The organism is uncultured Flavobacterium sp. (assembly GCF_963925185.1).
In the GTDB taxonomy this organism is placed as follows: Bacteria; Bacteroidota; Bacteroidia; order Flavobacteriales; family Flavobacteriaceae; genus Flavobacterium.
This window is the reverse complement of sequence record NZ_CAWURC010000025.1, coordinates 1-57,671: the sequence shown is the minus strand read 5'-3', so window position 1 is coordinate 57,671 and position 57,671 is coordinate 1. Positions and strand designations below refer to the sequence as shown.

The following is a 57,671-nucleotide window of genomic DNA, read 5'->3' as shown; positions in this document are numbered from 1 at the left end:
TGCGCTTAAAGGTGGATATATCGTCCAACCAGCTGATGCAGGTCCTGATTCTACAAAAAGAGAACTAACCATAATTATACTAGAAAGGAAAAAAAGCCAATACGAAACCATATTCAAAAATCCAGATGCCATATCTCTAGCACCAAGTTGAAGTGGGATCAATAAATTACTAAACGTACCACTCAATGCGGCGGTTAGAACAAAGAATACCATTATAGTTCCATGAATAGTTACCAATGCCAAATACCTATCATTCAACATTACACCATTTGGAGCATAACTATCGCCAAGAACAATACTGAAAATTTTAAAAGATTGCTCTGGCCAAGCTAATTGCAATCTAAAAAGCAATGAAATAGCTACACCAATAATTCCCATAAAAATACCTGTTAAAAGATATTGTTTGGCTATCATTTTATGATCAATACTAAAAATATATTTAGTAATGAAAGTGTCTTTATGATGGTGTTCGTGTTCGTGTTCGTTATCGTGAACTTCTGCTGACATATATTTGTACTTTAAATTTTTCTTAAATAATTATTTCATTGCAATTTTAGCAATAACCGTAGTTTCTTCCGTTTTAGCAGAATCTATTTCTTTAGTCACTTCTAATGGCTTAGGTGTATTAGCTGCTTTTACTTCTTGAACTAAAGTTGTTTGTTCACTTAACCATTTTTTATAATCGGCTGGTGAGTCGACAATTACTTTCATTTGCATATTGTAGTGAGAAGCCCCACATATTTTATTACAAAGCAATAAATAGTCAAAGGTATAAGGATCTAAAGCCATTTCTCCTTTTGCAATAAGCTCAATGCTTTTTTTAGCTCTAATTGAATTAATATTAGCTACTTTTTCAATCATGTAAGGCAACTCTCTATATTCTGCAGTAGTGTAAATAGGTTCGAAAGCAAACTCGGTAACCATTCCTGGAACACAGTTCATTTGAGCCCTGAAATAAGGAAAATAAGCAGAATGCAAAACATCTTGCGATCTAAATTTGAAATGTATTTTTTTCCCTTTTGGAATGTGTAATTCAGAAACTACAATGTCATCTTGAGCATTTGGGTCTAATAAATCAACCCCTAGCGTATTAATTCCTTCTATTAATCGAACGTTTGCTTTACCAAGAACATTATCTGCGCCTGAATATCTTGCGGTCCATTTGAATTGTTGTGCATGCACCTCTACTACTATTGTTTCCTCACTTTCGTCAACAAACATAATATTAGTCCAGGCATAAAGTCCAAAGAGAATTAAAACCGCTAAAACAACAGCTGGAATTCCACTCCAAATCACTTCTAGTTTGGTGCTGTCTGAAAAAAACATTGCTTTTTGTTCTTTTTTTCCGCGATATTTAAAGGCAAAATAATGCAATAATACCTGTGTTACAGCTTGAACTAAAAAGATTAATATCCAGGTTACATTCATTAAATTATCAATTTCACTACCATGAGCAGAAGCTGGAGTATGCAATACTAGTGGCCCCCAAACAATCAATCCATAAATTGAAAAAATATAAATAAATGCTAAGAAACCAAACATCAAATAACCTTGAGTGTTATTGTCCTCATCATTCGCTACTTGTGAATCGTCAATATTCTCACCTACTTGAGTCAAATCGAATATCTTAGTCAACTGCCATAATGCAATAGCTAACAGAACTAAAACTATAATTATCAACAAACTTGTCATCTAATTTTACTTTAAATATTAATAATGGAAATGTTTACTCTCTTCAATAAACGGGTTTCTCTTTGGCAAAAGTGGCGCTTTAGTCAATGCTGTGAAAACAACATAAATAAATAAACCAAGGAAGAAAAGTACAGATGCTATTTCTGGTATTCCGATAAACCATTTATCTCCAACAGTTCCAGGCATAATCATATTGAAGAAATCAATATAATGACCAAATAATATTACGACACTCGCCATAATCAATATCCATGTGATTCTTTTGAAATCCGTGTTTATTAAAATCAAAACAGGAAACAAGAAATTCATGGCAACGGCTCCAAAGAATGGAAGATTATAAAGTTCAATTCTTGTTACGAAGTAAGTTACCTCCTCAGGAATATTAGCATACCAAATCAACATAAATTGAGAGAACCATAAATACGTCCAGAATACACTGAAACCAAACATGAATTTTGCCAAATCGTGAATGTGACTTGTATTTACGTTTTCTAAATATCCTTCCGATTTTAAGTACAAAGAAATCAAGCAAATTGTAGTTATTCCACTTACAAAGAAGCTAGCGAAAACATACCACCCAAACAATGTACTTGACCAGTGAGGATCAATAGACATAATCCAGTCCCATGACATAATTGATTCTGTTACAATAAAGAAAACCAAAAACATCGCTGAAATGTTAAAATTCTTTTTGTAAAAACCATCATCATTTGCTTCATCTTGAGCCAAACAATTTTTTCTTGAAAAATAACGATAAGCATTCCATCCTAACAAGAAAATAGCTGCTCTAACAATCCAAAAAGGGAAATTTAAATACCCTGCTTTGTTTGCAATAATTTTGTCAGAAGCGATTACTTCTGGATCTAACCAGATAAATAAGTGATTAAAATGAAGTCCGCAAAGAATTAAAATAACGAAAAAGATTACTGATCCTACAGGCAAATAAGCCGTAATTCCTTGCATAACTCTAAACAAAACCGGAGACCAGCCAGCTTGAGCTACTTGTTGAATAGCATAAAAAGCTAAAACGCCAAGAGAAATCAACATAAAGAAAATACAAGCTACATATAGTGCAGCCCATGGTTTGTTTTGTAGTTGACTCAAAACATGTTCTAAATGTTCTTTGTGTTCCGTTTCGGCATTTACTCTATTTTCTCCAGCAACAGCGTGCGCTTCTGTTGAAGAATTAGAACCTTCTTGATGACTCCCGTGAGCATCAGAAGCAAGAATTGCCTCCACTTCTTGAATATCTTTGGGTGCAGAGAAAAAACCATAACCAATTCCTAATAGACCAACAGCCATTAAGATTAGTGAAAATGTTTTTAATTTACTTGAAAATGTATACATATCTATTACGATGAGTTTGTTCTACAATTATAATTTATTTTTTAGTTCAATCACATAGGCTGCAACTAACCAACGTTCTTTTTTACTCAATTGATTGGCGTGTGAACCCATTAAATTAAGTCCGTAAGTTTCTACATGAAAAATACTGCCTTCATTTATAACCCTGTCTTTATAGCTAGGAACACCTAGGAATTTTCCTTGAGTGACTAATTTTCCTTTACCATCTCCAGCATTTCCATGACAAATTGCACAATAAACTTCATAAAGACCTTTTGCTTTTTCCATATCTTTTTCAGATAATGTACCAAGAGGTGATTTTAAATTTGCTGCTTTAACGGCAATTAAAGATTCAGGAGTGTCGGCATATTCATAAGGTTCGAAACCCCTATTTATAGATCCTTCAGCTGGAAGTTGTCCTTCTTTACCATTTTTAAAAGCACTCGATTCAATGTAAGTATTATAACTTACTGGCTCGTACATATTAGGCATATATTGATAATTTGGTTTCGAATCATCTTTACAAGACGAAACTAAAATAGTAATACATACTAAAAGTGTTATTTTATATCCGCTTTTCATATCCCTATTAATGCTTTTCAATTACTTTTACTTCAACTGCTCCTGTATTTTCGAAAAATGTAACAAGTTCTTTTTCGTTATTGTTTACTGCAACTTCCATCAGGAAATGATCATCCGTTGTACGTACATCTGGGTTTTCAGCTACTTTGAAAGGCCATAATTTACTTCTCATATAAAAAGTAATAACCATTAAGTGCGCTGCAAAAAATACGGTTTCTTCAAACATAATTGGCACAAAAGCCGGCATATTTTGAATATAACTAAAACTTGGTTTCCCACCAATGTCTTGTGGCCAATCTTGAATCATTATATAATTCATCATCCAAGTTCCGAAAGCTAAACCGCACAAACCGTAGATAAAAGCACAAATTGCTAATCTTGTTGGCGCAAGCCCCATTGCCTTATCCAATCCGTGTACTGGAAATGGAGTGAAAACTTCTTCAATATGATGATGAGCAGCGCGCGTTTTCTTAACGGCATCCATTAATATATCATCGTCATTATAAATAGCGTATATTACTTTATTACTCATGGTGTGAATCTTTATTTACTGCTCTTGCTTTTATATAATTATCTCCTGTTGATTTCAATATTGTTTTTACTTCGGCCTGTGCAATTACAGGGAATGTTCTAGCGTACAACAAAAACAACACAAAGAAGAAGCCTATTGTTCCAATGAATATTCCAATGTCAACAAATGTTGGTGAAAACATTGTCCATGATGAAGGAAGGTAATCTCTATGTAACGAAGTCACAATAATTACAAATCTTTCGAACCACATTCCAATATTAACTACAATCGAAATTATAAAAGAGAACATTATACTAGTTCTTAATTTTTTGAACCACATAAATTGCGGAGAGAATACGTTACAAGTCATCATTGACCAATAAGCCCACCAGTAAGGTCCGGTTGCTCTGTTAAGAAATGCATATTGTTCGTACTCTACACCTGAATACCAAGCGATAAAAAGTTCAGTGATATAAGCAACCCCTACGATAGAACCTGTAATCATGATTACAATATTCATCAGTTCGATGTGTTGTACGGTAATATAAGCTTCAAGATTAGAAACTTTTCTCATAATAATAAGCAAAGTATTTACCATTGCAAATCCAGAGAATACCGCTCCAGCAACAAAGTATGGAGGGAAAATAGTTGTATGCCATCCTGGTATTACCGAAGTAGCAAAGTCCATAGATACTATGGTGTGAACAGAAAGTACAAGTGGTGTTGCCAAACCTGCAAGAACTAAAGAAACCTCCTCGAAACGCTGCCAATCTTTTGCTCTACCGCTCCATCCAAAACTCAATATAGAATAAATTCTCTTATTAAAAGGAGTTATAGCTCTATCTCTAAGCATTGCAAAATCGGGTAACAAACCTGTCCACCAAAAAACTAATGATACCGAAAGATACGTTGAAATTGCAAAAACGTCCCAAAGTAAAGGCGAATTGAAGTTAACCCAAAGTGAACCAAATTGATTCGGAATTGGCACTACCCAAAAAGCCAACCATGGTCGACCCATGTGAATAATTGGAAACAATCCTGCTTGTATAACCGAGAAAATAGTCATGGCTTCTGCAGAACGGTTAATACCCATTCTCCATCTTTGACGGAATAATAAAAGTACTGCCGAAATTAATGTTCCTGCGTGACCAATACCAACCCACCAAACGAAGTTAGTAATGTCCCAAGCCCAGCCAACTGTTTTATTTAATCCCCAAGTTCCAATACCAGTAGAAATAGTGTAAACAATACAGCCTAATCCCCAAAGGAATGCTGTCAATGCGATTGAAAATACAATCCACCACTGTTTGTTAGCTTTGCCTTCGACAGGCGCTGCAACTTCTACTGTTACATCGTGATAAGATTTATCACCTATGATTAAAGGTTTTCTAATGGGTGCGTCGTATATATGAGACATAATCCTTTAAATTGATTTTAAATTTATTAAGTATTTCTAACTTTAACGTGATAGATGACATTCGGTTTTGTTCCAATATGCTCTAACAAATGATACATTCTTTCCTCTTCTACCAATTTGGCAACTTGACTTTCTTTATCATTTATATCTCCAAAAACCATTGCTCCATTTGAACAAGCACTAGAACAGGCCGTTTGGAATTCTCCGTCAACAACTTCTCTTCCTTCGTTTTTAGCTGCCAAAATAGTTGCTTGTGTTTTTTGAATACACATAGAGCATTTTTCCATAACCCCACGTGAACGAACGGCTACATCTGGATTCAAAACCATACGCCCCAAATCATCATTCATATGAAAATCAAATTCTTTATTTTGACTGTATAAAAACCAGTTGAAACGACGCACTTTATACGGACAGTTGTTCGCACAATAACGAGTACCAACACATCTGTTATAAGCCATTTGGTTTTGACCTTGACGACCGTGTGAAGTTGCTGCAACCGGACAAACTGTTTCACAAGGTGCATGATTACAATGTTGACACATCACAGGCTGAAAAGAAACTTGTGGGTTTTCTGATGCGTGTTCCATTTTTCTAAATCCACCTAAAGAACCTTTTGTTTCTTCATCTCCAAGAATAAATCCTGTCAAATCCAAACCATCTAATTCTTCTTTTTTCTCGTTATCTCCTGCAAACGTTTCTTCAGAAGAATAATACCTGTCAATACGCAACCAGTGCATATCACGACTTCTTCTAATTTCAGATTTACCTACTACAGGAACATTGTTTTCGGCGTGGCAAGCAATAACACAAGATCCACAACCCGTACAAGCATTAAGATCGATGGAAAGATTAAAATGATGTCCAACAGAACGATCAAATGAATCCCATAAATCTACCGTTGTTGCTTTAACTTCTTTATGATCCAATGAAACCATTGGTTGCACATTCCAAAATTCTGCATCTTTGGTATTAAATATTTCTAAAGTAGTTTCTTTGATAATATCACCTCTTCCCATCAATGTTTTCTGACCTTGAACACAAGCAAACTCGTGATCTCCATCCACTTTTGTCAATGTAACTGATTGTACATTATTGAACTCTTTATATAATGAGTAAGCATTTAAACCTACTTGCATTTCTTCTTTTAAGGCTGCTTTTTTACCATATCCCAAAGCCAAACCAACAGTTCCAACCGCTTGTCCTGGCTGAACAATTACCGGAACATTTTCTAAAACAACTCCATCAGCAGTTTTGATGGTAGCATAACTTCCGTTCAAACCACCGTTTGCCACGATTTCGTTTGACATTAACAAAAGCTTTGCATCAGCACTCGAAACAGTAACATAATTATCCCAAGAAACTCTTGTGATTGGATCTGGAAATTCTTGTAACCAAGGATTGTTCGCTTGTTGACCATCTCCTAAACCAGTTTTAGTGTATAAAACTAATTCGAAACTTGGAGCCGCTTTTGATTGCGCTAAAGCATTTGCAGCAGCAGCATAATTAGCCGAACTTGCAGAAACGGATGGTATTGTTCCAATGAAAATTCCGTCGTGCAATACTTGATTCCATGTAGATCCTGAAATAATTGAAGACGAAATTGATTTTAAATAATCGTAATAGGTTCCAATATTTCCGTTCAAAGACATCAATACTTCTTGAAATTGTTTGGTGTCGAATAAAGGACGAATGGTAGGTTGAGTCAAACCATACGTTCCTCTTGTAATACTAACATCTCCCCAAGATTCTAAATAGTGAGGTGCTGCAGCAGCAATAGTTGCTATCGAAGCGGTTTCATCCTCTCTCAAAGAGAATGAAGCCGAAAGACTTACTTTTTTCAAGCCTTCAACAAAATCTTTTGAATTTGGTAAAGTATAAACTGGATTAACGCCACTCATAATCAAAGTATGAACGCTTCCTGCTTTCATGTCATTAACTAATTGAGCCACTTTTTCACCAGATCCTTTTCTTATTTGTCTTGTTCCAATAGTTGAAAAAGATTCACTTGCTAATGCTTGGTTGATGGCCAAAACCAACAATTGCGCATTCGTATCTTGAATTCCAGAAACTAAAACTCCTTGGCTACCCGCAGCTTTTAACTGTTGAGCCGCTTTAGCAACTTCTGCTTTATATTTCGCATCTAAAGTCACCGGAACCGAAGCCCCAACGACTACATTATAGATATGAACTAATGCTTGTTTTTGATTTGCGGTTGACATTGCTAAACGTTTATCGGCAGCTGCACCAGACAAAGTCATGTTCGCTTCCAATTGGAAATGACGCGACATTTTTCCGTTTTTTGGAATTCTACCTTGAGCATACCCTGAATCATAACTTCCACCTTGCCAATCTCCAAGGAAATCTGCACCTACAGAAACTATCAATGACGCTTTTGAAAAATCATAATCAACCAAAGCTCTTTCGCCATAAACCGTTTCGAATGCATCTAAAGCTTCAGAAGAAGATACAGCATCATAAATTACGTGTTTTGCGTTTGGATTATTGACAATAAATTCGGCAATCAACTTTTCAGTCGAGGGACTTGCTAATGTATTGGTCAAAAGAACAACTTGTCCTCCTTTTTCTTTGGCATCAGCCAAGCTTGATTTTATTTTTGAATCAACATCAATCCAAGTAGCATTTTTTCCACCAATTTTTGGTTCTTTTAAACGCATACTATCATATAATGACAATATCGATGCATGGATTCTGGCGTTTGCCGAAAATTTTGCACCAGGCATTGTATTGTTGTCAATTTTAATAGGGCGCCCTTCACGTGTTTTCACTAAAAGATTGGCAAAATCAAAACCATCAAATACAGAAGTTGCATAATAATCTGCAATTCCAGGGATGATTTGTTCTGGTTGTACTACGTAAGGTATCGACATATGTACGGGACCTTCACAGGCTGCAAGTGTGGCTGCCGCTGTAGTAAACCCAACGTACTTTAAAAAATCACGACGTGTTGTTGATGAAAATGATGTAGCATCACTGTTTCCTATAAATTCATCCGTAGGAATTTCTTCAACAAATTCGTTATTTTTAAGCGCCTCAACAATAGAACTATTTTCGTCTAGTTCTTCAACACTTTTCCAGTATTTTTTGTTTGATGACATATTCTATATAAATATTAGCTTCTTAATTATTAATTTTAATAGTGGCATTTACCGCATTCTAACCCACCCATTTGAGCTATGGTTAATTTGTCTACACCATATTTTTTAGAAAGTTGTTCGTGAATTTTGGCATAATAATCATTGCCTTGCATTTTTACATCTGTTGTTCTATGGCAATCTATACACCAACCCATCGTCAATTTGGCAAATTGTTTTTGAACTTCATACGTTTGAACAGGCCCGTGACAAGTTTGACAAGCAACCCCAGCAACGGTTACGTGTTGCGAGTGATTAAAATAAACAAAACTTGGCAAGTTATGAATGCGAACCCATTTTACCGGCTCCGTAACCCCTGTATACTTTTGATTTTCTTTATCCCAACCTACAGCCTTATACAATTTAGCAATTTCGTTGTCGTAAAAAGCTTTCGAATAATTTTTAGTTGCTGTTGTGTCAGAAACTTCGGCAATGTTTTTATGACAATTCATACAAACATTCAAAGAAGGAATTCCTGAATTTTTACTTACCCTAGCAGATGAATGACAATAATTACAATCAACTCCGTTGCTACCAGCGTGAATTCTATGTGAGAAATGAATTGGCTGAACTGGTGAATAGTCTTGATCAACTCCAATTTGCATCATATATCCATAAACAAAAAATGCACTCGCCAATAATAGGAATATTGAAGTAACTAATACTAAAAATTGATTTTTGGCAAAAGCCTTCCAAATTGGAATAGTAGGTTGTTTTGGAGCGACATTTATCCCGTTTGCAGCGGCTACTTTTCGTAAAACATTGTTTACTAAAAACAACATTACTACAAGAATTGCCATCACTAAGGATAATACTCCTAAAATAATTTCATTTGAAATTCCCCCTGCATTTTCACTAGCCCCAGGAAGTAAAACACCCGGAAGTGGAGTTGCAGCTACTGCCTTAGCTTCCATTGTGTATGCAATAATATTGTCAATGTCAGCTTCTGCCAATTGTGGAAAAGCAGTCATTGGCACCTTGTTGTTTTCTTCAAAAACTTTTAAAGCTAGTGCATCCCCTGATTTAATTAAATCGGAACTGTTTTGAACCCATTTATAAATCCATGTTTTGTCGTACTTGGCACCAACACCTCTAAGGGCAGGACCAGTTGCTTTTGCGTCTAGTTTGTGACAAGCGGCACAATTAGTGTTGAAAATTTCCTTCCCTTTTACAGGATCGCCTCCTTGAGTAACGGCAGAAGTTTCTGTTGAAGTTGCAATTGCTGCCGGAGCCGCATCTTGCGCAAAAGAAGTTAATGATAAAGTTAGCATCAAAGCTAAACTTAAATATAATTTCCTTGAAATCGAATTATGGTAACCCACCTTTTTCATATAGTTTAGTGATTATCTACAATATTGAATTTGAATTTTACCACATTTAAATTATGATAAAAATTACTTTTTCTTTAAAATATTCGACAAAAATACGCTTTAAGAACTATTCTCAAAACCCTAAAATAGCCTTAAATATAATTTATACCGATTCTAAATAACGATAATAATATAGTTTCGCTATTTATACATTATTTTTGCATCAAACAATACCATTATGAGAAAGCTAACAGTTCGAAAAATGTTTTTATCATTTCTTGTGTTAAATACTTGGGGTTCCTATTTATATGCTCAAGACCAAAAGGTTACCGTTAGTCAAGATCAAAAGTTTGAACAAATCTTAAACGAAAAGAGAAACATAAACACTTCTCTCACGGTTAATGACTCTTATAAAATTCAAATTTATAATGGGGGAAGCGAAAATGCTAAAAAAACTTTAAGCGACTTTAAACAAAATTTTAGCGACATCGATGCGACGATAGTTTTCAATACGCCCAATTATAAAGTTTGGGTTGGGGGTTTTAGAACCCGCATCGAAGCTGAACGCTCTCTAATTGACATAAGAAAGAAGTACAACAATGTGTTATTGATAAAACCAAGCCGATAAAAATTCTGGATTTGAATTTTTTTAAGAAAACACCCAGTACAAAAAAAACTTCAAAAAAGGCTTTTCCAAACAGTATCTAACTTTTTGGGGGATCCTTTTTTTGAAACTTTTTTTATTTCGTAGTATCAAATAATGATTTTGAAATGATTATTGAAACTGGTTTAGAAAGATGAATTATCATTTTATGATTGGGCAAAATATCAAAATAATTATCACTGAAAAAAGCATCTTCCGAAGAATTTAAATAGACATTTTTAGCCAAGACATCTGAAGTTACCTCGATAGTTACCTCGTCAATTTTTTTTATTTTTATATTGGGATTACTCAAATTTAAATTTTTAGTCTTTACAAAATAATAAAGAGATTTTGCCTTCGTACTTTCTGATTTAAAATTCATTGAAAGCACTATGTTATTTAAATTGAATGTTTCAAAATCTTTTTTTAAAATTATAAATTGTACCGTGCTTGAGTTTTCTGGAACCACTTTACTTGCTTGTGCTTCCCATAGCTTTTTCCCATTGAAATTAATTAATTCCAAATTAAGTTCTCCTTGTAAAGACGACCATTTATCATTCACAAAATAAATTTTATAGCAATCGTTTTCTTCTTTTACAGAAATTAACAACATTTCAAAACTCCGTTTCACTTGGTATTGAAAAGCTTTCCAACGTCCATAATAATCCACAGCACTCCATGAGGTTACTGGCCAACAATCATTAAGTTGCCAAAATAAGGTTCCCATACAATAAGGTTTTGCTCTGCGATGAGCTTCCATTGCCATTTTCATTCCTTCTGCTTGTAATAGTTGCGAAACATAAATATAGTCTTCAAAAGATGTTGGAATTTGAAAGTCTCGTTCCATGTATTCTTCAATAGTTTGATAACCAACCCCATGTTTTTGATGGTTTTTTAACGCTTCCGAATTAAAGTTTAATTCTTCTTTATTGGCAAATGCTTTAAAGGTTTCCAAATTTGGCATACCCTGAAAACCATATTCACTCATAAATCTTCCGACTTTCTTTTCGTAAATTTGAAACGGTTCTTTTCCCCACCAAACTCCCCAATAATGAGAATCTCCTTCTAACAAACTTTCCTTTTTTCCCCAACCAATAGATGGAGACGAAGGCCAATATCTGTTTTCGCTTTTAGAAAGCAAACTGTCTAATGTTTGTGGAATTAATTTGTGAAATAGCTTTTTATAATCGTTCCAGATTTTGGTTGAATCAGATTTTGAATACTGGTATTGCTTTTGCCAACCCCAATTTTTCCACCCTTCATCGTTTTCATTATTACCACACCACAAGGCAATGCTTGGGTGGTTTTGCAAACGATTAACATTATCAACAACTTCCATTTTTACATTCTCCAGAAAATCATCATCACCTGGATACATGGCGCAAGCAAACATAAAGTCTTGCCAAACCAAAATTCCATTTTTATCACATTCGTCATAAAAAATGTCATCGGCATAAACTCCGCCACCCCATACTCGTAGCATGTTCATATTAGAATCTACTGCGTTTTTTACAATATTTTTATAAACAGAATCAGTTGCTCTTGGCAAAAAACTGTCCGGGGGAATATAATTGGCCCCTTTCATAAAAACAGGAATTCCGTTTAATTTAAAGTAAAAACTTTTGCCAACAGTGTCATTTTTTTGCACTAATTCAATAGTTCGCAAGCCAATGTTGAGTTTCTTAGAATGCAGTGTTTTTTTGTTTTGCGAAAGCGAGATTTCAAAAGTATATAAATTAGCCTCTCCCAATCCATTTGCCCACCACCGTTTAGGGTTTTGGATTTTGTATTCCGATGTTATGGTATTTAGTCCTTTTTTTAAAGAAATAATTTCTGTATTATCATTGATTTTTAATTGAAATTCTCCTGTTGTATGGCTATTTATTTTAGTGATAAATTCCAATTCCGCCACTATATCATTTAGCAATTTTTGATGGTGTTTCACGTTGGTAATTGTCGCGGAATTCCAAAATTGTAATTTAATATTTTTCCAAATTCCAGCAGTTACAAATCTTGGACCCCAATCCCAACCATAATGATATTGGGCTTTTCGGGAAAAAACTTTTTCGTCACCAGGCAAGGTATACAAAAGTTTTTTAGCCGCTTCTTTTTCTTTTTTCACGGATGAAAAAAAAATAATTCGCAACGTATTTCGACCTATTTTTAATTCTTTATTGATAGATACGTTCCATGTTCGAAACATATTATTGACACTCAAAATTTTCTTTTCATTTAAAAAAACATCCGCATAAGTATCTAAGCCCTCCAATTGTAAAATACAATTTTTATTTTTATTTTCTATTTTGGAAATTGAAAATGTAGTTTGGTATTCCCAGTCTTCATTTTCAATCCATTGCAATTGCTTTTCGTTGTCTCCAAAAAACGGATTTGGAATTATTTTATTATTGAATAAATCCGTGTGAACGGTTCCAGGAACTTTGGCCAAAAGCCAATTAATATCTGTTGCTTTTCTAAAATCCCATTTTTCTGAACTTAAATTACGTTCTGAATTTTGTGCCAACATAAGTATTGGCAGCAAAATAAATAGGAAATTTAGAAATTTATTACTCATTTTAAATTGGTTTTTAAAGCAATGATTTCCTCGGCATTTGCCATTTGACTTTCGTCGATTATGGCTGATGAATGAAAGAACCTAGCCTTTGTGTTTTGCTGAATTAATCTAACATTTGACGACCGCAAACTTCCTCCAGGCATTATGAAAATTCGATTGTTAGCCTTTTTGACTAACTCGGTTATCAATTCTATTCCTGCTACTGCATTTTGAGCTTGACCCGAAGTTAAAATAGTTGTAAAGCCACAATCAATAACATTTTCCAATGACTGAAAAGCATCGGGAACTTCATCAAAAGCACGATGAAAAGTACACGGGAATGGTTTTGCTAATTCGATTAATTCCTTGTTTTGAGGGAGATTTATCGTTTTGTCTTCATTCAATATTCCGAAAACAAATCCAGTAACTTTTAATTCTTTAAAAGTTTTTATTTCGTTCTTCATAATTGAAAACTCATCGTCAGAATAGATGAAATCTCCCCCTCGAGGACGTATCATCACATACAAATCAATAGACAATAATTTTATAAATTCTACAACCTCTTTCTTTTTTGGCGTAGTTCCCCCAACTTCAAATCCCGCACAAAGCTCCACTCTATTGACGCCATTTTTTTGAGCAATAATTGCGGAATTTAAATTAAAACAAGCAATTTCGAGTTGTGCCATTATTTTAAAAAGTAATCAGAATCTATTAATTTATTTCCTGAATTGTCATTGACAGCGTAATTAAATCCGCCTTGAATGCAATATGCGCCATAGGCTCCATTTTTATTCAAAGCGATAAAACCAACTTGAATGTCTTTAAGGCTTTTGTTCCTTTTTTTTGTGAGCTTAATAATACGGGCAACGGCCTCTTCACACGCATTTTGAGGAGATTTCCCTTGTCGCATGAGTTCTACAACCAAGTGACATCCAGCAATTCGGATAACTTCTTCGCCGTGACCTGTTGCTGTTGCTGCGCCAATTTCGTTATCGACATATAATCCAGCACCAATTATTGGAGAATCGCCTACGCGACCATGCATTTTATAAGCCATGCCACTCGTAGTACACGCGCCAGAAAGATTTCCAAAACTGTCGAGAGCAATCATGCCAATAGTATCGTGATTTTCAATGTTTGCAATTGGTTTGTACTGACTGGTTTTAAGCCATTCCTTCCATTCCTTTTCAGATTCTTCGACCAATAAGTTTTCTTTTGAGAAACCTTGCGATAAAGCAAACTGCAATGCACCTTCACCAACCAACATCACATGAGGCGTTTTTTCCATGACAGCGCGTGCCACAGAAACAGGATGTTTTATATGTTCCAAACACCCCACCGAGCCAATGTTAGAAAACTCGTCCATGATGCAAGAATCTAATGTTACGTGTCCGTCTCTGTCAGGTCTTCCGCCGAAGCCAACACTTCTTTCGGTTGGATCGCCTTCGGGAATTTTTACACCGGCTTCAACTGCATCAAGAGCTCTTCCGTTATTTTTTAGAATTTCCCAAGCCGCGCCATTGGCTTTTACTCCAAAATTCCAGGTGGAAATCACGATAGGTTTATTTACTTTTCCATAAGAAAATTCAAATTCTCCTTCTTTAGATTTAAAGGAATTTAAAGCAATTGCTACCGAACCAATTGCTGCAGTTTTTATAAAATTTCTACGATTTGACATACTACTACTTTTTTTATTCGATTCCTATTTCGTCAACAAACAACCAAGATTTTGAACCAGCTCCAGCAAAACCTTCAGGAATTTTACCACTATTTTCAGCAATAACTTTGATGTATTGTGCTTTTTCGGCACCCAATTTTATCGTGACACTACCATTCACTGCAACAATTTCTTCCTTTGTGATTAGCGATACATTTTTAAAATTAATACCATCATCAGAAATAAACACGGCTATGCTTTTTGGGAAATAAATCCAACTTCCTTCGCTTGCCAAAAATCCAACAGTCACTTTATTAATTTGTTCTTGTTTGCTCAAATCGACTGTGGCGATCAAATCTTTTCCGGAAAAACCCAACCAATCACGACCAAATTTATCGCGATTCCCCATTATTCCATCAACGAGTGTAAACGTTCCGCCTGCAGCATAACTTTCACTTGGCGGATTAACCAAAGTGAGGCTTTTACCGGTCGCCTTATTGATATAAAAAGCTTGTTCTACCATACCGTTAATTTGTTTTTGGTCTTCAAAATAGGCGGCTTTTACAGTTTGGTTTTTTGTGATTAGAATTGGATTTATGTACTTAGAGGAATTCAAGTTTGGTAATGTTCCGTCGAGTGTAAACCTAATTCCGTTGGGATTGCGTGTTGAATTTAGAGAAAACGTTACGCCTTTTGAGTCTTCAGACGGAGCTACACTGGTTGTAATTTCAAAAAGCGACTTACTGTAATTAATATATTTTTTGTCGAAAGTTGGAAAATGTAGAATCATTCGATCTTGAAAGTCTTTATAATTACCTGGATTTGAAGTTCCCCAAAGCACTTCGGAAAGCGCCATCATTCTTGGAAAAATCATGTATTCTACTTTTTGGGAATCTTCCATATATTCTGTCCAAACGTTTCCTTGCGCACCAAGAATATACTTTGCTTCATCGGCAGATAATTCTTTTGGCGTTGGATTAAAACTATACACTTTCTCTACGGCAGTGTATCCGCCAATTGCTAAAGGTTCGTTTTTTGGTTCGCCTTGGTAATGGTCAAAATAACAATAACTACTTGGAGTCATGACAACAAAGTGCTTTTGCTTCGCTGCATCGATTCCGCCTTTAATTCCTCGCCAACTCATAACCGCTGCATTTGGAGCCAAACCTCCTTCAAGTATTTCGTCCCACCCAATGATTTTTCGTCCCTTGCTGTTGACAAATTTTTCAATGCGTTGGATAAAATAACTTTGCAATTCATGTTCGTCTTTCAAGCCTTCTTTTTGGATTAAAGCCTGACAATTAGAACATTTTTTCCATCTTGTTTTGGGACATTCGTCACCTCCAATATGAATATATTCAGAAGGAAACAACCCTATAACTTCTGTTAATATGTTTTCAAGGAATTTAAAAGTTCCCTCTTTTGGACAAAACACATCGTCCAAAACCCCCCATTTTAGAGCTACTTCAAAAGGTCCACCAGTGCAAGAATATTCTGGATACGAAGCTAAAGCAGCGACAGCATGTCCTGGCATTTCAATTTCTGGAACGACTGTTATGTGTCTTTCCGTTGCATAAACAACAACTTCTTTAATTTCTTCTTGAGTGTAAAAACCTCCGTAGCGGGTGTAGTCAAACTTTTGCTCTCTATAATGCCCAACCATGGATCCTTTTCGCCAAGCACCAACTTCCGTAAGTTTTGGATATTGTTTAATTTCGATACGCCAACCTTGGTCATCAGTCAAATGCCAATGGAACGTATTCATTTTGTACATGGTTAAGTAATCAATGTACTTTTTGACAAAATCTACAGGAAAGAAATGGCGACTAACGTCAAGATGCATACCTCGCCAAGCATATTTTGGTTCGTCTTCAATTTGTAGACAGGGTAATTTTACTTCTTTAGTTATTTTAAAAGGGATTAATTGAACCAACGTTTGAACTCCGTAAAACAAACCTTGATTGGCATTAGCGTTTATGTTAATTTCGTTTTTTGAAATAATTAAACTGTAACTCTCTTTATTGAAATTTACAAAATCTGGTGTAGTAACATTTAATATGAGTTTAGAAACTGCATTTGAATGGGAAGCAATTTTTAAATCTAAACCCGTTTGTAGTAGTATCACTTCGTGCAAATATTTTGCCTCAAAAGAATTTTCATTGGCTTGGATAACTGTTGTATTATGAAACATAAAACTTCCGCCGTCTAAATTTATAACTTTGGGTTGCGGAATTAACGGGAGTTGCAATTGGGAAAAACCAATATTACCTATTAAAAGCATTAAAAATACAAGTTTGTTAAACATAAAATCTGAGTTATAATTGGCTAAATTTACATAAAAAATACAAACAAAAATGCCCCGCAAAAACTTGCGAGGCATTTTTTTATAGCAACCTTTGTCAAAGTTAACTTTGACAAAGGATATTTAAAGTTTATTTCAAAGCTTCCATTTTAGCTTTTACCTCTTCTAATGAACCTTCAAAAACTTGAGTATTTTCATTTCCTTTTTCAGAAGTGATTACAGTGGCTTTTGCTTTTCCGTTAATGTTGATGATTTCAACCTTAATGTTCTTTTCATCTGTTCTTTTTTTAGCACAACACGCTTTTACATCATCTGTTGCCATAAACTTGCCGTTTGCATCATAATGTGATAGACACATTTCTTTTTGCTCCGGAGTACAACCCATTTCGTCACACATTGCTGCACACTCGTCCTTGGTCATTGTAGCACATTTGCTCCTATCGCATTTGCCCATCATAGTTCCTTCTGCACATTCCATTTTCACTATCATAACTTTTGGCGCTGCTTCGTGCGTTCCATTTCCTAAAATTGGTGCAATTACCAATCCTATCAAACAAGTCAATTTAATTAAAATGTTCATTGAAGGTCCTGAAGTATCTTTGAAAGGATCTCCAACAGTATCTCCAGTTACAGCAGCTTTGTGCGCGTCTGAACCTTTGAATGTCATTTCACCATTAATTAGAACTCCTGCTTCAAAAGATTTTTTAGCATTGTCCCAAGCACCACCTGCATTGTTTTGGAACACCGCCCAAAGTACACCAGAAACGGTAACTCCAGCCATATAACCCCCTAACATTTCAGCAACTAATGAATTTGCATTTGCATCACCCATATAAACTAATTTACCTAAAAGTACAATTGCAATTGGAAAACCAATAGTCAAAACTCCAGGTAACATCATTTCGCGTAAAGCGGCTTTTGTAGAAATATCAACACATTTAGCATATTCAGGTTTCCCTGTACCTTCCATAATTCCTGGAATTTCTCTAAACTGACGACGTACTTCATACACCATATCCATCGCCGCTTTTCCAACAGAATTCATTGCCAATGCAGAGAAAACTACCGGTATCATTCCACCTACGAATAACATTGCCAAAACGGGTGCTTTGAAAATATTGATTCCGTCGATTCCTGTAAAAGTTACATACGCAGCAAACAAAGCCAATGAAGTTAATGCCGCCGAAGCAATTGCAAAACCTTTCCCTGTTGCAGCCGTTGTATTTCCAACCGAATCCAAAATATCAGTTCTTGTACGAACTTCTTTAGGTAATTCGCTCATTTCAGCAATTCCTCCTGCATTATCAGATATTGGTCCGAAAGCATCGATTGCCAATTGCATTGCTGTTGTAGCCATCATTGCTGAAGCAGCTAAAGCAACTCCGTAAAATCCTGCGAAAGCATAAGATGCCCAAATTGCAGCTGCAAATAATAAAACTGTTGGGAATGTAGAAATCATTCCTGTTGCCAAACCAGCGATTACGTTTGTTCCTGCACCAGTTGATGATTTTTGTACAATTGCCATAACTGGTTTTGTGCCTAATCCTGTGTAATATTCTGTTACAGATGAAATAGTAGCTCCAACAACTAATCCTACGATTGTTGCGTAGAAAACTCTCATTGAAGAAATATCTTTAATTCCTTCTCCAAAGAAACTCATTTTCATAGTTTCAGGCAACATGTATTTCACTAAAACATAACAAGCAATTGCTGTTAATGCAATAGAAATCCAGTTTCCAATGTTTAATGCTTTTTGAACTTGTGCTTCTTTAGCATTGTCATCCGATATTTTCACAACCATAGTTCCTATGATAGAGAATAATATTCCGAAACCAGCAATTGCCATTGGCAATAAAATAGGTCCAATTCCACCGAAAGCATCCTGAATGTTTCCACCCATATCTTTAATAACATAATTCCCAAGAACCATTGCAGCAAGAACAGTTGCTACATAAGAACCAAATAAATCGGCACCCATTCCGGCAACGTCACCAACGTTGTCTCCAACGTTATCTGCAATTGTAGCAGGATTTCGTGGATCATCTTCTGGAATACCAGCTTCCACTTTACCCACTAAATCAGCTCCAACATCGGCAGCTTTTGTATAAATACCCCCGCCAACACGTGCAAACAAAGCGATTGATTCTGCTCCAAGAGAGAAACCAGCTAATGTTTCTAAAACGATAGTCATTTGTTCTGTTCCGCCATTCGACCAATTACCACCCATAAAAAAGTGGAAGAAGAATATAAAGAAACTAGTTAAACCTAAAACTGCTAAACCAGCAACTCCTAATCCCATTACCGTTCCGCCACCAAAAGAAACTTTTAATGCTTGTGGTAAACTTGTACGTGCCGCTTGAGTTGTTCTTACGTTTGTTTTAGTTGCGATTTTCATTCCCATATTCCCAGCTAATGCTGAAAAGAAAGCTCCGAAAACAAATGCTACTACTATTAATATATGTGTAGTTGGAACAAAAAATGAAATTCCAGCTAAAACAACACTTGCTATAACAACAAATATTGCTAATAATCTGTATTCTGCTTTAAGGAAGGCTAAGGCTCCTTCGTAGATATAATCTGAAATTTCTTTCATTTTACCATCTCCGGCATCTTGCTTTAAAACCCAGCTTCTTTTGATTGCCATAAAAGCCAATCCTATTATTGCCATCACTATTGGCACATAAATCATAAATGATTCCATAAATTTAAATATTTGTTATAAATTTTATCGGATGCAAAAGTAATAAAAGGATGTTAAAAAACGAATAGATTGGATAGAGAATGTCGTTTTTTATTAAAAATTTCAATATTCTACTTTTCTATTTCGTTTTTGAAGGTAATAATACCAAAATAAAAATGTTGTTGCAGAACGATAGGGGCTCCATTTTAAAACATACACTTCCGTGACTTTTTTGTCGTAAATTTTTAACAACTCCTTAATTGTATTTACAACTGCAATATCCCCAAGCGGAATGATGTCTGGCGCCTGAAGCGAAAACATCAAGTAAACGTCGATTGTCCAATTGCCAATACCTTTTATTTTGATGAGTTCTTCGCGAACTTGCTGGGAAGCTTTTTTTCCGAGACTTTCCAAATTAATTTGATTGTTAATTATCGAAAGTGACAATGCTTTTATATAGGAGGTTTTTTGACGGCTTACGCCAAGATTTCTATACCGCTCGTCGGCTAAAGAAATTAATGCTTCTGGAGTAAAGTTTAGTTGTTGGGCTTTTAATTTTAAAAAAGTGGGTTTTGCTGAATTAATAAAAACCTGTTGTTTGAGAATTAATAGAACCAATGTTTCGAAACCTTGTGGTCGTTTCGGAATTATTGGCAAACCATATTTGTCTATAATTAGCTTGAAAATAGGGTCTTTCTTTGAGAGGTATTCGATGGCTTGTTGCATAGCTGTGGTTTTTTATCCCAGATGGAAACGGATAGCCTTTTGAAGTCTCGTTCTCTTTTTTCTTATAATAAGAGAGCGACTAGCAGAAGCTCCTTTTATTATTTAGAAAAAAAGAAACGAGGGGAAAAAAGCTTGTAATGCAGAGCTGGATTAGCTTCTAGAAATAAATTCCGAACGATGTTTTTATGGCGAATTTATTGGCGTTGGGCATGTCGAGATAATTGCCTCTCCACGAAAAATCGACCCGTAAAACTTTGAAAATATTTCCTATACCTGCGCTGTATTCCCAATACGGATTTTCGGGTGCTTTATAAACCATTCCAGAGGCATTGATCAATCTATTTTCATTAGAAACCGCCCCATAAATAGACTTCACGCCAATAATTTCTCGCCAATTGAGTTTTCGCATAAACGGAATTCTTGAAAAAAGTCGGCCTCCAAAATTGTGATTCCACTGAAATGTGGCATATTGGTCGCTTACAAATTCGTAGTATTTAAGGTTACTAAAAGTGTTTGTAATATAAAAAAGCGATTGATTTCCGGGTATAACACTCATTAATCCAAGCGGTATGTATCCAAATGTTTTTCCCATTTCCAAAATTATATTTGAACGCCCTAGCGGGCCAATAATTATGGGTTTTTTATAGTATAATTGGATTTTTTGATAATTAAAATCACTAGAAAACAACCCTTTAAATCCCTGACTATAATTTACAAAAATCTGTGGAAATGGGCTATCCACATTATACCTTTCAACGGCATAACCTATGGGTTTCCTGTTGGGTGAATATTCGATTTGAAAATTCACCTCAGATTGTTTTACATCACTTTTTATCTTTGTTTGAGATAAATCTGTATAATAATCTAAACTAAATGTAGGTGAAGCCGATTCTAAAGTTCGATAAGAAATTCCGGTTGCAAAAGTTAAATTTTTTATTGGTTCGGCTTCAATTTCGACATTACTCAAATTGACCTTAGTTAATTTATCGTTTGCTCCAAATGTAAATATTCCTGACGAGGCATAACTGCGTCCCACTATGTCATTTGTTGCCGTAAGCGATGCTCCTATTTGCTCAATATCTCTTCGATTGCCTGCGGAGACAATAATTCTTTTTTTGTTTTCAATCATCCATTTTCCAGTGATTCCGTATTTGAATGTATTGTCTTTAAATCCATACGCAATATAGGACTGCAATCGCCACGGGTCATTAGGCCCAAAGTAAGTTCTCACTCCCGCCCGCAATCGAACACCTTCGACTTCGTTGTTCCCAAAAACCGAATAAATTGACCCGTAATCTAAATTACCCGAATGAAGGTAGCCGCTGTCAAGTATTTCGACCAAATTATACAACTGCTTAAATTTATTGACGGTTTGCAAGGTGTCCAGCATTTTATAAATTCCTTTTTCATCTTTGGTCAGATTTTCAAAACGGTTTTTTTGCCAATATTCTTCTGGCTTATTATAGGCGTCTTTCTCGTAATAATTCACTTCTTGTTTATAAAATTTTTCTGGTTTTTCATTGTTAAATTTATGGTTTTGGTATAAGGTAGTTCGCTTTCCATAAACACCTTTGGATTTTTCCTTTTTGTTCAACGCGAAATCCGACATCATATAATCTTTGGTCAAAAGAAAGACAGAATCATTCATTACCTCAAATTCCTGCTCGATATAAATATCTTTTACCCAGTTAATATTGGCGCTTTTGGTGGCCGCCATGTTAATGTTTTTTATAGCAAACGTAGTGTCGCTTACCCAAAAATCCCCTTTAAATGTCAATTCGTTTTTTCGTCTTGGATAAAAAATAATATTGTAACACCACTTTTTATCAACGAAAGCACTATCCCTTAGCACATAATTATACACATCAATTCCTGTCTTAGATATTGGACTGGTAAAGCTTTTGTCGAAAAAAGTGAGATGATTGTCATAGATGTCGTACTCAGAATATAAATCTTTTACAAAAGACACAATTTGTTGGTTTCCATTGAATCCAGAGGTCTTATTGGCTTTTACTATTTCTTTTACTTTCTTAAATTTATTGTCGCCATACACCTCTGACAATACTTCGTTAATGAAAATGGGCAAATAGGTTTTTCCAGTAATTTTTGAGGTATCAACATGTTTGAAAACAAATTCCATTCCCTTGAAAATGTTCTTTTTCATGTATGCGCTATCAATGCTATTAATATCAAACTCTACTTTTTCATATTTTTCCATTTGATATTGGTCAAATAAATACAAGCCATTTCTTCGTTTTCTTTCCCAGATTTTCTTAAGAATGTCAAGCGCAGGGTTATTCTTTTTAGATGTTTTGCCTGAAAAAACCACCACTTCATTCAGGTTTTCAATTTCATCTAACTGTACTGTGAAATTGTAGTTTACTGATTTTTCCAATGTGATTTCCTTATCAGAAAACCCTATAGAAGTAACCACAAGTGTTTTGTAATCGCTAGGAGACTCAAGATAAAAACGTCCATCTTCATTAGATACAACACCTTCATTCGAGTCCTTAAATGTTACATTGGCAAAAGGCACGGAGTTTTTAAACTTGTCTATAACAATGCCGCTCACTTTTGTTTGCGCAAAAATCGCGTTTGTAAAAGCAAGCAAAAAGAATAATTTAAACAAAATATTTTTTTTCATAATCAAAAAAACTTCATCAAAAATAAGATTCTGATGAAGTTTCAAATATAGTTAATTTCTTATGTTAGATTTTTTATTGATTCTAATATTCAGAAAAATTTAACGCCTTATTTATGCATAACTTTTTTTACCGCCTTAACAACATCGGTAGAATTTGGCATCCATTCTTTGAGTAAAACTGGCGAATAGGGCGCAGGCGTATCGGCCGTTGTGATGCGTTGAATTGGAGCGTCTAGAAAATCGAAAGCGCGCTCCTGAACCATATAGGCAATCTCAGAAGAAACGCTTGCAAAAGGCCAAGCTTCCTCAAGAATTACCAATCTATTTGTTTTTCTTACTGATGTCAAAATTGCTTCATTATCCATAGGACGAATAGTTCTCAAGTCGATAATTTCACAAGAAATTCCTTCTTTAGCTAATTCATCAGCGGCAATGAAGGCTTCTTTTATTATTTTTCCAAAAGAAACAATAGTAACATCGATACCTGCTCTTTTAACGTCGGCAACACCAATTGGAATTGTATATTCCCCTTCAGGAACTTCTCCTTTGTCGCCATACATTTGTTCCGATTCCATAAAAATTACTGGATCATTGTCTCGAATTGCTGATTTCAGTAACCCTTTAGCATCATAAACATTCGATGGCACAATAACTTTAAGTCCAGGCGTATTAGCAAACCAATTTTCCAAAGCTTGGGAATGTGTGGCTCCAAGTTGTCCTGCAGAAGCTGTTGGGCCTCGAAAAACAATAGGAATGTTAAATTGACCACCTGTCATTTGACGCATTTTGGCAGCATTGTTTATGATTTGGTCAATGCCAACTAATGCAAAATTAAAAGTCATGTACTCGACAATTGGTCTACAACCATTCATTGCAGATCCCACTGCAATTCCGGTAAAACCAAGCTCTGCAATTGGCGTGTCGATTACTCTTTTTTCTCCAAATTCGGCAAGCATTCCTTTCGAAGCTTTGTAAGCCCCATTATATTCAGCTACTTCCTCGCCTATTAAATATATTGACTCGTCGCGACGCATTTCCTCGCTCATTGCTTCGCAAATGGCCTCTCTAAATTGTATCGTTCTCATTTTTTTCCTTGTTATGTATAAATTTCGAATCGCAAAAATAAATATTTTAAATCACTTAAAAGCACAATTTATGTTTAAAATAACAAGGAGTCAATACTGTTATTAGCTTTGTCTTTCAATACCTAAAGGAAGAAAGAAAAGGATCCCGCTACTATCAGGGCTACGAAATCGATATAATACCGAAAAATATTATGCGCGCATAGTATATTATTCCAATAATTATTATAATTTTGTACTACCAATTTTGAATAAAATCCAATACTTATGAAAATATTAGTCTGCATCAGTCACGTTCCTGATACTACTTCAAAAATTAATTTTACAAATGATGATTCCCAATTTGATTCCAATGGCGTTCAGTTTGTAATCAATCCTAACGATGAATTTGGGTTAACAAGAGCCGTTTGGTTTCAAGAACAACAAGGAGCAACGGTCACAGTTGCTAATGTAGGTGGGCCAGAAACCGAACCTACTTTAAGAAAAGCATTAGCCATTGGCGCTAACGACGCCATTCGCGTGAACGCGAATCCTACCGATAGTTTCTTCGTTGCAAAACAACTTGCCGAAGTTATAAAAAATGGTGCTTACGACATTATTATTGCCGGTAAAGAATCATTAGATTATAACGGAGGAATGGTTCCCGGAATGATTGCTGGTATTCTAGGTTATAATTTTCTAAATTCTTGCACAAACATCACAGTTGATGGCGCAAACGTAAAGGCAATTCGCGAAATTGACGGCGGTAGAGAAACCATTTCAACAACCCTACCCATAATCATTGGCGGACAAAAAGGATTAGTCGAAGAAAAAGATTTACGCATCCCAAATATGAGAGGGATTATGACAGCTAGGTCAAAAACATTGACTGTTGTAGAGCCTGTTGAAACTTCGGTAAATACAAAAGTAATAAAATTCGAAAAACCAGCGCCAAAATCTGCTGTAAAATTAATCGCTGCCGATAACTTGGACGAATTAATCAACTTATTACACAACGAAGCGAAAGTTATTTAATTACAAATTACGAATATTTGAAATCTTTAAATTTTCAATTATTTAATCTTTAAATCATAGAATTATGTCAATATTAATATATGCAGAATCCGCAGAGGGAAAATTTAAAAAAGTAGCATTCGAGTTAGCTTCTTATGCAAAAAAAGTAGCGGATTCATTAGGAACTACCGTTACGGCAGTAACCATAAACACAGCAGATGTTTCGGAATTATCAAAATACGGAGTCGACAAAGTCTTAAAAGTGACTAACGATAACTTAGCTGGTTTTTCTGCCAAAGCTTACGCTGACGTTATCAAGCAAGCCGCCCAAAAAGAAGGTGCAAAACTAATTTTACTGTCGTCAACTACTGATAGCATTTACCTTTCTCCGCTTGTTGCCGTTTCGCTAGAAGCTGGTTTCGCTTCTAATGTCGTGGGATTACCGGTTAGCACTTCCCCTTTTCAAGTGAGAAGAAATGCCTTTTCTAGCAAAGCTTTCAACATTACCGAAATTTCTACCGATGTGAAAGTCCTTGGCTTAGCTAAAAACTCCTACGGGATTTTCGAAAATGCCTCGGATTTGAATCAGGAAGATTTTAATCCCGTTATTGGAAAAAATGATTTTGGAGTAAAAGTAGAATCAGTAGAAAAAGTTTCTGGGAAAGTCTCTATTGCAGATGCAGACATTGTGGTTTCTGGAGGCCGTGGATTAAAAGGTCCAGAAAACTGGGGAATGCTTGAAGAACTTGCAGCCATACTTGGCGCTGCAACTGCCTGCTCAAAACCCGTTTCCGATTTAGATTGGAGACCTCATTCAGAACATGTGGGACAAACAGGAAAGCCTGTTGCCTCCAATTTATATATTGCCATAGGAATTTCAGGAGCGATACAACATATTGCCGGAATCAACTCTTCGAAAGTAAAAGTTGTCATCAATACAGATCCCGAAGCGCCTTTCTTTAAAGTCGCAGATTATGGAATCGTAGGAGATGCTTTTGATGTTGTGCCAAGATTAACAGAAAAACTAAAAGCATTTAAAGCATCGCATTCATAAATTTAGAATTCTCCTCAAAAAATATAGTTACCTACAATCAAGATATTCGTATCTTTGCTTTTAGGTAACTTTTTTGTTACCCGTTTTTTTATTAAAATTGAAATCTTATTTTTTAATACAAAACAATCCATAAATAAGGTACTTAGTGCTTTTTATTGCTGCAATTATGAGCTTAGTTAAATTATCCATAAAAGGAATTTCATACAGTCAAACTCAAAACGGAGCTTACGCCCTGATTTTGAACGAGGTTGACGGCGAACGAAAATTACCCATCGTAATAGGTGCTTTCGAGGCTCAATCTATTGCAATTGCTTTGGAAAAAGAGATCAAACCACCACGCCCTTTGACTCACGACTTATTCAAAAATTTTGCCGATCGATTTGATATTATAGTAAAACAAGTCATTATTCACAAACTGGTTGACGGCGTTTTTTATTCAAGCATCATATGCGAAAGAGATAAAATCGAAGAAATTATAGATGCCAGAACCTCTGATGCTATTGCTTTGGCTTTGCGCTTTAATGCGCCTATTTTTACTTACAAAAACATCTTGGACAAAGCTGGAATTTATCTGAAAAATAATCCAATGGAAACTGACAAAGATTCCCAGGAAATTGATGATATTCTTTCAAATCCTGAAACGTTTGGGAAGGAAGAAAGCAACCAATCTGGAGAAACTTATTCTAAACACAGCTTGCAAGAGCTGAATGAATTACTCGATCAGGCAGTCGCCCAAGAAGATTATGAAAAAGCCGCCAAGATTAGAGACGAAATTTCGAAAAGATAAATACAACTGTATCTCTCCAAACAAAACTAAAATTCATGAACACAAAATTTATCCTAATCCTAGTTACGCTATTCTTAACCCAAGTTGTCTTCTCGCAAGATTATTATTTGCATTGCGGAAAAATTCTTGATACCCAATCTGGAAAAGAATTAACAAACCAAACCATCGTTGTTTCCAAAAACAAAATTTCGAAAATACTCGACGGATTTGTTTCAAAATTTAAAACCAAAGATGTCGAAATAGACTTGAAAAATAAATTTGTTTTACCGGGACTAATCGATTTACACGTACACATAGAAGGCGAGAAGAATAGCCGAAGTTATATGTCAAAATACATTGACAACGAAGCAGACATTGCTTTTGAATCTACCCGTTGTGCCGAAGTTACCCTTTTAGCTGGATTTACTACCGTTCGCGATTTAGGAGGAACCGGTGTGAATATTTCGTTACGAAATGCAATAAACAGAGGATTAGTGAAGGGCCCAAGAATTTACACGGCTGGAAAATCTATAGCCACAACTGGTGGGCACGCAGACCCAACAAATGGTAGCAACCGAAAACTAGTGGGAGACCCGGGTCCACATGAAGGTGTAGTAAATTCTCCGGAAGACGCTGTAAAAGCAGTTAGAGAAAGGTATAAAGAAGGTGCCGACGTTATAAAAATAACAGCAACCGGAGGCGTTTTAAGCGTAGCAAAAAGCGGTAAAAATCCTCAGTTTTCGATAGATGAAATTAAAGCCATTGCCACAACGGCAAAAGATTACAATATGCTTACTGCAGCTCATGCACATGGTGACGAAGGAATTCAAAGAGCTATTTTGGGTGGTATAAAAACCATTGAGCACGGAACATTTATGAGTGAAGAAACCATGGAACTAATGAAAAAGTACGACACCTACTTAGTCCCAACACTGACTGCCGGAAAAGAAGTCGAAATAAATGCGGAAATTAGTGGTTTTTATCCTGATATTGTAGTGCCAAAAGCACGGGAAGTTGGTCCTCAAATCAAAGCTACTTTTGCAAAAGCATATAAAAGAGGCGTTAAAATTGCTTTTGGGACTGATGCCGGAGTTTTTCCTCATGGCAAAAACGGATTAGAATTTGGCTTTATGGTAGAAGCGGGCATGCCTGCTATAGAGGCTATCCAAGCAGCAACAATAACAAATGCAAAATTATTAGGCATAGAAAAAGAAGTTGGACAAATCAAGGGTTCCTTTTTTGCTGATATTATTGCTGTCGATGAAAACCCTTTGCAAAACATTAAAACATTGGAAAAAGTTGTGTTTGTAATGAAAGACGGAAAAATCTATAAAAATTAATAGTTAATCGAATACCCTTAAAATGAAACAATACCTCGATTTAGTACAACACGTTTTAGAAAACGGAAATCAAAAAGGAGATCGAACAGGAACAGGAACAAAAAGTATTTTTGGTTACCAAATGCGATTTGATTTAAGCGAAGGTTTTCCGATGGTGACGACAAAAAAGCTACACCTGAAATCAATCATATATGAACTTCTTTGGTTCTTGAAAGGTGATACCAATATTGAATACCTTCAAGAAAATGGGGTTAAAATTTGGGATGCTTGGGCTGATGAAAATGGCAATTTAGGGCCCGTATATGGTCATCAATGGCGCAACTGGAACAGTGAGGAAATTGACCAAATAGCCGAACTAATCAAAGAGCTAAAAACCAACCCAAACAGTCGAAGAATGCTGGTTTCTGCTTGGAATCCAAGTGTTTTGCCAGACAATTCGAAATCTTTTTCAGAAAACGTAGCCAATAATAAAGCCGCTTTGCCTCCTTGTCACGCATTTTTTCAATTTTATGTTTCTGACGAAAAACTGTCTTGTCAATTATATCAGCGCAGTGCCGATATATTTCTTGGCGTTCCATTTAACATTGCCTCTTATGCTTTATTTACTATGATGATTGCCCAAGTTTGTGAGTTAGAAGTGGGTGAATTCATTCATACTTTTGGTGACGCCCATATTTACAACAATCATTTTGAGCAAGTTGAATTACAGTTATCTCGTGAACCAAAACCATTACCCAAAATGATTTTGAATCCAGCCATAAAAAATATTTTTGACTTTACTTTTGAAGATTTTACACTCGAAGGTTACGAACCACATCCTTTGATAAAAGGAAGTGTGGCGGTTTAAATTAATTTCCGAAAAAAATATAAATTCTCTGTAAAAAACAGCTTGAAAAATCTAATTAAGTGAACTTGCGTTGGCCAAAATTCTATCTAATATCTTTTTTTTCATCATTTTTAACGATGAAAAAATAATTATGACCCATTTTAATTATATAAATTTTGACATCCCAAAACAAAAAACGTTTACTCTTTAAATAAATCACGAATCACAATAGCACCATTTCAAAATAAATTTTACCTTTATACACTAAAATTTAGACTATGGAAATTGAACAACACGAGCAATATGAGTATGCTAGAAAAAGATTAAACAAGAAAAAAAGACTCTATTTTCATTTTGTTTTATTTCTTTTAGGCAGCCTATTTTTATCTTTGTCTAATCATTTTGAAGTTTTTGGCTATACTACAAATTGGGCAATATGGATAATCACAGTTTGGATCTTCTTGTTTATTTTGCATTTTATAAAGGTGTTCATTACAGATCGTTTTATGAATAAAAATTGGGAAAGAGAACAAATAGATAGGCTTGTTGTACAACAACAAAGAAAAATTGAGCAATTGCAGACACAAGTCGACGAGGAATTTTCTAACAAACCACAATAAAATATGATTATTATCATTGGGGCTGTCGCCGAAAACAATGCGTTAGGAAAAAACAACAATTTACTTTGGCACTTGCCCAATGACTTCAAACATTTCAAGGAAGTCACTTCGGGGCATCACATTATTATGGGAAGAAAAACTTTTGAGAGTTTTCCAAAACCTTTACCAAACAGAACCCATGTAATTATTACACGACAAAAAAACTTCCTTAAAGAGGGATGTATTGTAGCTCAAGATATAGGAAAAGCAGTTTCGGTCTGCCCATCAAACGAGGATATATATATTATTGGTGGTGGAGAAATTTACAAGCAATCCATTGATTTAGCAGACCAGCTAGACATCACACTTGTTCATCAATCTTTTGAAGCAGATGTTTATTTCCCTGAAATAGATTTAAAAATTTGGGAGTTGACCTCAGAATCTTTTCAACCAAAAGATGAAAAACATCTTTTTGATTATACTTTTCAAACATTTGTTAGAAAAAAATAAAGTTCTATCTCGACAATTCGGGACAAAAATCAATATATCTTTGCTTCAAATTTTAGAAAATGTCAAAAAAAATAACTCCTTATAAAGATTCTACTTTAAGCAAAAAAGAACAGGTTGCGGAAATGTTCGACACTATTTCGGGAAATTACGACAATCTTAATCGGGTGATTTCATTTGGCATAGATGTAAAGTGGCGTAAAAAAGTGCTGCAAATTGTAGCTAAAACAAATCCAAAAACAATTCTTGACATCGCTACTGGAACTGGTGATTTAGCTATTTTAATGGCCCAGATTAATGCCGAAAAAATTGTTGGGTTGGACATTTCTGCAGGAATGCTCGACGTGGGCAGAAAAAAAATTCAAGAAAAAAACTTGTCTCGCACGATTGAAATGGTTTTGGCCGATTCAGAAAACATGCCTTTTGAAGACAATCACTTCGACGCCATCACGGTAGCTTTTGGAGTTAGAAATTTTGAAAATTTAGAAAAAGGATTGGCAGAAATTTTGAGAGTTTTAAAACCAAATGGAATGTTTGTAATCCTTGAAACTTCCGTTCCTGAAAAATTTCCTTACAAGCAAGGCTATACTTTTTACAGCGAAAACATCCTCCCAATCATTGGGAAATTATTTTCAAAAGATGATGTTGCTTATGGTTATTTGTCAGAATCTGCCGCAGCTTTCCCTTATGGCGAAGCTTTGAACAATATATTGAGGAAAATTGGGTTTATAGATGTAGTTGCCATGCCACAAACATTTGGTGTAGCAACAATTTATTCAGCGTCTAAAAAATAATATGAGAAAAATTATTGCCTTACTCCTACTCAGTTTGTTCTTAAAAGGACATGCACAAACTAAAGGCATTTTTAGCAAAGACCCCATTGTTAATCTAGAAAATTTTCAAAAACAAAGACTCTATTTTGGATTCTATTTAGGATTTAACTCTTATGATTTCAAAGTAGATTATAATAAATTCGACGCAAAACCTAAAAACATTAGCCAAGACATTGAAATTAAAAAAAGCACCGGTTTTAATGTTGGACTTGTTGCCGATTTGAAGCTTCAAGAATATATAAATTTACGTTTTGAACCTGGTTTATATGTTACAAAAAGAGATCTGAGTTACCCAACAAGTTATTTCTTGACTGAACCTACTTCCTCTCAAAAAACTCGGGAAGTAAACAGCACCAATATTCATCTTCCATTATTGCTTAAATTTTCCTCTCTCAGGACAGGGAATGTTCGTCCTTACTTGCTTGGGGGTGTATCAGCCACATTGAATTTGTCGAGTAATTCTAAATCAATAGACGATAATTCAGGGAATCGTTTCAGGGTAAAACCCTGGACGACGAATTACGAGTTGGGTTTTGGCATCGATGTTTTTTCGGAATATTTTATTTTCTCGCCATCTATAAGGGGTGTGTTTGGAATTAATGATGAATTAATTCCTGATAAAGACTTCAATAATAGTCCTTGGACAAGCAAAATAGAATCGCTGAAAAACAGAGCCGTTTTTATCAACTTTACTTTTCACTAGAAAAATAAGTAATGTCTTAAGTTCTCTGTGTTTAGTTAGCGTTTATGAATATTAAAAATTATCCTCGACGAAACTCGCTTAGAACAATGGCCGTGGCTGTTGCCACATTTAAACTTTCTGTTTTTTGAAGATTTCCAAAACGAGGAATTGTGAGCTTGTTTTGAATCATTTTTTCGAGTTCTGGCGAAATTCCATTGGCTTCATTGCCCATTATAATAATTCCTTCATGAGGCAAATTAGATTTATAAATATTTTTACCATCCATAAAAGTGCCAAAAACGGGTAGTTTCGTTTGTTCGATGAAAGAAATCAAATCAATATAATTAACGTTAACCCTTGCGATGGAACCCATGGTTGCCTGAATCACTTTTGGATTGTAAATATCTACGGCATCTTTCGAACAAATTAATTGATTGATTCCAAACCAATCGCACAACCGCAATATTGTTCCTAGATTTCCTGGATCTCGAATGGAATCAAGAGCGAGAATTAATCCTGATCCTTTGATTATTTTTTCTGCAGGAATTTTAAATAGTGCCAAGCAGCTGTTTGGCGTTGTCAAAGCACTAATTTTTTTCAAATCAGTATCGTCAATTATCGATTTTTTTGCGGCAAGAACTTCTTCAAAATCCCTTTGAGTTGTGTACAGATGATCCAGTTCAAAGTTTGATTTCAATAATTCTTGAATTACCTTTATACCTTCGGCAAAAAACAATTGATTGGCAAATCGATATTTTTTTTGCTGCAAACTCGTTATAAGTTTTATTTGGTTTTTACTAACCATAAAATAATGTACTTTTGAATTAAATATTTCGGAACACTTGAAAAAGATTAGCACAAAAATAGTAACATTTATTTTAATAGGAATAATTATCTCGGCTTGTGATTCCGTGAGAAGGGTTCCAGAGGGAAAACAACTTCTTATCAAGAATGAAATTTTGGTAAACAATAAGTCCGTAAAGACCGAAGATGTCGTTAATCAATTGTATCAAAAACCAAACAGCAACATCCTAGGTTATCAATTACGATTAAACTTATTTAATCTTGCCAATCCAAATCCAGATTCGACTTATCAAGCTAAATTTACCAATCACCCAGGAAAATACGAACGAATGTCTAAAAGGTTGTCAGCAAAACAAGTCGATAGGCTTGGGAAATCTTTTTGGCATCATGGAATACATGATTTCTTAAAAAAAACTGGTGAACCTCCTGTAATTATTGACTCTACAAAAATTGACAAATCGATTGTTCGGTTAAAATACTTTTATTTTAACGATGGTTATTTTAACGTTAAGGCGAATTATACTTTAGATAGTCTAAGTGCTAAAAAAGCTAAAATAAAATACACCATAACCCCGAAAAATCCCTATTTTTTAGATTCCATTAAAATAAACATTCGCACTCAAGTATTGGATTCTATGTTTCAGGCGAATAAATCAAGCTCCTTTATAAAATCAAGCGCACAATATAAAACAGCAGATTTCGATGATGAGAAAAACCGAATTACGAGCCAGTTTAGAAATAATGGAGTATATCATTTTCAGCCCAATTATGTGACTTTTGATATTGACACCCTTAACACTGAAAACAAGGTAAATGTGAATTTAAACATAAACGATTATTCGTACCAAGAGAATGATACCATTAAAACGGAGCCATTCAAAATGTTCAAAATAAGCGACGTAAATATTTACACCGATTACTCACCAACCAAAATTAATTCGGCAATTACTGACAGCATTTCCTTCAATAATTTTAATTTATACAGTCACGATAAATTGAGGTATAAACCACGAGCCATTACCGATGCCATATTTATTACAAAAGGAGGTTTATTTGCCGATAATAAAACTGTTTTAACATCAAGATATTTGAACAATCTTAAAATTTTTAATTATCCAACCATTCTTTATGAGGTTGATAAAAGAGATACCACAGCTCAATCATTGATTGCAAAAATATATTTGACTCCTCGAAAAAAATATAGTTTTGTTACCTCATTTGATCTTACCCATTCAAATATACAGACCTTTGGAATTGCAGGAAGTATTTCTGAAACAATCCGAAACGTATTTAATGGCGCCGAAACACTGGAAATTGCAGGAAGGGGAAATATTGGAGCATCAAAAGATTTGGCAAATCCTCAAAATAGTTTTTTCAATGTCTCTGAATATGGAATTGATTTAAAACTAAATATTCCGAGAATATGGTTTCCTTTTAAAACCGAAAAAATCATTCCAAAAAGCATGATTCCATCAACACTTATTTCAACAGGTTTATCATCACAAAGAAATATTGGACTTAATAAAGAAAATTTAACTGGAGCACTCTCCTATAATTGGATGCCAAAAAAGAACAATATGGCTCGTTTTGATCTTTTTAATATACAATATGTACGAAATTTAAATTCCTCCAATTATTTTCATGTCTATGAATCTTCTTATAACGCTTTAAATGAATTAGCCAAAAGCCCAAGTTATGCTGTAAATTCAAATTATTTTGACGATAACAATAATTTAAAAATAGAAAGTGGGACTAATGGTTTTACTAGTGATGTGTTAGGGATAACTCCAACTGTTTTTCCTAGTTCAGCTGACTACAAAACCATAAACAGCATTGAAGAACGTAGAATCAGGCTTACCGAGGATGATTTTATTCTAGCCACAAACTTTACTTTTTCAAAAAGCACCAAAACAGATATACAAGACAATAATTTTTATCTTTTTAGAACAAAAATTGAATCGGCTGGTTCTCTATTGTCATTGATTTCAGCTGCTTCAAACTTACCCAAAAATCAGAATGGCAATTATAAAATTTTTAATTTAGAATATTCAGAATACATAAAAACAGAATTTGATTACATTAAACATTGGGGTTTTTCTAAAGAAAATGTTTTGGCAATAAGAACCTTTTTTGGCGTTGCAATTCCCTACGGAAATTCGAATAACATTCCGTTTTCAAGAAGTTATTTCTCAGGAGGGTCGAATGACAATAGAGCATGGCAGCCCTATAGTTTAGGTCCCGGAAGCAGCGGAGCCTTGCGGGATTTCAATGAAGCTAACATGAAAATCGCAATGAGTAGCGAATTCAGATTTAAGATATTAAACAGTTTAAAAGGGGCGTTGTTTGTTGATGCGGGCAATATTTGGAATGTTTTTGACAATGTAACTGATGAAAAAGCAACCTTTACTGGGATTTCAGATTTAAGCGAAATCGCTGTAGGTTCAGGATTTGGATTAAGATATGATTTTAATTTTTTTGTAGTTCGATTTGATTTTGGATTTAAAACCTACAATCCCGCCAATGAAATCAACAAAAGATGGTTTTATGAATATAATTTTGCACACTCGGTTTTTAATTTTGGAATAAATTATCCGTTCTAATGCTAATTAATTCTTATTTTTGCAAATTATAAAACAATAAAAACAACAACTAAAAAATTTAAAATGTCACACAATATTAAACCGGGCGTAGCTACAGGAAATCAAGTCCAAGAAATTTTTAAATATGCAAAAGAAAAAGGATTTGCACTTCCTGCAGTAAATGTAATTGGTTCAGACACTATAAATGGAGTTCTTGAAACTGCTGCAAAACTAAATGCACCAGTTATTATTCAATTTTCGAATGGTGGAGCGCAGTTTAATGCTGGAAAAGGACTTTCAAATGCGGGGGAAAAAGCAGCAATCGCTGGTGGAATTGCTGGAGCATTGCACATTCATACTTTGGCAGTAGCTTACGGAGCTACCGTTATTTTACATACAGATCATTGTGCAAAAAAATTATTGCCTTGGATTGACGGATTATTAGACGCTTCCGAAAAACATTTTGCTACAACTGGAAAACCATTATTTTCTTCTCACATGATTGATTTATCAGAGGAGTCTATCGAAGAAAATATCGAAATCTGCAAAGGATATTTAGCTAGAATGAGCAAAATGGGAATGACATTAGAAATCGAACTAGGTATCACTGGTGGCGAAGAAGATGGCGTTGACAACTCAGACGTTGATAGCTCAAAATTATACACACAACCTTCTGAAGTATCTTATGCTTATGAAGAATTATTAAAAGTAAGTCCAAGATTTACTATTGCTGCTTCTTTTGGAAACGTTCATGGTGTATACAAACCCGGAAACGTAAAACTAACTCCAAAAATCTTAAAAAATTCTCAAGATTACGTTCAAGACAAATTCAAAACAGGACCAAACCCAGTAGATTTCGTTTTTCACGGAGGATCAGGTTCTACATTAGAAGAAATCAGAGAAGGTATAAGCTACGGAGTTGTAAAAATGAACATTGATACTGACTTGCAATTTGCATTTACTGAAGGTATTCGTGACTTCATGGTTGACAACATTGATTATTTAAAAACTCAAATTGGAAATCCAACTGGTGCTGATGTCCCTAACAAAAAATACTACGACCCAAGAAAATGGTTGCGAGAAGGTGAAGTTACATTCATCACAAGACTAGAACAAGCGTTCGCAGATTTGAATAACGTGAACACATTATAAATTTAAAATTATGAATTATGAATTACGTTTTAAACTCGTAATTCATAATTCGTAATTCATAATTCACAATTTTATGGCTTGGTTTAAAAGAACAGAAAAAGGAATCACAACGGCTACCGAGGACAAAATGGATGTTCCAAAAGGACTTTGGTACAAATCGCCAACCGGAAAAATTATTGATGCTGAAGAACTAGCACGCAATCTATATGTAAGTCCTGAAGATGATTTTCATGTTAGAATTGGAAGTAAAGAATATTTTGAAATATTATTCGACAACAATGAATTCTTAGAATTAGATGCAAAAATGACTTCGAAAGACCCCTTGCATTTTGTGGATACTAAAAAATATTCCGAACGATTAAAAGACACTATGTCTAAAACCAAATTGAATGATGCGGTTCGAACAGGCGTTGGAAAATCAAAAGGAAAAGATTTAGTGGTTTGCTGCATGGATTTTGCCTTCATTGGCGGTTCGATAGGCGGAGTTGTGGGCGAAAAAATTTCCCGTGGAATTGATCATTCTATCAAAAACAACATTCCATTTGTGATGATTTCAAAATCAGGTGGAGCAAGGATGATGGAAGCGGCTTATTCGTTGATGCAATTAGCAAAAACATCTGCAAAATTAGCACAATTAGCAGATGCAAAAATTCCTTATATTTCGCTTTGTACTGACCCAACAACTGGAGGAACAACGGCGTCTTACGCCATGCTTGGCGATATCAACATTTCTGAACCCGGAGCATTAATAGGCTTTGCGGGGCCAAGAGTTGTAAAAGACACCACTGGAAAAGATTTGCCGGAAGGTTTTCAAACCGCCGAATTTGTCCTTGAACATGGATTTTTGGATTTTATCACTCAACGAAAAGAACTCAAAGACAAGGTTAATTTATACATCGATTTGATACAAAATATTGACGTTAGATAAATTTAAATCCCGAGCAATCGGGCTTTTTTTTGCATTAGCAGCAACGAAATCACAGCCTTTTTTAAAGTTGTATTAATAAAATAAAACAGGATTCTATTTTGGCATTTCCAAGAATTATAGGATTACATTCCCGTTCTAATTGCCTCTACAGGGTCTAGTTTTGAAGCAGTAATTGCAGGAAGAATTCCCGAAATCAAACCAATTATTGCAGCTAATCCGGTTCCCAAAATAATGTTACCCATCCCCAAAACGAATTCAAAATCAAGCGCTTTGGTCAAAATGAGTGCTATAATCCAAACCATAAATAGACCAATAATTCCCCCTATCACGGAAAGAATAATAGCTTCAAACAAGAATTGAAATAATATAAATCTGTTTTTGGCACCAAGAGATTTCTGGATTCCTATTAAATTTGTTCTTTCTTTTACCGAAACAAACATTATATTGGCAATACCAAAACCGCCAACAAGCAATGAAAAACCACTAATTATCCAGCCCACAACATTCATTTGAGAAATAATTCCATCAATTAAATCAGTGAAGCCAGAAAAAACATTGATAAAGAAATTGTCAATATTTCCAGATTTTAAGCCTCTGAAATTTCGTAATTTCTGAGAAATTTCGGCTTTATAAGCTTCCATATCAACTCCTTTTTGTGGTTTAAAAATAATGACGTTTACCAATGCTTTGTTATTATCTCCATATCTTTGTCTAACAAAATTAACAGGTATATAAGCAGAACTGTCGTTGTCATCGTTAAATATTCCGGCTCCTTGCTTTTTTAAAACCCCAATAATGGTAAAAGGTTGTCCGTACAAGCGCACTTTTTTACCTATTGACTCATCGTCTCCAAACAATGATTTAGCAACTTCGTTTCCAATGACAATTACTGCTGATGCAGAATTTGCCTCTGATTCTGTATAAAACCTTCCTTTCTCAAACTCCAGACCTTGGATGTCAATAAATTCGTGGGAAACAGGAACAATATTGATGTCGCTAGCAATTTTTGACCCCTGTTTAATAGATTCCCTTTTAGTGAAAATTTGATAGCCCATTTGGTCTGTATTTGTCATTGTGACTTTCAAATAAAGATATTCGACATATTTCACATTAGGGAATTGCTCTCTTTTCCACTGTGGAATTTCAGATGGACCAAAGGAAAATTTCATCAAATAAATGGTGTTTTTATCTAGGGAACTTAAGTCTTTTGTAATTTTTCTATCCAATGAATCGACTGCTGCAAGTACTGCAATAATCGAAAAAATTCCAATGGTGACACCAAGCAATGATAAAAGCGTTCGCAATTTGTTGTTTCGCAAGGCATTTATTGCAAAACGAAAACTCTCTGATAATAGTCTAAAATAAACGAGCATAAAACTTAATTTGTGTTATTGTAAAATTCTATAAATTTTATTCAAAAACCTAATGAAAATACAGTCATTGATTAGTAGTGTTTTTTAAATATTGTTACACAAATACATTTGAATTTTATCTTCAAAAAAACTACTTTTGTAAAACACAACTACAACTACATAATGAACACAACAAAAACAATTCAATCGGCATTAATTTCGGTGTTTTCAAAAGAGGGTTTAGAGCCAATCATAAAAAAATTACATGCGCAAAACGTAATCTTTTACTCTACTGGCGGCACCGAAGAATTTATAAAAAACCTTGGCATTCCTGTTATTCCAGTTGAAGATGTAACTTCTTACCCCTCTATTCTTGGTGGAAGAGTAAAAACCTTGCATCCAAAAGTTTTTGGAGGGATTTTAAATCGTCAGGATAATGAAACTGATGTGAAACAAATGTTGGAATATGACATTCCACAAATTGATTTGGTGATTGTCGACTTGTATCCTTTCGAAAAAACGGTTGCTTCTGAAGCCAGCGAAAGTGACATTATAGAAAAAATAGATATTGGCGGTATTTCTTTAATTCGTGCTGCCGCAAAAAACTTTAAAGACACCGTAATTGTTGCATCGGCTAATGAATATGGTTTGCTTTTAGATTTAATATTTAATCAAAATGGAGCGACAACATTGGAAAACAGAAGATTTTTTGCTACCAAAGCTTTTCACGTTTCTTCAAATTACGACACTGTAATTTTTAATTATTTCAATACAGACGAAACTATTTTCAAGACCAGCATTGACAATGGGCAGATTTTGAGATATGGCGAAAACCCTCATCAAAAAGGATTTTTCTTTGGTGATTTTGACGCAATGTTTACAAAACTTCACGGAAAAGAATTGTCCTATAATAATTTATTGGATGTAGATGCAGCAGTAAACTTGATTGCCGAATTTAAAAATGACGGGCCAACATTTGCCATTTTAAAACACAATAACGCTTGTGGGTTAGCTACTAGAAAAACTATTAGCGAAGCATATAATGTGGCTTTGGCTTGCGATCCGACTTCCGCTTTTGGTGGTGTTTTGATTTCAAATACAACAATTGATTTAGCTACTGCAAATGAAATAAACAAATTATTTTGTGAAGTGGTTATTGCTCCAAGTTATGACAAAGCAGGACTTGCTGTTTTACAAGGAAAGAAAAACAGAATTATCTTAGTTCAAAATGAAGTAGAATTCTCTCAAAAACAAGTGAGAACTTGCCTAAACGGAATTTTAGTTCAAGATAAAAATGCAAAGACAGATACTATTTCCGACTTAAAAATCGTTACTATTACATCCCCTACTACTCAAGAAGTTGAAGATTTATTGTTTGCATCTAAAGTGTGCAAAAATACAAAATCAAACACGATTGTATTTGCTAAAAATGGAACTTTGGTTTCGTCTGGAACTGGTCAAACATCTAGAGTTGACGCTTTGTTACAGGCTATTGAAAAAGCAAAAGCTTTTGGATTTAGTTTAAAAGGGGCTTCCATGGCAAGCGACGCTTTTTTTCCGTTTCCTGATTGTGTTGAAATTGCAAAGAATGCTGGAATATCAGCCGTAATTCAGCCTGGAGGATCGATAAAAGACGAATTAAGCATTGATTATTGCAATGAAAATAAAGTTGCAATGGTATTTACTGGAACACGTCATTTCAAACATTAATTTGTTTAGCTTTGTACATTAGAATAATTTAAATTTTAAACCCACGAAAACTTATGGGATTTTTTGATTTCATGACCGAGGATATTGCGATAGACCTTGGTACCGCAAACACTTTAATCATACACAATGATAAAGTCGTTATTGACAGCCCATCAATAGTTGCTCGAGATAGAATAACGGGGAAAATCATCGCTGTTGGTAAAGAGGCCAATATGATGCAAGGGAAAACCCACGAAAACATTAAAACGATAAGACCATTGAAAGATGGTGTAATCGCTGACTTTGACGCTTCCGAAAAAATGATAAGTTTGCTTATTAAAAGCATTCCTGCTTTGAAAAAAAGAATGTTTACTCCCGCATTAAGAATGGTTGTTTGTATCCCTTCTGGAATTACTGAAGTTGAAATGAGAGCTGTAAAAGAATCTTGCGAAAGAGTAAATGGTAAAGAAGTTTATTTAATACATGAACCAATGGCGGCAGCAATTGGTATTGGTATCGACATTATGCAACCAAAAGGAAATATGATTGTTGATATTGGCGGAGGAACAACAGAAATAGCAGTAATCGCTTTGGGCGGTATTGTTTGCGACAAATCAGTAAAAATTGCCGGTGACGTTTTTACCAATGATATTATTTATTATATGCGTACCCAACACAACCTTTTTGTTGGAGAAAGTACTGCCGAAAAAATAAAAATTCAAGTGGGAGCTGCAATCGAAGATCTAGAAACACCCCCAGAAGACATGTCGGTTCAAGGGAGAGATTTACTTACAGGAAAACCAAAACAAGTTTCGGTTTCGTATAGAGAAATAGCAAAAGCATTAGACAAATCGATTCAAAGAATTGAAGATGCCGTAATGGAAACCTTGTCTCAAACACCTCCAGAATTAGCGGCAGATATATACAACACTGGTATTTATCTTGCTGGTGGCGGATCAATGTTAAGAGGACTTGATAAACGAATTTCACAAAAAACAGACTTGCCCGTTTATATTGCCGAAGACCCTTTAAGAGCTGTTGTTCGCGGAACAGGCATGGCGCTTAAAAATCTTCAAAAATTTAAAAGTATTTTGATTAAATAGACCAGTTTGTAATTTTACAACACACATTATATAGCTAAGAAATGCAGCAAATATTTAATTTTATATTTAAAAACAGTAATAGATTGCTGTTTTTACTGCTTTTGTGTATTTCATTATTTCTCACCATTCAATCCCATTCGTATCATAAAAGCAAAATAATAAGTTCTGCCAATTTTTTGAGCGGTGGTGTTTATGAAAGAATAAATAATATAAGTGAATATTTGAATTTGAAAAGTCAAAATGAGCTGCTTGCACAAGAAAACGCAAAATTAAAAAGCTTTCTATTTAAAATAAAAGACAGTGCCTCAACCCTAAAATTAGACAGTATAAAGGAATTAAATTCAGATATCTTAGTTTCGAAAATAATTCATAATTCCTATGATTCTCACGAAAATTATTTAACCTTGAATTCTGGAAGTCTTGTAGGCGTAAAACCAGATATGGGAGTAATAAATGGTTTGGGAATTGTGGGAATAATAGATGACACTTCCCCAAAATATGCTACTGTTATAAGTGTTTTAAATATCAACTTTCGACTAAACGCAAAAATCAAAAAATCAAACCATTTTGGTTCTTTGGGTTGGAATGGCAAAAGTACTGGATTTGTTCAATTGACAGATATCCCTAGATTAGCAGCCATTCGAAAAGGAGACACAATTGTGACTGGCGGGCAATCTGTAATATTTCCTGAAAACATAAATATAGGAACTGTTTACAAGATTTACACGGATAATAAAACCCACTATTACACATTGGATATAAAACTTTTTAATGACATGACAAATTTAGGTCATGTTTACATCATTAAAAGTAAAGACAGTGAAGAAATTACAAATTTAGAAAATAGAAAGAAAAATGAATAGTACTTTATTTACCAATATTTTTCGTTTTATACTGTTTTTATCAATCCAAATTATTATTTTTAATAATATGAATTTTTTGGGCTATATAAGTCCATTTCCTTATATGCTGTTTATAATATTATATCCTGTAAACGGAAACAAAACCGGTCTTCTTTTGGCTAGTTTTCTTCTTGGATTTATTATGGATATGTTCAGTAATTCTGGAGGAATTCACACAGCAGCTTGTATCGTTTTAGCCTATTACAGACCTTATCTGTTTAAGTTTGCTTTTGGTTTAAGTTATGAATACCAAACCGTAAAATTAAACGATGTACTAACTCCTGAAAGATTCTCGTTTATATTGTTTACAGTTTTAATTCATCATTTTGTGTTGTTTGTATTTGAAGCATTTCAAATTAGCTTTTTCTTTGATATTTTAATTCGAACCTTATTAAGCACAATATTTACTATTATACTTTGCGTTATAATAATATACCTTATAAAGCCATCTAGAAGATGAGAAAAGTATTGCTTCCTTCTCTAATTATTATTGCAGCTTCTTTGCTTGTAATCCGTATATTCTATTTGCAAATTATTGACGATTCCTTCAAATTAAAGTCAGACAATAATGCCATTAAAATAAAATACGATTACCCCGAAAGAGGCTATATTTATGACAGAAACGGGAAGCTGTTAGTTGCTAATCAGCCATCCTATGATATTATGGTTATTCCAAGGGATGTGAAAAAAATAGACACCTTGGAGTTATGCCAATTACTTGATGTCACAAAAGAGGATTTTATAAAAAAATTGGCAAAAGCCAAAATATATAGCCCAAGATTACCTTCGGTGTTCTTACCTCAATTGAATAAACGCGAATTTGCAGCATTTCAAGAAAAAATAAGGAAATTCGAAGGTTTTTATTTTCAAAAGCGTTCTCTTCGTGATTATCAGGCAAACTACGGCGCCAATGTTTTTGGGTTTATAACCCAGGTCAATGAAAAATTAATTGCAAAAAATCCCTATTACAATAGTGGTGATTTAATTGGAAAACAAGGAGTTGAAGAAAGTTACGAAGATGTTTTACGCGGAATAAAAGGCGTGAAATATTTTCAAAAAGACAAGTACAACCGTGAAATTGGCTCTTTTAAAGAAGGAAAATACGATACAATTGCCGTTCAAGGAGAAGATATCAATTTGACCATTGATGCCGAACTCCAAAAATACGGAGAGGAATTAATGATTAACAAAAGGGGTGGAATTGTTGCCATCGAACCTAAAACAGGGGAGATTTTAGCTCTTGTTACAGCACCTTCTTATGACCCTTCTATATTAGTAGGCCGCCAACGATCAAAAAATTACACCATGTTGTATCATGATTCTATAGCAAACCCTCTTTATGATAGAAGCTTATTGGCAGAATATGCACCAGGCTCTCCCTTTAAAATTATGACGGGACTTGTTGGTCTTCAAGAGGGCGTTGCAGACGAGCAAACTACTTTTATTTGCAATCACGGTTTTGCTTATGCTCCAGGCCGATTTCAAGGATGCCATTGTGGCGGAGGTGTTCGAGATCTGCATGTTGGGATTTATAAATCATGTAATGCCTATTTTTCAAATGTTTACTTACGTACCATTTCTAAATACAGCGCGCCCCATGCGGTAGATGTTTGGAGCAATCACATACGAAGTTTTGGCCTCGGACAATTTATGGGCTATGATTTACCTACTGGTAAAAGAGGAAAAATCCCTGACTCAAAAACGTACAAAAAAATGTATCCAGATTGGGGTTGGGGTGGAAAAACTATCGTATCAAACGCCATTGGACAAGGCGAAGTCTTGATGACGCCTATCCAACTTGCTAATATGATGGCGGCTGTTGCCAATGAAGGGCATTATTACACCCCTCATGTCATCAAAAAAATTGAAGGACGAAAAATCGACCCCAAGTTTACGACAAAACACGTAACCACTATAGACAAAAAATATTTTAAACCGATGATTAGCGGCTTATTTGATGTTTATAATTTGGGAACGGCATTTGCTCTTCAAGTTGAAGGTGTCGATATTTGTGGTAAAACAGGAACAGCCGAGAATTTTGCAAAAATTAATGGCGTAAGAACAAAGTTAGAAGATCATTCTATTTTTGTAGCTTTTGCGCCTAAAGACAATCCTAAAATTGCCATAGCTATTATGATAGAGAATGGGGGTTATGGGGCGGCAATAGCGGGGCCAATTGCTAGTTTAATGATAGAAAAATACCTTAGAAAAAAAATCACGAGAACCGATTTAGAAACACGAATTCTTACTTTAAGTTTACAAAGTCGATATGCTAAACTAGGAGGGCTTTCTGAGGTTGTAAAATTACAAATGAGAAAGCAGGATTCTATCTTGAAAAGCAAAAAAATAGCTCCAAAAATAAAAATAGATTTCAGAAAGGAAAATTAAAAGCCATTCATTTTAAATGAAAAATCAAAGTATAACGAACAACCTAGACTGGGTTTGCATTATCATCTACATTATGTTAGTAATAATGGGGTGGTTGAATATCTATTCCTCATCGTTATCCTCTATTGAAGGCACATATGAAAAACAACTTGTTTTTATACTATTAACAATTCCATTAATTTTCATTATCCTTTCGATTGACGGAAAGTTTTATGAAAAATATGCGAGTGTTATTTATAGCGTTTCCTTGTTGTCTTTGGTAGGATTGTTTGCTTTTGGAAAAGTCATTGCTGGACAACGTTGTTGGTATAGTTTTGGGAATTTCACGCTTCAGCCGTCAGAATTTGCGAAAGCAGCCACGGCATTGGCATTAGCCAAATATTTAAGTGACACCCAAATTAATTTAAAAGATGTCAACAGGCAAATCCAGGCCTTAGCCATCGTTTTTTTACCAGTGATCCTCATATTACCTCAACCCGATCCAGGAAGTGCCTTAATTTACAGTATTTTTATTATTGTTTTATATCGCGAAGGATTGCCTTCTTGGTATGTTTGGACTGGGTTTATTGTCATTCTTTTATTTGTATTAACCCTTGTATTACAATCACACTATGTAATTCTAATCGCTTCGCTTGTAATCGTATTTATCCACTTCAAATCAAGATTATCCGATAGGAATATTGTATTAAGCGGGATTCTTTTTGCTCTGATTTCCGGGTTTGTACTATCAGTAAACTATGTTTTTGAAAATGTATTTAAACAACATCACCGCGACCGTTTTAATATATTACTGGGGAAATCCGTTGATATGAAAGGCATTGGATATAATACAAATCAGTCCGAAATAGCCATTGGATCAGGCGGATGGTTTGGAAAAGGATTTCTTGAAGGCACGCAAACCAAAGGAGGATTTGTCCCCGAACAACATACTGATTATATTTTCACAACCGTGGGTGAAGAATGGGGGTTTATCGGTTCACTGTTTGTAATTGGTCTTTTTGCAGGCTTGTTTCTCAGGATAATTTATCTTGCCGAAAGACAAAAAACAAAATTTAGTCGCGTATATGGCTATTGTGTTGCGGGAATTTTATTCATTCATTTCTTCGTAAACATCGCTATGGTATTGGGAATTTTTCCAACTATTGGAGTGCCCTTGCCCTTCTTTTCTTATGGAGGTTCGGGACTTTGGGGGTTTACCATTTTGCTGTTTATTTTTATAAAAATGGATGCCAATAAGGTAAATGAGTGGTAAGTGGTAGGTTAATTAAAACTCCACGACTTATAATCATTGCCTTTCTCCAATCTATTTTCGGTCTTGTCGTCTAATTTTGGAAAGAAATCAATCCCGGTCATTTTTTCAATACTATCAACAGAAACCACAAAAGCATATAATGGTTTGTCACTTTTTTGGTTTGGAATCAAAAAAGCTATCATTTTATATTTTCCATTCGATTTATCTAACAAAATTTTATAAAAATATTGCGGAACCGAAACTTTTTCTCTTCCAATTGTTTTGAGTGGCGCTTTTAAAACCCCTCCGGTAACTACATAAATTCCATCATATTTGGCCGCCCAATAACGAGTTTTTTCTTCTAATCGCTTCCACACCCCATTGTTAAAAACATGTAATTGTGGCGAAATATTCGAAGTGAAAAAAGTGTCATTATAAGCACTGATTGCAAACTGCATATCTCCAGCGGGACAAAGATGTCCTTTGTCATAACCAGAATTTTTGTAATTTCGCCAATCAGCGGAGCCTGTTTTTACTTTTGGATCCTTAATAAAATAGGGTCTTTTGAAATTGCCGCTTCTCACATAACTCTTTTTTAATTCATAGGCAATCCATTCTGCTTGTTCTTGTTTTTCGTTATAAGACAAGGTGTAATATTCGTGATTTATAATTTGATTTGTAGTTGATGTAGGAAAGAAATCAAAAGATAAACTTGGTGTTTTTCGAATTTTCTCATCATTATGGGGTTTCAAAATGAAGGCGGAGGATAATTCAAAGATTAAAATCATGATAACCCCAAAACCAAGAACGCTCCAGTAATTTTTTTTTAATTTTTGGAGCGTGATAGTACTTAATGTCTGTTTTATTTTATTCATTAACAAAATAACACTTCTTATGATTTAACAAATTTACCATTCTTCATTATGTCAGGAACGCGTTTTTTTATAACTGGGTTAGATTGTAAATCGTCCAATACGTTTAGTGCTTCTTCCACATAAATATCTTTAGATAAACTTTCGTGCCATCTATCTCGCTTTTCTTTAAGAGAAATATCTGTTTTCATTAATTCGGCTTCTAAAGGCAAGGAATAAAACTTCAAATGATCATCATAATCGGAAATAGATTTGTATTTTTTGCTTGACTCTTCCAATGCTTTTTGGTTCTTTTTGAAATCTTCGAATTTTAAACTATATTCATTTTCTTTGCTTCTGTCGTCGATCCATTTTGCGTTTTCTTCGATTAATTTAAACTGCGGGCTTTGAGCAATTCTTTTCTTACTCTCCGCTATTGCTTTGTCAAAATTTTCAGTGTGATTCCAAACTTTGTAATCAGCAGGGTCAATTTTATCCCAAGGCATCGCATTGTCCAAGTCACGTTCTCCCATTTTTAAATATGTATAACGATCCGGCATAACAATATCACTACTTACCCCTTCCAGTTGTGTAGATCCACCGTTGATTCTATAAAATTTCTGGGTTGTGGTTTTTAAAGCCCCTAAGTCCCCAACATCATTACTTCTCACAAATTGATTCAAGTCTATCACATTTTGAACAGTTCCTTTACCATACGTTTGTTTGCTGCCAATAATGACACCTCTTTTATAATCTTGAATAGCTGCTGCCAAAATCTCTGAAGCCGAAGCAGAAAAGCTGTTGACCATAATTACTAATGGTCCGTCCCATTCAATTTTTTTATCTTTATCAAACAACACTTCTTTTTTTCTTCCGGCCGATTTTATTTGCACAATTGGACCTTGCTCAATAAATAATCCCGCAATATCCACTACTGTTGAGAGTGAACCTCCACCATCATCCCGAACGTCAAGAACGATCCCGTTTACACCTGCTTTTTTCAAAGATTCCACTTCAATTGCAATATCTTTTCCAGCATCTCTACCATCCTTATTTACAAAATCAATATAAAATTTTGGCAAATAAATTATCCCGTATTTTAATCCATTTCTTTCAACAACACTAGACTTTGCATATGTTTCTTCGATTTCGACAATGTCTCTAATTATAGAAATGGTTTTAATAGAACCATCTACTTTTTTTACAGTAAGTTGAACTTCTGATCCTTTTGGGCCCTTTATTTTTTTTACAACATCATCTAAACGCATTCCTGCAATATCAACTGGATCATTATTTCCTTGAGCCACTTTCAAAACAACATCACCTGCCTCGAGTAGTTTTCCTCTCCAGGCTGGGCCTCCAGAAATAAGCTCGGTAATCTCAGTAAAGTCATTTTTCTTCTGAAGACGCGCTCCAATTCCTTCAAATTTTCCACTTATGCTCACGTCAAATCTATCTTTTTCTTCTGGTGGAAAATAATTTGTATGTGGGTCAAATCGAGAAGTAATAGAATTAATATATACCGAAAACCAATCTTCTCTGTTTAAATCATTCATGAAACCAAAATATTCATCTAACGATTTTAAGGAACTTTCACGGGTAATTTTTTCTAATTCTGCTAAAGTTTTTGGCTTATCATCAGAAGGTTTGTCTTTTTTGTCTTTTTCCAAATCAGCCGGATTATCAATAAATTCTCCTGGTTTTAAAACTTCAGATCCACTTTTGTTGTCTTTATCAACAAGCCCTTTTTCTTTGTTTTCTTGGATTCTCAATCGATCTGTCAATGAAGAAAGCGTGGAAAGCTTGATTTGTTTGCGCCATCTTTCTTTTAATTCCTTTATGTTTTTTGCATAAGGGGCCTTGTCATAATCTGTGTTAAATGTCTCGTTTACATTATAATCAAAGGGTGTGCTTAAAATATCTTTATAAAATTTCTTGCCTTCTCCCATTCTTTGAACCAACCGATTATAAGTAAGGTCGAAGAAAGTTAAGTCTTTATTCAATATTTCATCATCGAGTTCGAATTCATATTTTGAAAATTCATCGATATCGGTCTGCAAAAAAAATCTTTTGGAGGGATCCAAAGCCTGTATGTAATCTTTATAAACTCCTTTAGAAAAAGTGTCGTCGATAGTAGCCGGATTATAATGCCCTTTTTCGATAACAAATGTTAGTAACTCCAAAATCAATTTATCTTTTTCGGGGTCACCACTTTTTGGCGAATGAAATTTGAACGCGAACAAGGTTACCGAAAGAAATAAAACGAAAATGAGTATTTTATAATTTCTTTTCATAAATCTGATAATAGTTTTCATAAATATTTAAAATCTAAATTACTGTAAAAACTATACCAACAAACACAAGCTTCACATAAATTTTTGTTAAAGGTATAAAATAGTTTTTTTTGTTTTGAGGATTAATCATAAAACTAAAATTTATTTTGTTTTCTTTGTTTACGGGAAAACCCTTTGTGTAACCCACTTATTTATTTAAATTTAACAATTGTAATTTGAAAACATATCCAATGAAAAAGACCAACCCTTTAATCCTGGTCACTAATGATGACGGGATATCAGCACCTGGAATCAGAGCCTTGATTGATGTTATGGCTGAAATAGGAACTGTTGTCGTGGTAGCTCCTGACAGTCCTCAAAGTGCAAAAGGACATTCCATAACTATAAATGACACCTTGTACATCAATAAAATTTCGAAAGAAAATGATGCTTTTATAGAATACAGTTGTTCTGGAACTCCTGTAGATTGTGTAAAAATAGCCGTTAATGAAATTCTGAAAAGAAAACCAGATTTATGCGTATCAGGCATTAATCATGGATCAAATTCTTCAATAAACGTGATTTATTCCGGAACAATGAGTGCAGCCGTTGAAGCAGGAATTGAAGGAATTCCAGCCATCGGGTTTTCCCTTCTAGATTATAGCTGGAATGCCAATTTTGAACAAATAAAATCATTTATCCGCACAATCACCTTGGAAGTTTTAGAAAACGGACTTCCAGAAAGCGTAGTTTTAAATGTAAATTTTCCGAAATTAAAGGAAAAAGAGATTAAGGGAATTAAAATTTGCCGTCAGGCGAAAGCCATTTGGATGGAAAAATTTGATAAGCGAAAAACTCCTCAGGGAAGAGATTACTATTGGCTGACGGGAAAATTTGTTAACCAAGATAAAGGTGAAGATACTGACGAATGGGCCCTTGCAAATGATTATATTTCGGTGGTTCCTGTACAATTCGATTTAACCGCTCACCACGCCATTCAACAACTCAACACTTGGAAATGGAATGAATAAATTGGAATTATTATCAGGATTTATAATTGGAATTCTAGCAAGCATTCTTGGTAGTTTTATTTTCATCACTTTTTTTACAGATTTTGATTTTATGACAGGAATTGAAACTATGAAATCTGATGGAAAACTTGGTAAATTAATAACATTAGGGTCCATTCTTGATTTAGTAGCTTTTGGTGTTTTACTGAAATTCAATAAAGAAATTATGGCTCGTGGTGTGGTTCTAGCAGTTATTATTATTGCTATGACTACTTTGTTTACATAAATTTGATTAAACAACAAAAATGAAATACTACATTATAGCGGGAGAAGCTTCAGGCGATTTGCACGGTTCTAATTTGATGAAGGCTTTGTACAAAGAAGATCCAGATGCCAATGTCAGGTTTTGGGGTGGCGATTTGATGCAGGATGTAGGTGGGACTTTGGTGAAACATTACAGAGAACTGGCTTTTATGGGTTTTGCGGAAGTGATTTTCCATCTGAAAACCATTTTGAACAACATCAAAATATGTAAAAAAGATATTGCCGGTTTTCAGCCTGACGTGATTGTTTTCATCGATTATCCTGGATTCAATTTAAGAATTGCAAAATGGGCCAAAGTACGTGGCTATAAAACTCATTATTATATTTCTCCACAAATTTGGGCTTGGAAGGAAAGCCGAATTACAGACATCAAATCTGATATCGATAAAATGTATGTGATTCTTCCTTTCGAGAAGAATTTCTATGAAACTAAGCATCGTTTCGCAGTTAAATTTGTCGGACATCCTTTGATTGACGCAATCCATAACCAACCTACAATTGACGAAATGGTTTTTAGAACTGAAAATCAATTAAATGAAAAGCCCATCATTGCTATTTTGCCTGGAAGCCGAAAACAGGAAATCACCAAAATGCTTTCGGTGATGTTGAGCGTGGTCAACGATTTTCCGAAATATCAATTTGTGATTGCTGGTGCACCAAGCCAGGAATTTACTTTTTATGAAGGTTTTATTACTACTAATAACATTAAATTTGTCGCAAATAAAACTTACGATTTGTTGAAAATATCGAGTGCGGCATTAGTTACTTCGGGAACAGCAACACTAGAAACAGCACTTTTTAAAGTTCCAGAAGTCGTATGTTACAAAGCCAATTGGGCTTCCTATCAAATTGCCAAACGGATCATTACACTAAAATACATATCCTTAGTCAATTTAATTATGGATAAAGAAGTCGTCACCGAGTTGATTCAAGAAGATTGCAATACAAAACGCATTGGCGAAGAGTTGAAAAAAATTCTGGAACCTCATTATCGCAAAGCCCTTTTGCACAACTATGATCTATTGGAAGAAAAACTAGGAGGCATTGGCGCCAGCGAAAAAACCGCAAAGTTGATTGTGGGGAATTTGAAATGATTTATTTTGAAACACTGGTTTTAAGTTTTTTTTAGCTTCTTATTAATTGTTTTTTTATCTAAAATAAAATTATAAAGTTTTTCACGCTAAATAATTTATAACTTTAACCTTATGAAAGTGTTGCAATTCCCTTTAGCGAGAATAACGATTGGTTTTGTAATGGGTGTACTTATCGCACGCTATTTACAACCCAATCTCAAGGTTATTTTTACTTTTCTTATCCTCGCCATTTTCGTTTTTATCATTACCTATTTTTTGTCTAAAAAAAATCCGATGAACCCAATTTATTTTGGTTTAACCAATTATTTTCTCGCTTTTTCCATTGGCAATACCACGCAAATCATCCACACCGATTCGTTTCAGAAAACCAATTATATTCACAATAAAACAATCTTTGAAAACCCTCATTTAATGTCGGTGACAATTAGGGAAAAACTAAAAAAATCAAATAACAACGACCGCTACATTGTTCTCATAAATAAAATTGATGATTCGGTCACTACGGGAAGAATTCTACTAAATGTTCGAAAAGACAGCTTGAATCACCCTTTCGAAGTGGGCACTCATTTACTTGTTAATGGTGCTTTATACGAAAATATTCCCTCAAAAAACCCAAACCAATTTGATTACGGAAAATACCTCGAAGGAAAACACATTTATGCTCAAATTTATGCCAATGTCCCTGAAATAAAAACAGGCTCGATTATTGACAAAGATGTCTGGTATTATTCCGCAAAATTAAGAACAAAGATCATTCGGAATCTGGAAGAAAACAACTTCAACAAAACCGAACTCAATGTTGCCGCTGCGTTGATTTTAGGACAACAACAGGACATTTCGCCAGATATTATCCGGGATTATCAATATGCTGGAGCCGTTCATATTTTATCTGTTTCGGGACTCCATATTGGTTTTATTTTGCTGTTTGTGACTTTTCTTCTGAGGCCGTTTCCCAACTCCAAACGCGGTTCATTTATCAAATTAATCATCATCCTGGTGTCGCTGTCGTCCTTCGGTTTCATCGCAGGATTAGCTCCTTCTGTGGTTCGATCTGTTGTGATGTTTTCGTTCGTAGCTATTGGAATGTATCTTAGAAGAAGTACTTATATTTTTCACACGTTATTAGTTTCTGCCTTGTTAATTTTGCTATTCAAGCCATCTTTTTTGTTTGATGTTGGATTTCAGTTGAGTTATGTTGCCTTGTTTTTTATCCTTTGGCTGCAACCCTTTTTGCACCAACTTTGGTTGCCAAAAAATAAAATTTTAAACTACTTTTGGGATATTTTGACCGTTTCATTTGCGGCACAAATAGGCGCTTTTCCGTTAAGCATTTATTATTTTCATCAATTTCCCGGATTATTTTTCGTGACAAATTTGGTGATCATTCCGTTTTTGAGCATTATAATGGCTTTGGGGGTTTTGGTTATGGTTTTGGCAGCATTCGATTATGTACCATTTTATCCATCTAAATTACTGGAGAGTAGCATTTTTGTTTTGGACAAAATCATCAATTCGATCGCCTCGTTTGAACAATTTATCATTAAGGACATTCCGTTCAACTGGAGCTTTTTGGTGAGTTCGTATTTGATAATTATAGCCCTAATTATTTGGTTCCAAAAACCGAGTTTCAATAGATTAACTTTAACGTTAATTGCTATAATTATTTTCCAAATCACTTATTTTAGAACTTACCATAAAATCGAAAACCAAAAAGAATTAGTTGTTTTTAATTCAAAGAATAACAGTTTAATTACAGAACGAACCGGGAAAAGCGTGACCTTGTTTGCTAGTGATAGTCTATTAAAAATAGGAGTTAAAAATAAAACATTAAATTCCTATTTAATGGGAAATTTTAGTTCTTTAAAAAACAAAAACAAACTGAAAAATGTGTTATTTTTCAAAGGAAAGAAGATTCTGGTTTTAGACAGTTTGGGGGTTTTTCCAAAGAATATTAACCCCGATATTTTAATTCTCACTCAATCCCCGAAAATAAACCTAAAACGTTTCCTAGAAACCACAAATCCCAAAATGATCATTGCCGATGCTTCTAATTATCGAACTTATATTGAGCTGTGGAAAGCGACTTGTATAAAAGAGAAAATACCTTTTCACGCTACTGTCGAAAAGGGATTTTATAGGTTGGAATAATTTATTTATTTTTAAGGATTCCCTCTGCTACTATAAGCCAAGCCGAAGCCCCCTCTTTAGTCAAAAAATAAATTTCTCGACTCAGCCCGAAATGACAATTGAAGTTAATTTAAATATGCTTTTTTTTAGCTTTTCCCTGTTAAATTGATAAGTTTAAAATTAACATATTAATAATCCTCTTCATATTCCTCATACAATAAATCATTATAAGGGAAACGGAAAACATGTGTGTTTTTCACTTCTTCAAAAAGCTTTTCTTTAAGCCCTTCTAATGAATAGTGATCTTTTGTTTTTTCGGTTACCAAATGATATTCATTAATAGTTTAGTGTATGAACATCTTTTTATTAACAAATAATTAAAAATTACCTATTGAACTGAAATTACTTTTTGAATTGAAATTGGCTCACCATATTTAGTAAAACCCTCAATTGAGATTTCAAACTCTCCTTTTGCATCTGAAGTGAAAAACTCAATAGTTTTATCATTTTCTGTTAATTTTAGTCGAGGTATCCATAATAGTTGATTTCTAAAGTCTGGAATTCTTTTATAATCACTAAGGGTGTCATAATTTTGATTAAAATATTTTTTATCTGATAGTGGTTTAAATAAGACTAAATCTTTTTGATTGCTTTCTTTGTAAATTTCATTGTATTTCCCTTCTTTAGTTTCAATAACAATTAAACCTTCAAAAATTTCTGAACCAAACAACTGTTTAGTTTGTGAAACACCTATTTTTTTAACTTTTTTAGCATCATAATCTAAAATATTCGAATGGTTTTGCAATAACATTCCGTCAACAATAACCCAAGGAATTGTTGTAAATTTTTGATATGAATCTAATGGTCTTACATGAAAAATATCCTCTCCTTTTTTATTTTTATAAATTCCAACACCATTAATTATTTCAATCACTACCTCTCTTACACTTAAAAACTGAGTGTAATCATCCAATAAATACTCTGACATCAAGCCGTGAAAAGGACCTTTTTTTTCTAGTGAAACTGTGGAATCAAGCTTCTCGTTGTAGTAAGCATTTTCAATTTGGCTGAAAACACTCCTTTCAATCATTAAATTTTCTAAATCCTTGTTTAATATTAGTTTTTTAAACTTTAAACTGGCTTTATTAACAGAGTTATGCGGATCCAATTCTAGATTATAATCCTCGCCATTATCTTCCCGAATTTGAATAATCGCACTTGAAGCATCGTACTCCGTATCAATATTTAGATAAAATTTGCCCTCTGTATTTGTAGTAGCAACCTTTATTATAAAATCTTTTCCCGGGAAAGAAAATCCGATTTTTTTATTAAAAACTGATGCGTCTTTATTTTTAGCAACCAACTTTCCAGAAATTAAACTACCTCTTAATTCGGGTAAATAAAAAAAATTGTTTAACTTTTTATCTTCCTTGATAGCGTTCGTTTTATAGGTAGAAATAAAATTTTTAGATGTAATTTTATCAAACTGATTAACACTTTCAATTTTTCGAACACTTAAAGATACATTACCTATTAATGAAGAATTACTTTTCTGGTTAATTATTACTTCAACTTTCTCTCTGTTTTTATAGTTTGTTTTATCCGTATTTATTAGAAATAAATTATTAGAAAGGTTTTCGTTTTTATCCAACTTATCAATAATTAAAGGTTTTAATTCTAACGTATTTGAATGATCATTGCTTAAATAAGAAGTGCTCTCATATGGATTGATAATTGATAAATCACTACTAAAAAAATTGTTTCGGCCATTTTTCATCCATATAGTATAGCCAATTAGTTTGTAATTTCCAGTTGATACCGTTGTGGGTATTAAAAAATCACCTTGACCAATTCCATTATTTAATTTAATTTTATGTAAAAAAACGGCTGTTCCATTTTCATCTATTAGCTCTACATAGGCTATTTTACTTAGAAAGCTAAACTGATTATTTTTAGAATTTAAACAATAAATACTATAATAAAGATGCTCTCCTGTAAATAATAAAGTGCTATTGAAATTAATAAAAGCCCCTTCTTGAGGAATCTCATTATATCCCTTTAAAATTTCATTATTTTTTATAACAGACTGACTATTAATAGTGTTTATGTTATTGAAAAATAAAATTAGTACGATTAAAATTAATTTTTTCATTTTATTTAAATCTATTATTCTACCCAAAAATCTGGAACAACATTGCTTCCTAATACCGTACAATCACCACAAATTCTTGGCACTACATAATACTTAGATTCTCCATACTTAGGCGCATCATTTTCAATTTGAAACTTCACTTCATTATTTTTAACCATTCTCCATAGTGATTGTGGTTGTCTAAGAGAAGCCCTTAAACTAGGGGATGTAATTTCACAAGCATTTGGGTAATCTGGGGCTTCGTAATACTTATAATAATCAAAGAAATTAAAAAATATTCTTTTTGTAAATACTTTTGAAACATTGTAAATCGTCAGCAAAAAGTGTACTGATTTAGTCAAAAACTAAGAGAGTGTTTTCAAAAATTATTAAATTTGAATTATTATGAAAACACCAAGAAAACAAACAACAGAAAATTACATTAAAGAGATTCGCAGAAACACCCGAAGAATCTTTAGTTCCGAACAGAAAATACAAATCGTTATGGAAGCATTACGAGCTGAAATGTCTGTTGCAGAATTATGTAGGAAGTATTCCATTAATGAATCCCAGTTTTATAAGTGGAACAAAGAATTTTTAGAAGCGGGTAAGAAAAGATTATCAGGGGACACAACAAGAGAAGCTACTAGCGATGAAGTAACAGAACTCAAGAAAGAGAATCAACGTTTAAAAGTCATGGTTGCCGATTTAGTTTTACGCTATGATATCGTAAAAAAAAGCTTGGAAATGCTGGATTAACTGACAAATTCAAGAAATACATGCGACTTACTATATCCGAAAAACAAGAAATCATTCACATGGTTGTTCGATCTGAAATTGGAGTAAACAGAACACTTCGGGAGATTGGAATTAACAAGAGTACCTTTTACAATTGGTATCACGCTTATAGCGAAAATGGTATTGAAGGTTTGCTTCCAACCAAACGAGTATCAAACAGACAATGGAACTGCATACCGCAAGAGCAAAAGAATTTAGTTGTAAAATTAGCTTTGGATTATCCTGATTTATCTTCTCGTGAATTAGCTTATAAAATGACCGATGAACAACAAATATTCATATCAGAATCAAGTGTTTACAGAATTTTAAAGTCAAGAGGTTTAATTACAGCTCCAGCTCATATTTTTCTGAGTGCGGGAAATGAATTTACAGACAAAACAAGTTTTGTTCATCAAATGTGGCAAACGGATTTTACCTATTTTAAAATATTAGGATGGGGATGGTATTATCTAAGTACGGTTTTAGACGATTACAGCAGGTATATTGTGCACTGGGAACTTTGTTCAAATATGAAAGCAGATGATGTAAAAAGAACCGTGGATACTGCGATTCAAAAAGCTAAATTAATTACCAAACAAAAACCAAAGTTACTATCGGATAATGGCTCGTGTTATATTGCAAGTGAACTAAAATCGTATTTAAAAGACAATTATCAAATGCAGCAAGTGCATGGCAGACCTAATCATCCACAAACACAAGGAAAGATTGAACGCTATCACAGAACCATGAAAAATGTTGTGAAACTTGATAATTACTTTGCTCCAGAGGAATTAGAAGCTGCTTTACAAAAGTTTGTTAACCGATACAATAATGCGCGATATCATGAATCATTAAACAACTTAACACCTGCAGATGTTTATTTTGGAAGAGGTGAAATGATATTAAAAGAAAGACAAAAATTAAAGAAAATTGCAATTATTAATCGCAGAATTGAGTACCAAAAATTAAAATTAACAACAAATCAAAAAAAACATTTATCTTTGAATTATTAACTAAATACTCTCTTAGGAAAAGTCCACTTTAGTTTGAAGACATACAG

The 57,671-nt window shown here is 34.3% G+C and carries 46 protein-coding genes and 1 pseudogene (1 of these 47 running past the window's edge); 24 read left to right on the top strand and 23 right to left on the bottom strand.

Annotated features, from left to right (window positions below):
* The 8 genes in view from AABM59_RS05675 to AABM59_RS05640 are tightly spaced (at most 35 nt apart) and all read right to left on the bottom strand, a layout consistent with a single transcriptional unit that may run on beyond the window.
* On the bottom strand, positions 1 to 507 hold the beginning of the coding sequence (locus AABM59_RS05675; RefSeq protein ID WP_338408011.1) for a cbb3-type cytochrome c oxidase subunit I. The gene continues 1,284 nt to the left of window position 1, outside the view; only the first 507 of its 1,791 coding nucleotides appear in the window; the start codon lies at positions 505 to 507; the stop codon falls past the left edge of the window.
* Between the two features lie 30 nt (positions 508 to 537).
* On the bottom strand, positions 538 to 1,692 hold the full coding sequence (locus tag AABM59_RS05670; protein ID WP_338408010.1) for a cytochrome c oxidase subunit II: 1,155 nt from the start codon (positions 1,690 to 1,692) through the stop codon (positions 538 to 540).
* Positions 1,693 to 1,710: 18 nt separating this feature from the next.
* Positions 1,711 to 3,039, bottom strand: coding sequence for a quinol:cytochrome C oxidoreductase (locus AABM59_RS05665; RefSeq protein ID WP_338408009.1), 1,329 nt, complete (start codon positions 3,037 to 3,039; stop codon positions 1,711 to 1,713).
* A 27-nt stretch (positions 3,040 to 3,066) separates the two neighbouring features.
* Positions 3,067 to 3,618 (bottom strand): cytochrome c, encoded by a 552-nt coding sequence (locus tag AABM59_RS05660; protein ID WP_338408008.1) that lies wholly within the window; start codon positions 3,616 to 3,618, stop codon positions 3,067 to 3,069.
* Positions 3,619 to 3,625: 7 nt separating this feature from the next.
* Complete coding sequence (locus tag AABM59_RS05655; RefSeq protein WP_338408007.1) at positions 3,626 to 4,150, bottom strand: DUF3341 domain-containing protein; 525 nt, start codon at positions 4,148 to 4,150, stop codon at positions 3,626 to 3,628.
* Positions 4,143 to 5,546, bottom strand: a complete 1,404-nt coding sequence (gene nrfD, locus AABM59_RS05650) for an NrfD/PsrC family molybdoenzyme membrane anchor subunit (RefSeq protein ID WP_338408006.1) — start codon at positions 5,544 to 5,546, stop codon at positions 4,143 to 4,145. Before nrfD ends, AABM59_RS05655 begins: the two co-directional genes overlap by 8 nt.
* Positions 5,547 to 5,572: 26 nt before the next feature.
* The gene (locus AABM59_RS05645) at positions 5,573 to 8,665 is read right to left on the bottom strand and encodes a TAT-variant-translocated molybdopterin oxidoreductase (protein ID WP_338408005.1); all 3,093 of its coding nucleotides are present in this window, start codon (positions 8,663 to 8,665) and stop codon (positions 5,573 to 5,575) included.
* Positions 8,666 to 8,700: 35 nt separating this feature from the next.
* Positions 8,701 to 10,032: a c-type cytochrome gene (locus AABM59_RS05640; RefSeq protein WP_338408004.1), complete on the bottom strand. Its 1,332-nt coding sequence runs from the start codon at positions 10,030 to 10,032 to the stop codon at positions 8,701 to 8,703.
* A gap of 217 nt (positions 10,033 to 10,249) precedes the next feature.
* On the opposite strand from AABM59_RS05640, the gene AABM59_RS05635 reads away from it, so the two are divergent.
* On the top strand, positions 10,250 to 10,639 hold the full coding sequence (locus AABM59_RS05635) for an SPOR domain-containing protein (RefSeq protein ID WP_338408003.1): 390 nt from the start codon (positions 10,250 to 10,252) through the stop codon (positions 10,637 to 10,639).
* Between the two features lie 112 nt (positions 10,640 to 10,751).
* Here AABM59_RS05635 and AABM59_RS05630 read toward each other — a convergent pair whose 3' ends face one another.
* The 8 genes from AABM59_RS05630 to AABM59_RS05595 form a co-directional block, all read right to left on the bottom strand.
* A complete protein-coding gene (locus tag AABM59_RS05630) occupies positions 10,752 to 13,226 on the bottom strand; it encodes a glycoside hydrolase family 2 protein (RefSeq protein ID WP_338408002.1) in 2,475 nt (824 codons plus the stop codon).
* Complete coding sequence (locus AABM59_RS05625; protein ID WP_338408001.1) at positions 13,223 to 13,891, bottom strand: copper homeostasis protein CutC; 669 nt, start codon at positions 13,889 to 13,891, stop codon at positions 13,223 to 13,225. The genes AABM59_RS05630 and AABM59_RS05625 overlap by 4 nt, the downstream gene beginning before the upstream one ends.
* The gene (locus AABM59_RS05620; RefSeq protein ID WP_338408000.1) at positions 13,891 to 14,883 is read right to left on the bottom strand and encodes a N(4)-(beta-N-acetylglucosaminyl)-L-asparaginase; all 993 of its coding nucleotides are present in this window, start codon (positions 14,881 to 14,883) and stop codon (positions 13,891 to 13,893) included. The genes AABM59_RS05625 and AABM59_RS05620 overlap by 1 nt, the downstream gene beginning before the upstream one ends.
* A gap of 13 nt (positions 14,884 to 14,896) precedes the next feature.
* On the bottom strand, positions 14,897 to 17,167 hold the full coding sequence (locus AABM59_RS05615; protein ID WP_338407999.1) for a family 20 glycosylhydrolase: 2,271 nt from the start codon (positions 17,165 to 17,167) through the stop codon (positions 14,897 to 14,899).
* 127 nt (positions 17,168 to 17,294) lie between these two features.
* Complete coding sequence (locus tag AABM59_RS05610; protein WP_338407998.1) at positions 17,295 to 19,865, bottom strand: sodium-translocating pyrophosphatase; 2,571 nt, start codon at positions 19,863 to 19,865, stop codon at positions 17,295 to 17,297.
* Between the two features lie 102 nt (positions 19,866 to 19,967).
* A complete protein-coding gene (locus AABM59_RS05605; RefSeq protein WP_338407997.1) occupies positions 19,968 to 20,570 on the bottom strand; it encodes a DNA-3-methyladenine glycosylase 2 family protein in 603 nt (200 codons plus the stop codon).
* 157 nt (positions 20,571 to 20,727) lie between these two features.
* The gene (locus tag AABM59_RS05600) at positions 20,728 to 23,214 is read right to left on the bottom strand and encodes a DUF5686 family protein (protein WP_338407996.1); all 2,487 of its coding nucleotides are present in this window, start codon (positions 23,212 to 23,214) and stop codon (positions 20,728 to 20,730) included.
* A 107-nt stretch (positions 23,215 to 23,321) separates the two neighbouring features.
* Positions 23,322 to 24,299: a pyruvate dehydrogenase complex E1 component subunit beta gene (locus tag AABM59_RS05595; RefSeq protein WP_338407995.1), complete on the bottom strand. Its 978-nt coding sequence runs from the start codon at positions 24,297 to 24,299 to the stop codon at positions 23,322 to 23,324.
* 264 nt (positions 24,300 to 24,563) lie between these two features.
* Here AABM59_RS05595 and AABM59_RS05590 point away from each other — a divergent pair, with 264 nt between their 5' ends.
* The 9 genes from AABM59_RS05590 (at position 24,564) to AABM59_RS05550 (ending at position 31,917) form a co-directional block, all read left to right on the top strand.
* A complete protein-coding gene (locus AABM59_RS05590) occupies positions 24,564 to 25,310 on the top strand; it encodes an electron transfer flavoprotein subunit beta/FixA family protein (RefSeq protein ID WP_338407994.1) in 747 nt (248 codons plus the stop codon).
* A 64-nt stretch (positions 25,311 to 25,374) separates the two neighbouring features.
* Positions 25,375 to 26,343 (top strand): electron transfer flavoprotein subunit alpha/FixB family protein, encoded by a 969-nt coding sequence (locus AABM59_RS05585; protein ID WP_338407993.1) that lies wholly within the window; start codon positions 25,375 to 25,377, stop codon positions 26,341 to 26,343.
* Positions 26,344 to 26,509: 166 nt separating this feature from the next.
* Positions 26,510 to 27,130, top strand: a complete 621-nt coding sequence (locus AABM59_RS05580; RefSeq protein ID WP_338407992.1) for a bifunctional nuclease family protein — start codon at positions 26,510 to 26,512, stop codon at positions 27,128 to 27,130.
* 35 nt (positions 27,131 to 27,165) lie between these two features.
* Positions 27,166 to 28,449 carry an amidohydrolase family protein gene (locus AABM59_RS05575; protein ID WP_338407991.1) on the top strand — a complete coding sequence of 428 codons (1,284 nt, stop codon included), beginning with the start codon at positions 27,166 to 27,168 and terminating at the stop codon, positions 28,447 to 28,449.
* A gap of 22 nt (positions 28,450 to 28,471) precedes the next feature.
* Positions 28,472 to 29,296, top strand: a complete 825-nt coding sequence (locus AABM59_RS05570) for a thymidylate synthase (protein WP_338407990.1) — start codon at positions 28,472 to 28,474, stop codon at positions 29,294 to 29,296.
* 257 nt (positions 29,297 to 29,553) lie between these two features.
* A complete protein-coding gene (locus tag AABM59_RS05565) occupies positions 29,554 to 29,895 on the top strand; it encodes a 2TM domain-containing protein (RefSeq protein ID WP_338407989.1) in 342 nt (113 codons plus the stop codon).
* A 3-nt stretch (positions 29,896 to 29,898) separates the two neighbouring features.
* Positions 29,899 to 30,384, top strand: coding sequence for a dihydrofolate reductase (locus AABM59_RS05560; protein ID WP_338407988.1), 486 nt, complete (start codon positions 29,899 to 29,901; stop codon positions 30,382 to 30,384).
* A 59-nt stretch (positions 30,385 to 30,443) separates the two neighbouring features.
* Positions 30,444 to 31,175, top strand: coding sequence for a bifunctional demethylmenaquinone methyltransferase/2-methoxy-6-polyprenyl-1,4-benzoquinol methylase UbiE (gene ubiE / locus AABM59_RS05555; protein WP_338407987.1), 732 nt, complete (start codon positions 30,444 to 30,446; stop codon positions 31,173 to 31,175).
* 1 nt (position 31,176) lies between these two features.
* Positions 31,177 to 31,917 (top strand): porin family protein, encoded by a 741-nt coding sequence (locus AABM59_RS05550; protein ID WP_338407986.1) that lies wholly within the window; start codon positions 31,177 to 31,179, stop codon positions 31,915 to 31,917.
* A gap of 58 nt (positions 31,918 to 31,975) precedes the next feature.
* On the opposite strand, the gene AABM59_RS05545 is transcribed toward AABM59_RS05550, so the two are convergent.
* Positions 31,976 to 32,701: an RNA methyltransferase gene (locus AABM59_RS05545; RefSeq protein ID WP_338407985.1), complete on the bottom strand. Its 726-nt coding sequence runs from the start codon at positions 32,699 to 32,701 to the stop codon at positions 31,976 to 31,978.
* A 37-nt stretch (positions 32,702 to 32,738) separates the two neighbouring features.
* On the opposite strand from AABM59_RS05545, the gene AABM59_RS05540 reads away from it, so the two are divergent.
* The 3 genes from AABM59_RS05540 to accD all read left to right on the top strand — a co-directional run bounded on the left by AABM59_RS05540 (position 32,739) and on the right by accD (position 37,359).
* Complete coding sequence (locus AABM59_RS05540) at positions 32,739 to 35,300, top strand: BamA/TamA family outer membrane protein (RefSeq protein ID WP_338407984.1); 2,562 nt, start codon at positions 32,739 to 32,741, stop codon at positions 35,298 to 35,300.
* A 63-nt stretch (positions 35,301 to 35,363) separates the two neighbouring features.
* Complete coding sequence (gene fbaA, locus AABM59_RS05535) at positions 35,364 to 36,431, top strand: class II fructose-bisphosphate aldolase (protein ID WP_338407983.1); 1,068 nt, start codon at positions 35,364 to 35,366, stop codon at positions 36,429 to 36,431.
* Between the two features lie 73 nt (positions 36,432 to 36,504).
* Positions 36,505 to 37,359 (top strand): acetyl-CoA carboxylase, carboxyltransferase subunit beta, encoded by an 855-nt coding sequence (accD, locus tag AABM59_RS05530; protein ID WP_338407982.1) that lies wholly within the window; start codon positions 36,505 to 36,507, stop codon positions 37,357 to 37,359.
* A gap of 122 nt (positions 37,360 to 37,481) precedes the next feature.
* Here the strand turns inward: accD and AABM59_RS05525 are convergent, their stop codons facing one another.
* Entirely contained in the window at positions 37,482 to 38,732 is a 1,251-nt protein-coding gene (locus AABM59_RS05525; protein ID WP_338407981.1) for an ABC transporter permease, read from the bottom strand.
* A gap of 162 nt (positions 38,733 to 38,894) precedes the next feature.
* Between AABM59_RS05525 and purH the strand changes: the two genes are divergently transcribed.
* From purH to rodA, 6 genes are read left to right on the top strand one after another with little or no spacing between them, the layout of a single operon-like run.
* Positions 38,895 to 40,421: a bifunctional phosphoribosylaminoimidazolecarboxamide formyltransferase/IMP cyclohydrolase gene (gene purH, locus AABM59_RS05520; RefSeq protein WP_338407980.1), complete on the top strand. Its 1,527-nt coding sequence runs from the start codon at positions 38,895 to 38,897 to the stop codon at positions 40,419 to 40,421.
* Between the two features lie 53 nt (positions 40,422 to 40,474).
* Positions 40,475 to 41,503 carry a rod shape-determining protein gene (locus AABM59_RS05515; protein ID WP_338407979.1) on the top strand — a complete coding sequence of 343 codons (1,029 nt, stop codon included), beginning with the start codon at positions 40,475 to 40,477 and terminating at the stop codon, positions 41,501 to 41,503.
* A 41-nt stretch (positions 41,504 to 41,544) separates the two neighbouring features.
* Positions 41,545 to 42,366: a rod shape-determining protein MreC gene (gene mreC, locus AABM59_RS05510; protein WP_338407978.1), complete on the top strand. Its 822-nt coding sequence runs from the start codon at positions 41,545 to 41,547 to the stop codon at positions 42,364 to 42,366.
* Positions 42,359 to 42,865 carry a rod shape-determining protein MreD gene (locus tag AABM59_RS05505; protein ID WP_338407977.1) on the top strand — a complete coding sequence of 169 codons (507 nt, stop codon included), beginning with the start codon at positions 42,359 to 42,361 and terminating at the stop codon, positions 42,863 to 42,865. Before mreC ends, AABM59_RS05505 begins: the two co-directional genes overlap by 8 nt.
* Complete coding sequence (gene mrdA / locus AABM59_RS05500) at positions 42,862 to 44,793, top strand: penicillin-binding protein 2 (protein ID WP_338407976.1); 1,932 nt, start codon at positions 42,862 to 42,864, stop codon at positions 44,791 to 44,793. Before AABM59_RS05505 ends, mrdA begins: the two co-directional genes overlap by 4 nt.
* A 16-nt stretch (positions 44,794 to 44,809) precedes the next feature.
* Positions 44,810 to 46,045, top strand: coding sequence for a rod shape-determining protein RodA (gene rodA, locus AABM59_RS05495; RefSeq protein ID WP_338407975.1), 1,236 nt, complete (start codon positions 44,810 to 44,812; stop codon positions 46,043 to 46,045).
* Between the two features lie 8 nt (positions 46,046 to 46,053).
* Here rodA and AABM59_RS05490 read toward each other — a convergent pair whose 3' ends face one another.
* Both AABM59_RS05490 and AABM59_RS05485 read right to left on the bottom strand, forming a co-directional pair.
* Complete coding sequence (locus tag AABM59_RS05490; protein WP_338407974.1) at positions 46,054 to 46,899, bottom strand: DNA/RNA non-specific endonuclease; 846 nt, start codon at positions 46,897 to 46,899, stop codon at positions 46,054 to 46,056.
* A gap of 17 nt (positions 46,900 to 46,916) precedes the next feature.
* Positions 46,917 to 49,190, bottom strand: coding sequence for a carboxy terminal-processing peptidase (locus AABM59_RS05485; RefSeq protein WP_338407973.1), 2,274 nt, complete (start codon positions 49,188 to 49,190; stop codon positions 46,917 to 46,919).
* Between the two features lie 209 nt (positions 49,191 to 49,399).
* Here AABM59_RS05485 and surE point away from each other — a divergent pair, with 209 nt between their 5' ends.
* The 4 genes from surE (at position 49,400) to AABM59_RS05465 (ending at position 53,724) form a co-directional block, all read left to right on the top strand.
* On the top strand, positions 49,400 to 50,179 hold the full coding sequence (surE, locus tag AABM59_RS05480) for a 5'/3'-nucleotidase SurE (protein ID WP_338407972.1): 780 nt from the start codon (positions 49,400 to 49,402) through the stop codon (positions 50,177 to 50,179).
* Entirely contained in the window at positions 50,172 to 50,444 is a 273-nt protein-coding gene (locus AABM59_RS05475) for a hypothetical protein (RefSeq protein ID WP_338407971.1), read from the top strand. Before surE ends, AABM59_RS05475 begins: the two co-directional genes overlap by 8 nt.
* Before the next feature lie 19 nt (positions 50,445 to 50,463).
* Positions 50,464 to 51,576: a lipid-A-disaccharide synthase gene (gene lpxB / locus AABM59_RS05470; RefSeq protein ID WP_338407970.1), complete on the top strand. Its 1,113-nt coding sequence runs from the start codon at positions 50,464 to 50,466 to the stop codon at positions 51,574 to 51,576.
* Positions 51,577 to 51,687: 111 nt separating this feature from the next.
* Positions 51,688 to 53,724, top strand: a complete 2,037-nt coding sequence (locus tag AABM59_RS05465; protein ID WP_338407969.1) for a ComEC/Rec2 family competence protein — start codon at positions 51,688 to 51,690, stop codon at positions 53,722 to 53,724.
* A gap of 167 nt (positions 53,725 to 53,891) precedes the next feature.
* On the opposite strand, the gene AABM59_RS05460 is transcribed toward AABM59_RS05465, so the two are convergent.
* The 3 genes from AABM59_RS05460 to AABM59_RS05450 all read right to left on the bottom strand — a co-directional run bounded on the left by AABM59_RS05460 (position 53,892) and on the right by AABM59_RS05450 (position 56,196).
* Positions 53,892 to 54,029, bottom strand: coding sequence for a hypothetical protein (locus AABM59_RS05460; RefSeq protein WP_338407968.1), 138 nt, complete (start codon positions 54,027 to 54,029; stop codon positions 53,892 to 53,894).
* Between the two features lie 62 nt (positions 54,030 to 54,091).
* Positions 54,092 to 55,855, bottom strand: a complete 1,764-nt coding sequence (locus tag AABM59_RS05455) for a hypothetical protein (protein WP_338407967.1) — start codon at positions 55,853 to 55,855, stop codon at positions 54,092 to 54,094.
* Positions 55,856 to 55,869: 14 nt separating this feature from the next.
* Entirely contained in the window at positions 55,870 to 56,196 is a 327-nt protein-coding gene (locus AABM59_RS05450; RefSeq protein WP_338407966.1) for a hypothetical protein, read from the bottom strand.
* A gap of 43 nt (positions 56,197 to 56,239) precedes the next feature.
* On the opposite strand from AABM59_RS05450, the pseudogene AABM59_RS05445 reads away from it, so the two are divergent.
* Positions 56,240 to 57,624, top strand: a pseudogene (locus tag AABM59_RS05445) (IS3 family transposase).
* Positions 57,625 to 57,671 lie beyond the last annotated feature (47 nt).

What these genes read in the sequence shown, in the direction of transcription:
- AABM59_RS05670 (WP_338408010.1), bottom strand. Translation starts at nt 1,692, where the DNA reads ATGACAAGTTTGTTGATAATTATAGTTTTAGTTCTGTTAGCTATTGCA.
- AABM59_RS05485 (WP_338407973.1), bottom strand. Translation starts at nt 49,190, where the DNA reads ATGAAAACTATTATCAGATTTATGAAAAGAAATTATAAAATACTCATT.
- AABM59_RS05455 (WP_338407967.1), bottom strand. Translation starts at nt 55,855, where the DNA reads ATGAAAAAATTAATTTTAATCGTACTAATTTTATTTTTCAATAACATA.
- AABM59_RS05505 (WP_338407977.1), top strand. Translation starts at nt 42,359, where the DNA reads ATGAATAGTACTTTATTTACCAATATTTTTCGTTTTATACTGTTTTTA.
- AABM59_RS05610 (WP_338407998.1), bottom strand. Translation starts at nt 19,865, where the DNA reads ATGGAATCATTTATGATTTATGTGCCAATAGTGATGGCAATAATAGGA.
- purH (WP_338407980.1), top strand. Translation starts at nt 38,895, where the DNA reads ATGAACACAACAAAAACAATTCAATCGGCATTAATTTCGGTGTTTTCA.
- AABM59_RS05605 (WP_338407997.1), bottom strand. Translation starts at nt 20,570, where the DNA reads ATGCAACAAGCCATCGAATACCTCTCAAAGAAAGACCCTATTTTCAAG.
- AABM59_RS05660 (WP_338408008.1), bottom strand. Translation starts at nt 3,618, where the DNA reads ATGAAAAGCGGATATAAAATAACACTTTTAGTATGTATTACTATTTTA.
- AABM59_RS05475 (WP_338407971.1), top strand. Translation starts at nt 50,172, where the DNA reads ATGAATAAATTGGAATTATTATCAGGATTTATAATTGGAATTCTAGCA.
- AABM59_RS05645 (WP_338408005.1), bottom strand. Translation starts at nt 8,665, where the DNA reads ATGTCATCAAACAAAAAATACTGGAAAAGTGTTGAAGAACTAGACGAA.
- accD (WP_338407982.1), top strand. Translation starts at nt 36,505, where the DNA reads ATGGCTTGGTTTAAAAGAACAGAAAAAGGAATCACAACGGCTACCGAG.
- mrdA (WP_338407976.1), top strand. Translation starts at nt 42,862, where the DNA reads ATGAGAAAAGTATTGCTTCCTTCTCTAATTATTATTGCAGCTTCTTTG.
- AABM59_RS05515 (WP_338407979.1), top strand. Translation starts at nt 40,475, where the DNA reads ATGGGATTTTTTGATTTCATGACCGAGGATATTGCGATAGACCTTGGT.
- AABM59_RS05490 (WP_338407974.1), bottom strand. Translation starts at nt 46,899, where the DNA reads ATGAATAAAATAAAACAGACATTAAGTACTATCACGCTCCAAAAATTA.
- AABM59_RS05640 (WP_338408004.1), bottom strand. Translation starts at nt 10,032, where the DNA reads ATGAAAAAGGTGGGTTACCATAATTCGATTTCAAGGAAATTATATTTA.
- AABM59_RS05655 (WP_338408007.1), bottom strand. Translation starts at nt 4,150, where the DNA reads ATGAGTAATAAAGTAATATACGCTATTTATAATGACGATGATATATTA.
- AABM59_RS05525 (WP_338407981.1), bottom strand. Translation starts at nt 38,732, where the DNA reads ATGCTCGTTTATTTTAGACTATTATCAGAGAGTTTTCGTTTTGCAATA.
- AABM59_RS05615 (WP_338407999.1), bottom strand. Translation starts at nt 17,167, where the DNA reads ATGTTTAACAAACTTGTATTTTTAATGCTTTTAATAGGTAATATTGGT.
- ubiE (WP_338407987.1), top strand. Translation starts at nt 30,444, where the DNA reads ATGTCAAAAAAAATAACTCCTTATAAAGATTCTACTTTAAGCAAAAAA.
- nrfD (WP_338408006.1), bottom strand. Translation starts at nt 5,546, where the DNA reads ATGTCTCATATATACGACGCACCCATTAGAAAACCTTTAATCATAGGT.
- mreC (WP_338407978.1), top strand. Translation starts at nt 41,545, where the DNA reads ATGCAGCAAATATTTAATTTTATATTTAAAAACAGTAATAGATTGCTG.
- AABM59_RS05545 (WP_338407985.1), bottom strand. Translation starts at nt 32,701, where the DNA reads ATGGTTAGTAAAAACCAAATAAAACTTATAACGAGTTTGCAGCAAAAA.
- AABM59_RS05620 (WP_338408000.1), bottom strand. Translation starts at nt 14,883, where the DNA reads ATGTCAAATCGTAGAAATTTTATAAAAACTGCAGCAATTGGTTCGGTA.
- AABM59_RS05635 (WP_338408003.1), top strand. Translation starts at nt 10,250, where the DNA reads ATGAGAAAGCTAACAGTTCGAAAAATGTTTTTATCATTTCTTGTGTTA.
- AABM59_RS05585 (WP_338407993.1), top strand. Translation starts at nt 25,375, where the DNA reads ATGTCAATATTAATATATGCAGAATCCGCAGAGGGAAAATTTAAAAAA.
- AABM59_RS05565 (WP_338407989.1), top strand. Translation starts at nt 29,554, where the DNA reads ATGGAAATTGAACAACACGAGCAATATGAGTATGCTAGAAAAAGATTA.
- AABM59_RS05570 (WP_338407990.1), top strand. Translation starts at nt 28,472, where the DNA reads ATGAAACAATACCTCGATTTAGTACAACACGTTTTAGAAAACGGAAAT.
- surE (WP_338407972.1), top strand. Translation starts at nt 49,400, where the DNA reads ATGAAAAAGACCAACCCTTTAATCCTGGTCACTAATGATGACGGGATA.
- AABM59_RS05630 (WP_338408002.1), bottom strand. Translation starts at nt 13,226, where the DNA reads ATGAGTAATAAATTTCTAAATTTCCTATTTATTTTGCTGCCAATACTT.
- AABM59_RS05665 (WP_338408009.1), bottom strand. Translation starts at nt 3,039, where the DNA reads ATGTATACATTTTCAAGTAAATTAAAAACATTTTCACTAATCTTAATG.
- AABM59_RS05600 (WP_338407996.1), bottom strand. Translation starts at nt 23,214, where the DNA reads ATGAAAAAAAATATTTTGTTTAAATTATTCTTTTTGCTTGCTTTTACA.
- fbaA (WP_338407983.1), top strand. Translation starts at nt 35,364, where the DNA reads ATGTCACACAATATTAAACCGGGCGTAGCTACAGGAAATCAAGTCCAA.
- lpxB (WP_338407970.1), top strand. Translation starts at nt 50,464, where the DNA reads ATGAAATACTACATTATAGCGGGAGAAGCTTCAGGCGATTTGCACGGT.
- AABM59_RS05575 (WP_338407991.1), top strand. Translation starts at nt 27,166, where the DNA reads ATGAACACAAAATTTATCCTAATCCTAGTTACGCTATTCTTAACCCAA.
- rodA (WP_338407975.1), top strand. Translation starts at nt 44,810, where the DNA reads ATGAAAAATCAAAGTATAACGAACAACCTAGACTGGGTTTGCATTATC.
- AABM59_RS05595 (WP_338407995.1), bottom strand. Translation starts at nt 24,299, where the DNA reads ATGAGAACGATACAATTTAGAGAGGCCATTTGCGAAGCAATGAGCGAG.
- AABM59_RS05465 (WP_338407969.1), top strand. Translation starts at nt 51,688, where the DNA reads ATGAAAGTGTTGCAATTCCCTTTAGCGAGAATAACGATTGGTTTTGTA.
- AABM59_RS05550 (WP_338407986.1), top strand. Translation starts at nt 31,177, where the DNA reads ATGAGAAAAATTATTGCCTTACTCCTACTCAGTTTGTTCTTAAAAGGA.
- AABM59_RS05625 (WP_338408001.1), bottom strand. Translation starts at nt 13,891, where the DNA reads ATGGCACAACTCGAAATTGCTTGTTTTAATTTAAATTCCGCAATTATT.
- AABM59_RS05590 (WP_338407994.1), top strand. Translation starts at nt 24,564, where the DNA reads ATGAAAATATTAGTCTGCATCAGTCACGTTCCTGATACTACTTCAAAA.
- AABM59_RS05580 (WP_338407992.1), top strand. Translation starts at nt 26,510, where the DNA reads ATGAGCTTAGTTAAATTATCCATAAAAGGAATTTCATACAGTCAAACT.
- AABM59_RS05560 (WP_338407988.1), top strand. Translation starts at nt 29,899, where the DNA reads ATGATTATTATCATTGGGGCTGTCGCCGAAAACAATGCGTTAGGAAAA.